Origin of the sequence: Novosphingobium organovorum (assembly GCF_022832435.1) — a bacterium.
Taxonomy (GTDB): Bacteria; Pseudomonadota; Alphaproteobacteria; order Sphingomonadales; family Sphingomonadaceae; genus Novosphingobium; species Novosphingobium organovorum.
Genome location: NZ_JALHLF010000033.1, coordinates 1 through 40,961, shown reverse-complemented (window position 1 = coordinate 40,961; position 40,961 = coordinate 1). Strand labels below are relative to the sequence as shown.

At 67.1% G+C, this 40,961-nt stretch carries 34 protein-coding genes, 4 tRNA genes and 2 pseudogenes; 13 read left to right on the top strand and 27 right to left on the bottom strand.

Features of this window, described 5'->3' with window-relative positions; all coding sequences use genetic code 11:
• The 6 genes and pseudogenes from MTR62_RS10215 to ahcY form a co-directional block, all read right to left on the bottom strand.
• A pseudogene (locus MTR62_RS10215) lies at nt 1-1,434 on the bottom strand (double-strand break repair protein AddB); the annotation flags it as partial.
• The gene (locus MTR62_RS10210) at nt 1,427-2,152 is read right to left on the bottom strand and encodes a nucleotidyltransferase family protein (protein WP_244020242.1); all 726 of its coding nucleotides are present in this window, start codon (nt 2,150-2,152) and stop codon (nt 1,427-1,429) included. The pseudogene MTR62_RS10215 and the gene MTR62_RS10210, both read right to left, overlap by 8 nt.
• Nucleotides 2,149-3,147, bottom strand: a complete 999-nt coding sequence (locus MTR62_RS10205) for an aminoglycoside phosphotransferase family protein (RefSeq protein WP_244020231.1) — start codon at nt 3,145-3,147, stop codon at nt 2,149-2,151. The genes MTR62_RS10210 and MTR62_RS10205 overlap by 4 nt, the downstream gene beginning before the upstream one ends.
• Nucleotides 3,144-3,602: a tRNA (adenosine(37)-N6)-threonylcarbamoyltransferase complex ATPase subunit type 1 TsaE gene (tsaE, locus tag MTR62_RS10200; RefSeq protein ID WP_244020257.1), complete on the bottom strand. Its 459-nt coding sequence runs from the start codon at nt 3,600-3,602 to the stop codon at nt 3,144-3,146. Before tsaE ends, MTR62_RS10205 begins: the two co-directional genes overlap by 4 nt.
• Nucleotides 3,603-3,628: 26 nt before the next feature.
• Nucleotides 3,629-5,989: a sensor histidine kinase gene (locus MTR62_RS10195; protein WP_244020219.1), complete on the bottom strand. Its 2,361-nt coding sequence runs from the start codon at nt 5,987-5,989 to the stop codon at nt 3,629-3,631.
• 196 nt (nt 5,990-6,185) lie between these two features.
• Entirely contained in the window at nt 6,186-7,592 is a 1,407-nt protein-coding gene (gene ahcY / locus MTR62_RS10190; protein ID WP_244020209.1) for an adenosylhomocysteinase, read from the bottom strand.
• Nucleotides 7,593-7,893: 301 nt separating this feature from the next.
• On the opposite strand from ahcY, the gene MTR62_RS10185 reads away from it, so the two are divergent.
• Nucleotides 7,894-8,373 carry a peroxiredoxin gene (locus MTR62_RS10185; protein ID WP_244020208.1) on the top strand — a complete coding sequence of 160 codons (480 nt, stop codon included), beginning with the start codon at nt 7,894-7,896 and terminating at the stop codon, nt 8,371-8,373.
• 360 nt (nt 8,374-8,733) lie between these two features.
• Here the strand turns inward: MTR62_RS10185 and folE are convergent, their stop codons facing one another.
• Together folE and MTR62_RS10175 are read right to left on the bottom strand one after the other, a co-directional pair.
• A complete protein-coding gene (gene folE, locus MTR62_RS10180; RefSeq protein ID WP_244020205.1) occupies nt 8,734-9,342 on the bottom strand; it encodes a GTP cyclohydrolase I FolE in 609 nt (202 codons plus the stop codon).
• A complete protein-coding gene (locus MTR62_RS10175) occupies nt 9,339-10,937 on the bottom strand; it encodes a phospholipase D-like domain-containing protein (protein ID WP_407672663.1) in 1,599 nt (532 codons plus the stop codon). Before MTR62_RS10175 ends, folE begins: the two co-directional genes overlap by 4 nt.
• Before the next feature lie 528 nt (nt 10,938-11,465).
• Between MTR62_RS10175 and MTR62_RS10170 the strand changes: the two genes are divergently transcribed.
• Nucleotides 11,466-12,068 (top strand): hypothetical protein, encoded by a 603-nt coding sequence (locus MTR62_RS10170; RefSeq protein ID WP_244020203.1) that lies wholly within the window; start codon nt 11,466-11,468, stop codon nt 12,066-12,068.
• A 241-nt stretch (nt 12,069-12,309) separates the two neighbouring features.
• The gene (locus MTR62_RS10165; protein WP_244020201.1) at nt 12,310-13,650 is read left to right on the top strand and encodes a chloride channel protein; all 1,341 of its coding nucleotides are present in this window, start codon (nt 12,310-12,312) and stop codon (nt 13,648-13,650) included.
• 166 nt (nt 13,651-13,816) lie between these two features.
• Here the strand turns inward: MTR62_RS10165 and MTR62_RS10160 are convergent.
• The 5 genes from MTR62_RS10160 to MTR62_RS10140 form a co-directional block, all read right to left on the bottom strand.
• A tRNA-Arg gene (locus MTR62_RS10160) sits at nt 13,817-13,893 on the bottom strand.
• Between the two features lie 51 nt (nt 13,894-13,944).
• Nucleotides 13,945-14,021: transfer RNA gene (locus MTR62_RS10155), tRNA-Arg, on the bottom strand.
• Between the two features lie 51 nt (nt 14,022-14,072).
• A tRNA-Arg gene (locus MTR62_RS10150) sits at nt 14,073-14,149 on the bottom strand.
• Nucleotides 14,150-14,200: 51 nt separating this feature from the next.
• Nucleotides 14,201-14,277, bottom strand: a tRNA-Arg gene (locus tag MTR62_RS10145).
• Nucleotides 14,278-14,292: 15 nt separating this feature from the next.
• Nucleotides 14,293-14,799 carry a (deoxy)nucleoside triphosphate pyrophosphohydrolase gene (locus tag MTR62_RS10140; RefSeq protein ID WP_327194397.1) on the bottom strand — a complete coding sequence of 169 codons (507 nt, stop codon included), beginning with the start codon at nt 14,797-14,799 and terminating at the stop codon, nt 14,293-14,295.
• A 98-nt stretch (nt 14,800-14,897) separates the two neighbouring features.
• On the opposite strand from MTR62_RS10140, the gene MTR62_RS10135 reads away from it, so the two are divergent.
• Entirely contained in the window at nt 14,898-15,068 is a 171-nt protein-coding gene (locus tag MTR62_RS10135; RefSeq protein WP_244020199.1) for a Flp family type IVb pilin, read from the top strand.
• Between the two features lie 126 nt (nt 15,069-15,194).
• Entirely contained in the window at nt 15,195-15,368 is a 174-nt protein-coding gene (locus MTR62_RS10130; RefSeq protein ID WP_244020197.1) for a Flp family type IVb pilin, read from the top strand.
• A gap of 272 nt (nt 15,369-15,640) precedes the next feature.
• Here MTR62_RS10130 and MTR62_RS10125 read toward each other — a convergent pair whose 3' ends face one another.
• From MTR62_RS10125 to MTR62_RS10115, 3 genes are read right to left on the bottom strand one after another with little or no spacing between them, the layout of a single operon-like run.
• Complete coding sequence (locus MTR62_RS10125) at nt 15,641-16,537, bottom strand: tyrosine recombinase (protein ID WP_244020187.1); 897 nt, start codon at nt 16,535-16,537, stop codon at nt 15,641-15,643.
• 49 nt (nt 16,538-16,586) lie between these two features.
• Nucleotides 16,587-18,479: a hypothetical protein gene (locus MTR62_RS10120; RefSeq protein WP_244020180.1), complete on the bottom strand. Its 1,893-nt coding sequence runs from the start codon at nt 18,477-18,479 to the stop codon at nt 16,587-16,589.
• Nucleotides 18,476-18,622 carry a hypothetical protein gene (locus tag MTR62_RS10115; RefSeq protein WP_244020178.1) on the bottom strand — a complete coding sequence of 49 codons (147 nt, stop codon included), beginning with the start codon at nt 18,620-18,622 and terminating at the stop codon, nt 18,476-18,478. The genes MTR62_RS10120 and MTR62_RS10115 overlap by 4 nt, the downstream gene beginning before the upstream one ends.
• Nucleotides 18,623-18,680: 58 nt before the next feature.
• Between MTR62_RS10115 and MTR62_RS10110 the strand changes: the two genes are divergently transcribed.
• The 3 genes from MTR62_RS10110 (at nt 18,681) to MTR62_RS10100 (ending at nt 22,152) form a co-directional block, all read left to right on the top strand.
• A complete protein-coding gene (locus MTR62_RS10110; protein ID WP_244020175.1) occupies nt 18,681-19,256 on the top strand; it encodes a shikimate kinase in 576 nt (191 codons plus the stop codon).
• Nucleotides 19,247-20,362 (top strand): 3-dehydroquinate synthase, encoded by a 1,116-nt coding sequence (aroB, locus tag MTR62_RS10105; protein ID WP_244020173.1) that lies wholly within the window; start codon nt 19,247-19,249, stop codon nt 20,360-20,362. Before MTR62_RS10110 ends, aroB begins: the two co-directional genes overlap by 10 nt.
• Before the next feature lie 377 nt (nt 20,363-20,739).
• Nucleotides 20,740-22,152 carry a peptide MFS transporter gene (locus MTR62_RS10100; RefSeq protein WP_244020163.1) on the top strand — a complete coding sequence of 471 codons (1,413 nt, stop codon included), beginning with the start codon at nt 20,740-20,742 and terminating at the stop codon, nt 22,150-22,152.
• Between the two features lie 55 nt (nt 22,153-22,207).
• On the opposite strand, the gene MTR62_RS10095 is transcribed toward MTR62_RS10100, so the two are convergent.
• The 11 genes from MTR62_RS10095 to pgi all read right to left on the bottom strand — a co-directional run bounded on the left by MTR62_RS10095 (nt 22,208) and on the right by pgi (nt 36,151).
• The gene (locus MTR62_RS10095) at nt 22,208-22,999 is read right to left on the bottom strand and encodes a thioesterase family protein (protein WP_244020161.1); all 792 of its coding nucleotides are present in this window, start codon (nt 22,997-22,999) and stop codon (nt 22,208-22,210) included.
• Nucleotides 23,000-23,098: 99 nt separating this feature from the next.
• Nucleotides 23,099-25,120 carry an acetyl-CoA carboxylase biotin carboxylase subunit gene (locus MTR62_RS10090; RefSeq protein ID WP_244020159.1) on the bottom strand — a complete coding sequence of 674 codons (2,022 nt, stop codon included), beginning with the start codon at nt 25,118-25,120 and terminating at the stop codon, nt 23,099-23,101.
• 107 nt (nt 25,121-25,227) lie between these two features.
• Complete coding sequence (locus MTR62_RS10085) at nt 25,228-25,653, bottom strand: lysozyme inhibitor LprI family protein (RefSeq protein ID WP_244020157.1); 426 nt, start codon at nt 25,651-25,653, stop codon at nt 25,228-25,230.
• Complete coding sequence (gene bioB / locus MTR62_RS10080) at nt 25,650-26,702, bottom strand: biotin synthase BioB (protein WP_244020155.1); 1,053 nt, start codon at nt 26,700-26,702, stop codon at nt 25,650-25,652. Before bioB ends, MTR62_RS10085 begins: the two co-directional genes overlap by 4 nt.
• 8 nt (nt 26,703-26,710) lie before the next feature.
• Nucleotides 26,711-27,520, bottom strand: a complete 810-nt coding sequence (locus MTR62_RS10075) for a heme-dependent oxidative N-demethylase subunit alpha family protein (protein WP_244020152.1) — start codon at nt 27,518-27,520, stop codon at nt 26,711-26,713.
• A 41-nt stretch (nt 27,521-27,561) separates the two neighbouring features.
• Nucleotides 27,562-29,709, bottom strand: coding sequence for a methylmalonyl-CoA mutase (scpA, locus tag MTR62_RS10070; RefSeq protein ID WP_244020150.1), 2,148 nt, complete (start codon nt 29,707-29,709; stop codon nt 27,562-27,564).
• 1 nt (nt 29,710) lies between these two features.
• A complete protein-coding gene (locus MTR62_RS10065; protein WP_244020147.1) occupies nt 29,711-30,490 on the bottom strand; it encodes an enoyl-CoA hydratase-related protein in 780 nt (259 codons plus the stop codon).
• Nucleotides 30,490-30,939 carry a methylmalonyl-CoA epimerase gene (gene mce, locus MTR62_RS10060; RefSeq protein ID WP_244020145.1) on the bottom strand — a complete coding sequence of 150 codons (450 nt, stop codon included), beginning with the start codon at nt 30,937-30,939 and terminating at the stop codon, nt 30,490-30,492. The genes MTR62_RS10065 and mce overlap by 1 nt, the downstream gene beginning before the upstream one ends.
• Nucleotides 30,940-31,161: 222 nt before the next feature.
• Complete coding sequence (locus MTR62_RS10055; protein ID WP_244020135.1) at nt 31,162-32,688, bottom strand: acyl-CoA carboxylase subunit beta; 1,527 nt, start codon at nt 32,686-32,688, stop codon at nt 31,162-31,164.
• A 301-nt stretch (nt 32,689-32,989) separates the two neighbouring features.
• Nucleotides 32,990-34,336, bottom strand: coding sequence for a glutathione-disulfide reductase (gor, locus tag MTR62_RS10050; RefSeq protein ID WP_244020132.1), 1,347 nt, complete (start codon nt 34,334-34,336; stop codon nt 32,990-32,992).
• 294 nt (nt 34,337-34,630) lie between these two features.
• Nucleotides 34,631-36,151, bottom strand: a complete 1,521-nt coding sequence (gene pgi / locus MTR62_RS10045; RefSeq protein WP_244020131.1) for a glucose-6-phosphate isomerase — start codon at nt 36,149-36,151, stop codon at nt 34,631-34,633.
• Between the two features lie 165 nt (nt 36,152-36,316).
• Here pgi and lepB point away from each other — a divergent pair, with 165 nt between their 5' ends.
• From lepB to MTR62_RS10020, 5 genes and pseudogenes are all read left to right on the top strand, one after another.
• Entirely contained in the window at nt 36,317-37,207 is an 891-nt protein-coding gene (lepB, locus tag MTR62_RS10040; protein ID WP_244020130.1) for a signal peptidase I, read from the top strand.
• 2 nt (nt 37,208-37,209) lie between these two features.
• The gene (gene rnc / locus MTR62_RS10035) at nt 37,210-37,878 is read left to right on the top strand and encodes a ribonuclease III (protein WP_244020129.1); all 669 of its coding nucleotides are present in this window, start codon (nt 37,210-37,212) and stop codon (nt 37,876-37,878) included.
• A complete protein-coding gene (gene era, locus MTR62_RS10030) occupies nt 37,875-38,798 on the top strand; it encodes a GTPase Era (protein WP_244020128.1) in 924 nt (307 codons plus the stop codon). The genes rnc and era overlap by 4 nt, the downstream gene beginning before the upstream one ends.
• Nucleotides 38,799-38,851: 53 nt before the next feature.
• Nucleotides 38,852-39,919 carry an SGNH/GDSL hydrolase family protein gene (locus tag MTR62_RS10025; RefSeq protein WP_244020126.1) on the top strand — a complete coding sequence of 356 codons (1,068 nt, stop codon included), beginning with the start codon at nt 38,852-38,854 and terminating at the stop codon, nt 39,917-39,919.
• 124 nt (nt 39,920-40,043) lie between these two features.
• Nucleotides 40,044-40,961 (top strand): annotated as a pseudogene (locus MTR62_RS10020) (glycosyltransferase family 39 protein); the annotation flags it as partial.

Genomic DNA, 40,961 nt, shown 5'->3' with positions numbered 1-40,961 from the left:
TGGCCCGCGCAGCGCGAGGTCGAGCTTGCGCGCCGCCTCGAGCCAGCGCGCGCGCCCCTCGCCGCTACCCGCCAGCGGGTGGGTGAGCAGCGCGACAAGCGGGATCGGCGCGCCCTGTTCGGCAAGCACCTGGGCCAGCAGCAGGAACAGGCGCCCTGCCGGGCTCTGCGGCAGTGGCTGACCGGCGGTATCGTCCGCCTCGATCCCCCAGCGTTCGAGATGGGCAACGACGCGCCCGGCAAGGCCCCGGTCGGGCGTGACCAGCGCGACGCGCCGCTCGGGCACCTCAAGCGCCTCGCGGATAAGCAGCGCGATCGCCTGGGCTTCGGCGCCCGGGTGCGCGCTTTCCATCAGCCGTACGTCGGACAGGCGGCGCTGTTCGGGCTTGAGCCGCACCCAGGCCGCCGAAGCGCGCGGGGGCAGGAACAGGTTCGAAATCGCGCGGCTGCGCTCGCTCGGTCCGGCGGCGAGCCCCGAGCGGTGCCAGGGGCGCACTTCCCCACGCGCGATGCCCATGCGGTTGAGCAGGAGCTTGAGGTGGTATTGCGGATGGGTGACCGCATCGTGCCGCCCGAAGGGCGGATCGCCCGCTTCCTCAGGCGCGCCGGCGGTGCCCAGTTCGTCCCACACCGCGGTGTCGAGCGTCAGGTCGAGATCGGGCAGGACCACCGCGCCATGCTCCAGTTCGCTCACCACGCGCAGCAATCGGGCCAGTGCGGGCGAGGCGCTGGTGACGCCCGCGGCAACGATGGGATAGGCGGGCGGGGCCTCGCTCCAGCGCCTTGCGGTGTGTTCGAACAGACGGTTGCGCCGTTCGGGCGCGTCGATCTCGCCGCGCCGCGCCATTTCGGCGATCCAGTATTGCTGCACCTTGAGGAACGTGCGCGTGTTGTTCGCCCAATGCCCGGCCAGATCGCCGACGATGGCGATGACATCCTCGGACATGAGGTCGATCGGGGCGATCCCCTCGACCAGCAGGCGGTCCATCGTGCGCCCGATTTCCCAGGCACGGCGCAGCAGCGCGGGGCCCTTCCCCGCCTCGGCGCCTTCGACTTCGCGCAAGTAATGGGCAAGCCGCAGCCAGCGGTGGGTCGGATCGCAGGCGGGCGGAATGTCGGCCGCGCCAAGCGGGTCGAGCAGCGGCCCCAGCGTCTCGTCAAGATCAAGATCGCCCACCACCGCCATGCGCGGCAGCAGCAGCCCCGTCGCGCCGTCGCCCTCGCTGGTCTCGCCCGCATGGCGCACGAAGGCCTCGGTCACCGTGCGCACGGTGCGCCGGCTGGGCAGCAGCAGGGTCAGCCGGGCCAGTCCCAGCACCGGATCGGCGTAACGCGGCACCAGCCCCGCCACCAGGGCGTCCGCAAAGCCCCGGTGCGCGGCGATCGCGTAAACGCTGGGCGAAGGGGCTGTCGGCGCGCGAGAGCCCTCAGGCACCCGCGAGGTACTCCTCGGTCGGCTTGATCGCGCCCGGTTCGCCTACCTCGAACCACTCGCCCATATGCGAGATGCCGAAGAGGCGCCCTTCCTCGATCGCGCGCGACCACAGCAGGTTGGTCGAGAACGCCCCTTCGGGGGCATCGCGCAGCAGGCGCTTGGAAACGAGCTGAATGCCGGTGAAGATGAACGGTGCGACACGGCCCGCACGGCGGCGCGTCACGCGCCCCTCGGCATCGAGGTGGAAGTCCCCCTCGCCCCGATAATTGCGCGCGCGCGCGTGCGGCACGACCAGCAGCAGCGCGTCCATGCGCGCCGGGTCCCAGCCGTCAGACAGCTCGGCAAAGACATTGCTCGGCCCGTCAAGCCAGATGTTGTCCGAGTTTAGGCAGAAGAACGGGTCGGGCAGCATGTCGGCCGCCTTGACCATGCCGCCGCCGGTTTCGAGCAGTTCCTCGCGCTCGTCCGAAATGCGCGTGGCCGGGCCTTTCTTGCGCACCTTGAGATGCCCTTCGAGCGCGTCGGCCATGTAATGAACGTTGACCACCGCATCGGTCAGCCCGGCCCCCTCGATCTTGTCGAGCGCGTAGTCGATCAGCGCCTTGTGCGCCACACGCACCAGCGGCTTGGGCTGGGTCGCGGTGAGCGGGCGCATGCGCTTACCCTTGCCGGCGGCCAGGATCATCGCGGTGGAACTGGCGAGCGGTGCGCGGTTCATGCGGTAAAACTCCCCCCGTTGGCCGCGCGCAGCGGCTCTGGAATATTGGCCGAAAACCACTGCGCCACCGGCGCCAGCGCGGGATGCGCAAGATCGCGTTCGAGATGGGCCCACACGCGCGGGATCATGTCGAGGTAGCGCGTCTTGCCGTCGCGCTGCCACAGCCGCACGAAAATCCCCACGATCTTGGTGTTGCGCTGCGCGCCGAGCCGGGCGTAATCGGCCCGGAAGGTTGCCTCGTCGAGGCCGGTCGCGCGCAGGTAGTGGGCGATCATCGCCTCTTCCACCTCGGGCGAGACGTCGCGGCGCGCGTCCTGCAACAGCGAAACCAGATCGTAGGCGCGGTGGCCGACGAGCGCGTCCTGGAAATCGAGCAGGCCCTGCTTCTCGAGCGCGCCGAGCAGCATGATGTTCTCGGCATGATAATCGCGCAGGACACTGACACCGGGGCGCTGGCGGCCGAGCAGCTCGCCCATCACCTTTTCCCAGGCGGCGGTGAACCCGGCGACGTCGACATAGAGCTTTTGCGCCGGGCAATACCACTCGGTGAACAGCTTTACCTCGCGCAGGTATTCGCTGAGGCCATAGTTCAGGAAAGGCCCTGCGGGCAGGCGATGAAGCTGGACCAGCGCGTCGACCGCACCGGTATAGACCGCCATCTCGTCACCCGGCCATTCGTCGAGGTAGTCGCGCATGCGCGCATCGCCGAAGTCTTCGAGCAGGACCCAGCCCCTGGGCGCGTCCTCGGCCAGGATGCGCGGCGGGCGCATGGCGTTGTCATCGAGCCAGCGCGCGGCGCGCAGGAACGGCACGGGGTCTTCGTTGGGCGGCGGTGCGTGCATCAGCATGGCCTGCCTGTCGGCGCCCTTGCGCACGCGAAAGTAGCGCCGGAACGAGGCGTCACCGGGCAAGGGCTCCACTTCGGCCCCGGTCCAGCCGGCGGTTGCGAGAAACGAATCGAGCCCTTCGGGCAGCGGGTTGGCAGCGTCAGTCATCGTGGCATCCGCCCTAGCCAATCCGCCCCGCCCCGGGCAATGGCGATACGCCCGGCATCCGCAATTTCGAGCGCAATCGAAAGGCAGCCGGGCTCATGCGCGAACCCCCCGGCGTGATCGGGCCACTCGGCAATAAGCACCGCGCCCTCGCGGTAATCGTCGAGCCCGATCTCCTCGACCTCGTCGGGATGTTCGAGCCGGTAGAAATCGGCGTGGACCAGCGGCAGGCGCACACCCGGCCCAGCGTGCGGCGGATCGTAGACCTCGATGATCGCAAAACTGGGCGAGGGAACCTCGCCCTCGTGCCCGAGCGCGGCGATGATCGCGCGTGCCAGCGTGGTCTTGCCCGCGCCGAGCCCGCCTTCGAGCGCGACGACATCGCCCGCGCGCAGGGCCTGCGCGATCGCGGCGCCAAAGCGCTCCATCGCGGCCAGATCGGGCAGCGGCACGGTCAGGGCGAGAGGGGCGGTGTCGGGTTCGCTCATGGCAGCTCCACCAGGGCGCTGGTGCCCTTGCCGGGTTCGGATTCGAGAAGGAGCGTGCCGCCGTGCGCGGCAATCAGCTGGCGGGCCAGCGGCAGGCCAAGCCCCTGGCGATGCTCGACGCTCTTGCCGTCCGCGCTCATCTTCATGCCTTCGAGCGCGCGCGCGAGGGTGCGGCTGTCCATCCCCTCGCCAGAATCGCGCACGAGGATGCGGATGACGTCGCCCTCACCCTCCTTGCGCTTCTTGCGCGTCGCCTGGAGCAGCACGCGGCTGCCGCGCGGGGCGGCCCCGATGGCGTTGTCGAGCAGCGCGCCGATCGCGCGCGACAGGCGCTTGCGGTCCGCTTCGAGCGGGCGCAGCAGGCCATCGGCTCGCAAGTCGAGCGTGAGGTCCATCGAATCGAGCCGCCGCGCGCGTTCCTCGGCGATCGTACGCAGCAGCGGCATCAGGTCGAAGCGCTCTTTCCTCAGCGGCAGCAGCCCCGCCTCGCTCTGCGACAGGTCGAGCAGGCTCTCGATATGTTCGCCCAGCTGCGCGACCGAGGAGAGGATCGCCTGCACGTAATCCTGCCCGCTGGGGTTGAGTTCGCCGCCCACGCCCGCCTCGAGCATTTCGGCAAAGCCGCCGATGGTGGTGAGCGGCGTGCGCAGCTCGTAGCTCATGCTCGCCAGAAAGCGGGTCTTGATCGCATCGGCCTCGAGCAGCGCGGCGTTGCTTTCACGCAGCGAATCCTCGGCCTTTTGCGAATCGGTGATGTCGAGCACGGCGAGCAGCCCGTTGCCATCGGGCAGCGGCACACCTGCAAATTCGAGGATGCGTCCGTCGGCCAGCGCGATGCGCCCGCCCTTCTGCGTGCGGTCAAGCGTGGAGGCGCGCACCACGATGCCCACCGTCTGCGCCTCGGCGCGGCGCTTGAGGCGCGGGGCGATCTTCTTGAGCAGATCCTCGACATGCGGATGAGTGTCGAGGAAATCGCTCTCCAACCCCCAGTCGTTGGCGAAACGCCGGTTCCAGATCTGCATTCGGCCATCGGGCGCGAAGACCGCGATCGATTCGAACAGACTGTCGACGATGGCCGTGCGCGTGCGCAGTAGCGTGTCGCGCATCGCCGAAAGCCGCAGCTGTTCGGTGCGATCCTCGACGATGACCAGCAAGCCCCCGTCGGGCAGCGGCTGGGCGACGATGCGCAGGTAAGTGCCATCGGCCAGCGTCCAGGCTTCCTCGTGCGTGTTGCCGGAGAGGAACCAGGCCGTCTTCTCGCGGCGCCAGGCGGGGAAGTCGCGCACTTCGGGAACCCGCCCCGCATCGCGCGCGGCATCGAGCAGCCGCTCGAACGCGGGCGGGTCCTGCAGCGCGTTCGCCGTGAGATTGAACTGGCGCTGGAACGGCCCGTTGGCGAAGGACAGGCGCCGCTGATGATCGAACTGCGCCACACCAGCCGAAAGCTGGTCGAGCAGCGCGCGCTGGGCGTCGCGAAAGGCGCGGAACGAGCGCGACAGCTCTTCCATGTCCTCGATGTCGACGGCGTAGCCCGCCACGCCTTCCTTGCCCAGCGGCAGATCGGAAACCCGCAAGGCCCGGCGCTGCCCATCGATGGTGGTCGAGACCACGCGCTCGACCGGCTCGCTGCGCTGCGAGGCCTGCCGGGCAACTTCGGCCGGAGTGAACCCCTCGACCGTCTCGATCAGTTCAACCCCACCCGCCACGACCTGTTCGGCGCTCGCGGCGCCGACCGCGGTGACATAGGCCTGATTGACGAGTTGCAGCGCGCCGTCGGGGCGGCGGAACCACATCGGCATGGGGGCGGATTCGATCAGCGAGACGAGCGCGGTAAAGTCACCGCGCGCGCGCGCCGCCTCTTCGCGCAGCCGGCTCAACTCGCCCTCGCTCTCGGAAAAGTCGAAGACCCACACCAGCGCCGCGCCGCCGGGCGAAACCTGCGGATCGGCCAGATGGCCGCGCAACGCGAGCGAGCGCGAGGAATTGCGCGGCGTCACCGCGAGGCGAAAGGGTGAGGCGGTCTTCTGCGTGCGGCGCACCGCTTCGGCGAGTTCGGCCAGCTTGTCCGCGGGCAGCCCCCGCTCGCCGGTGTCGAGTTCGGTGAGGTACTGCGGCACACCGTCGAGCCCGAGCCACTGCGCCAGCCGGGGCGAGGCTTCGATCCGCCCGTCCGAGCGCACCAGCAGCGGCAGCGCGGGGCTTTCCTCGATCATCCGCGCCAACCGCCGCGCCGAGCGCAGCTGCGTTTCGGCGCGCTTCTGGCGCCGACGCGCGACGAGGATCGCCCAGGCCGCCGCGAGGGTCCAGGCCGCCAGCAGGATTCCCACTACCAAAGGGAGCAAACGATCCGATTCCATTGCCTAGAGCTATGGTATCCGCGAGGCGCAATGACAATGCTTGCCCCCGCTGCGGGGGTGCAAAAAGGCGCGCCCGCCCCAAGCGCGTCGCGCCGGCGCGACGAAAAAGGAGGACACCGCCGCTGCGGTGCCCTCCTTTTCCGATTTCGCGGGTGGGGTCCGCAAGGCAGGGCCGCAGCCCTGCCCTGCGCGGCCCTCAGTAGCGGTAGTGGTCGGGCTTGAACGGGCCTTCGACCGGCACGCCGATGTAGTCGGCCTGGCGCTTGCTCAGTTCGGTGAGCTTGACGCCCAGCTTCTTGAGGTGGAGCGCGGCGACCTTTTCGTCGAGTACCTTGGGCAGGACGTAGACGTCGTTCTTGTAGTTCTCCGACTTGGTGAACAGTTCGATCTGCGCCAGCGTCTGGTTGGTGAAGCTGGCCGACATCACGAAGCTGGGGTGGCCGGTGGCGCAGCCCAGGTTGACGAGGCGGCCCTTGGCCAGGATCAGCAGCTGGTTGCCGTCGGGCTTGGTCACGAGGTCGGTGCCCGGCTTGACTTCGGTCCACTCGTAGTTGTCGAGCGCGGAGATCTGGATCTCGCTGTCGAAGTGCCCGATGTTGCACACGATGGCCTTGTCCTTCATCGCCTTCATGTGCTCGCCGGTGATGACGCCTTCGTTGCCGGTCGCGGTCACGAAGATGTCGCAGCGGGTCGCGGCTTCTTCCATGGTGACGACCTCGAAGCCTTCCATCGCGGCCTGAAGCGCGCAGATCGGATCGACTTCGGTGACCATGACGCGCGCGCCGCCGTTGCGCAGCGACTGCGCCGAGCCCTTGCCCACGTCACCGAAACCGGCCACGCACGCCACCTTGCCCGAGAGCATGACGTCGGTCGCGCGGCGGATCGCGTCGACCAGCGATTCGCGGCAACCGTAGAGGTTGTCGAACTTCGACTTGGTGACCGAATCGTTCACGTTGATCGCGGGGAACGGCAGCTTGCCTTCCTTGGCGATGTGATAGAGGCGGTGCACGCCGGTGGTGGTCTCTTCCGAAACGCCCTTGATCGCGGCAACCGACCGGGTGAGGTAGCCCGGCTTTTCCTTGAGGAACTTGGTCAGCGCGCGCACGAACTCGATCTCTTCGGCGTTCGAGGGTTCGAACAGCGGCTCGCCCGCTTCCACGCGCGCCCCCCACAGCGCGAACATGGTGGCATCGCCACCATCGTCGAGGATCATGTTGGCGGTTTCATCGCCCCAGTCGAAGATCTTGCCGACGTAGTCCCAGTAGTCGGACAGGCTCTCGCCCTTGATGGCGTAGACAGGGATGCCCTGCGCGGCGATCGCGGCGGCGGCGTGGTCCTGCGTAGAGAAGATGTTGCAGGTCGCCCAGCGCACGTCGGCGCCCAGCGCGACGAGCGTCTCGATCAGCACCGCGGTCTGGATCGTCATGTGCAGCGATCCGGTGATGCGCGCGCCCTTGAGCGGCTGCGCGGCGCCGAATTCCTCGCGCAGGGCCATGAGGCCCGGCATCTCGGTTTCGGCAATCGCGATCTCGGCGCGGCCATAATCGGCCAGCGAAATGTCGGCGATGGCGTAGTCGTGAACGGCGGTATCGGCTGAGGACACGGGTCAACTCCTGAAATTCGACCGGAAATTCGATTAAACGGGGCACGCCGCGCAGCGAAGGCTGCGCCAAACGGGCAGCCCGCGACACGACGGCCGGACTGCCCGCTCCCTAGCCCTTCCCCATGCCAGACGCAAATATAAAGAAATCTTTATATCCAGCCACGCAGCTTTGCGCAGCGGTTTTGCGCCGTGGCTGCGCCCGCCGGGGCACGCGACCGCCGCTCGCACATTGCCCTTGCCCAAGGCGCCCCTATATTCGCGGGCACTGCAACCAATTCGCACATTCACAAAGGATGCACGCATGACCATCGCCGTTGGTGACACTCTCCCGGACGTCAAGCTGATGAAGGCGGGCGAGGCCGGCCCCGAGCCGATCCAGACCGCCGACTACTTCGCGGGCAAGAAAGTCGCCCTGTTCTCGGTGCCCGGCGCCTTCACCCCGACCTGTTCTGCCAAGCACCTGCCCGGCTTCGTGGAAAAGGCCGACGAACTCAAGGCCAAGGGCATCGACGAGATCGTGTGCACCGCGGTGAACGACGCCTTCGTGATGGGTTCGTGGGGCAAGGCTTCGGGCTCGGCCGAGGTCACCATGCTCGCCGACGGCAACGCCGACTTCGTCAAGGCGATGGACCTCACCATGGACGGTTCGGGCTTCGGCATGGGCACGCGCGGCCAGCGTTTCTCGATGATCGTCGACAACGGCGTGGTCGAGCAGCTCAACGTCGAGGCGCCCGGCACCTTCGAGGTCAGCTCGGCCGAATACATGCTCGGCAAGCTCTGAAGACACCGGCGAACTCCCGCCATTGCGGGCGGCCGGACACGAAAAAGGCGGCGCTGCCCATGCAGCGCCGCCTTTTTTTCTTTTACCCTTCGTGAAGGCNGAAGACACCGGCGAACTCCCGCCATTGCGGGCGGCCGGACACGAAAAAGGCGGCGCTGCCCATGCAGCGCCGCCTTTTTTTCTTTTACCCTTCGTGAAGGCCCTTAGAGCCCGTTTGAAAATTCGCGAAATGCGAATTTTGCGGCACCAGCCCACTCCCCCACCCGACCACCCATTGCCAGTATCCTGCGGGTGGTCGGGTGGGGGAGTGGGCTGGTGCCGTAATCAAAATGCCTGAAAAGGCATTTTTCAAACGGTCTCTTAGTAGCCCATCAGGCTGAGCACTTCCTTGCGGCTGCGCTCGTCATCGAGGAAGGTGCCCATCATCCGGCTGGTGATCATCCCTACCCCCGGCGTGCGCACGCCGCGCCCGGTCATGCAGCCGTGCTGCGCCTCGATCACCACCGCCACGCCGTGGGGCTTGAGGTGATCCCAGATGCACTGCGCGACTTCGGCGGTCAGGCGTTCCTGAATCTGCAGACGCCGGGCAAAGCCGTGCAGCACGCGCGCCAGCTTGGAAATGCCCACCACGTGATCGCGCGGCAGATAGGCGATCGCCGCCTTGCCCTGGATCGGCGCCATGTGGTGTTCGCAGTGCGACTGGAAGGGAATGTCCTTGAGCAACACCACTTCGTTGTAGCCGCCCACTTCCTCGAACACGCGGTGCAGGTGGATCGCAGGATCCTCCTGGTAACCCTGGCAATACTCCAGCCACGCCCGCGCGACGCGCTTGGGCGTGTCGATCAACCCTTCGCGCGTCGGGTCATCGCCCGCCCAGGCGATCAGCGTGCGGATCGCCTCCTGCACGTTCTCGGGCACGTCGGGCTTGCCGAGCGGGTTCTCGGGGTCCGGTTCGTCCAGACAGCTCATACCCGCATTCTCCTTTTCCATCTTTCCATCAGCCGGACCCGCACGAGGGCCCCTTTGCGCCGAAACAAACCGCGCCGCTCGATCGGTTCGAACATCTCTCCTGGACGTTCGGGATCGAGTACGGCGCTCGCGCCGATTGCTCTTTCAGCATCGCTCAGATGTTTCAAGGGCAAGCGTTCAAGTCGTTTGCCGTGATGCCCCTTTTCGGTCAGCCGCGCTTCGATCATCGCGGCCATCGATCCGTGCCGCCCGAGCCGTTCGCGCACGTCGTCCTCGGACAGGCCGCAATGCTCGCCGAGCAGCCGGATGCGCAGGTTTTCGATCGTTTGTGTCAGCTCGGGCCGCCCGGCGTTGACGGGCCGCGCGGTATCGATGAACACGTCGCATTCGCTGTCGAGCCCCATCGAGCGGTTATTCATGTTGGCCGAACCGATGCGCACGATCGCATCGTCGACGATGGTCAGCTTGGCGTGGACGTAGATCGGCGTGTCGTCGGCGGCGAGCGGGTGGTAGATGTGAAAGCGCCCGGCGTGATCGGCCGCCTCGACCACTTCGAGCAGGTTGACCCGCGCGGTGTCCATCGCGATCTGTTCAAGCCAGCCGTCGGCGCTCAGCGGGTTGATGATGACGATCTCGGGCGGATCGTCCTCGAGCAGGCGCTCGCAGATCGCCTCGGCAATCACGCGTGAGGCGAAATATTGCGTCTCGGCGTAGATGAAGCGTTTGGCGCGGGCGATCTGCTCGACGAACAGCGCCTCGATCTCGCTCACCTGCGGGCAATCGCCATAGGCCGCGCGGGTCCGCGCGATACCCAGTTCGACATCGGCAAACTCGGCCTTGAGCCGTTCGGGCCATGGGCTGGTCTCCTGCGGTGCGCAGGGGGCGATCGCTCGCCCTCCCGCGACCTCCCAGCGCTCACGCCCCAGATCACCGAGAGCGGCCGCAGCCTCGCCCTCGAGCATCATCGTGATATCGTGCCAGGGCCCGTAGAGCCCGCCGGTCGGCTTGCGGCGCCGCGTATCGCGGGGCAGATGCGCCGGAGTATCCCAGCGGTCGCTGGTCATGTCGATCCCGCCGCACACCGCGAAGACATCGTCGATCACCACGATCTTCTGGTGATGGCTGCAGCCGATGGGATGGGCCGCATCGAACTTGAAGTCGATCCGATCGCGCCAGGCCCAGCGCACCAGATCGACCAGCATGGTGCCGCGAAACAGCGACTTGAACAGCGAGAAGTTCCACTTGAGCAGCAGCACCTCGAGCGGGGCATGATGATCGACCAGCCAGGCGATGAACGAGCCCAGCCGCGCCGGGAACCGCCGCTTGCGCCCGCGCTGCCACCAGCGCCGCCCGTCCGAAAGCAGGATGCGCGAATCAAAGTCCCAGCCGATCAGGAAGATGCGCTGGCGCGCGTCCTCCATCGCCTCGCGAATCAATTTGAAATAGGCATCGGCGTCGACCACCACATGCGCGCGCCGCGCCATGGCGTAGCGCCAGACGCCCGGCCCGGCGGCCTCGCCTACCGCCCCCTGCCCTGCGGCATCGCCCTTTACCGGTTCGCAAGCCTCGCGTTCCTGCGTATCCCGATTGCTCATGTCCCGATCCTGACCTTCGCCTGCACCCGAGGGCATTAGCGCTCAAGGGCGCTGGATGTTCCGTGAAAACACCGCGCCCCGTGCATCCCGCGGGCCCCGTCACAGCTTGCGGCGCGTGCGCGCATCGGCGCGTGCGGTGCAGCATGAACCACGTCCCGATGGCCCTGACAAGCCGCGCTGGCCAGCCTGGACGAAGCCCCGAGGCGTCCTGCTCCACGCTGCGTGAATGGCGCAAATCACGCCATTCAACGTGAAAAGGTGTCACTTTACCGGTTGATCTGGAGCCGTTCAGCGGTCATTCCGTTACAGGCGTGTAACACGCGCACCATCCATGGATTTCCCCTGCGTTGCAGCAAGGCACGGCGCAGGGAAGGCCAAACGTGGACCCGCCTGGGTTCATAACCCGCTGTCCGGACCTATGCCCCGGACCGAGTTGAACGCCCTTCCGCGTGCGCGCCTCGCGTGCACAGGGGCACCCCCGTTCGAAGTCCCGCCCAGCCGGACTTTGAGGAAAACAAGGAGTACACCATGAAGAAAACGCTCATCGCCGCCGCGATCGTCGCTGCGGGCCTGTCTCCCGTTGCCGTGATGGCACAGGCAGCCCCGGCAGCCGCGGCCGCCCCGACGGTGGGGGCCAAGGTCTACGACCCGGCCGGCGCGGAAGTGGGTACCGTGGAAGCGGTGGCAGGTGGCGTGGTGACCGTGAACACCGGGCTCGCGCGCGCCGGTCTGCCGACTTCGGCCTTCGCCATGCGCGACAAGGGCCCGACGATCGGCATGACCAAGGCCGAACTCGAAGCGGCGGTCAACGGCGCCAAGGCCCAGCAGGGCGAAGCCAAGGACGCCGCGCTGGTCGACGGCGCCGCGATCAAGAGCAACGACGGCAAGGTCCTGGGCACGATCGGCAAGGTCGAAGGTGACGACGTGACGATGATGCTGACCGACGGCAACGGTGCCTCGGCCATGTTCAAGAAGGCCAACATCGGCCTCATGCCCGACGGCACGCTGGCCATCGGCATGACCGCCGACGCCTTCTACAAGGCCGTGGGTGTCACCCCGCCCGCTCCGGGCGCGACTCCGGCCGACGGCGCCACGCCGCCGGCTCCCGAGGCGCCCGCCGCCACGAACTGATACCGGACGACGGCTCACGCGCCATTTGTCTACGTAAAGGGTCGGAAATGCTTGGCATTTCCGACCCTTTTTGCTGCCAGCCAGAAACAGCCCCTGGCCCCGAAAGGCAAAAATCGGGGAAAATCCTTGCGATTCATCGCGCATTGGGAGCATTAGAGCGCCGCGACGTCCGGGCAGGAACTTGCGATGGGCGCCCTCCATCACCCACCGCTCGTGCTTCGTAACCCGATTGGACTTTCCGTTGACGCTGCCCTCGCGACTGAGACAATTCCTTCACACCCCCCACAGTTTCGACTCCTCGCTGATCCTCGCCCGCCGGCGCGTCGCCTCGGCAATAGGCGCCATCCTGCTCGGCCTGATCGCGATGGTCTTCGCCTGGGCCGGCGACAAGGCGCAGCAAGCCTTCACCCATTTCCAGGCGCACTACTTCTACTTCACGCTGATCCTCACCCCCTTCGTCTTCGCCGCAGTCGTGTGGGCGACGCGCCGCTTCTGGCCCGCGGCGAGCGGCTCGGGCATCCCGCAGGTCATGGCCGCGAGCGAGGACCTCGACCTTGCCTATTCGCGCCTGCTCTCGCTGCCCACCGCGTTCATGAAGCTGGTGCTGACCATCGGCATGCTGCTGGTGGGCGGATCGGTCGGTCGCGAAGGCCCCACCGTGCAGATTTCGGCCGCGATCATGGTCGCCTGCCACAAGGTGCTGCGCGTGCCGATAACCGCGGGCGTGCTCATCGCCGGTGGCGCCGCGGGCGTCGCGGCGGCGTTCAACACGCCGCTCGCAGGGGTCGCCTTCGCGATCGAGGAACTGGCTTCAGCCTTTGAACAGCGCGTCGCGGTGCTGGTCATGGGCGCGGTGGTCATCTCGGGTCTCGTCAGCCTCGGGCTCGCGGGTGACTATGTCTATTTCGGCGTCATGCGCGACACGCTCAAGGTCTCCTCGGTGCTGATCATCACGCCGGTCGCGGGCATCCTGGGCGGCATTGCAGGCGGCCTGTTCGCACGCATCATGCTCTCCTTCGCGCGCAGCCAGCACCCGCTGTTCCAGACCATCCGCAGCCGCCCGGTCATCGCCGCGTTCTGCTGCGGCCTGGTGGTCGCGGTGGTCGGCGTGCTGACCGGCGGATCGACCTGGGGAACGGGCTACGAGACCACCAAGATGATGGTCGAGGGCGAGCACATGCCTTCGGCCTGGTTCGGTCTCGCCAAGTTCCTGGCCACAGCAGCGACCGCTGTCTCGGGCGCTCCGGGGGGCATCTTCGCGCCTTCGCTCTCGGTGGGCGCGGGCTTTGGAGAGCTGCTCAGCTTCGCCTTCCCCGACGATCCCACCCCGGCGGTGATCCTGCTGGGCATGACCGGCTATTTCGTCGGCGTCGTGCGCGCGCCGCTCACCGCGGTCATCATCCTGATGGAGACGACGGCGAATCGCGGCATGATCCTGCCGCTGTTCCTGACCGCGATCATCGCCGATGCCTCGGCCAAGCTGGTGTGCAAGACCAAGCTCTACCACGGCCTCTCGCAAGGCTTCCTGCGCCACCCGCACGAACCCCCGACCGAAAAATCGGTGGCGGTCGCCGGGGCCTGACCTTGCGCGCGCAGGCGGGGCTCTTTCACGGCCACGCCTGCACCTCCCCCCAAGAGCGATGCCCCAAGAGCAATCGCGCCAGGCACGCCTGAAAACGGGATGGCCAGACGCGAAAAGGGCCGCTCTTCCGATCGGAAGACGGCCCTTTTCGCGTCTGGTGTGTGAATGGCGCGCCCGGAACGATTCGAACGTCCGACCCTCAGATTCGTAGTCTGATGCTCTATCCAGCTGAGCTACGGGCGCGCATGCACATTTTTCTCCGTATTTCCAACCAAATGACCACTCGGAGAAAAGTGGTGCGCCCGGAACGATTCGAACGTCCGACCCTCAGATTCGTAGTCTGATGCTCTATCCAGCTGAGCTACGGGCGCGCATGCACATTTTTCTCCGTATTTCCAACCAAATGACCACTCGGAGAAAAGTGGTGCGCCCGGAACGATTCGAACGTCCGACCCTCAGATTCGTAGTCTGATGCTCTATCCAGCTGAGCTACGGGCGCGCATGCACATTTTTCTCCGTATTTCCAACCAAATGACCACTCGGAGAAAAGTGGTGCGCCCGGAACGATTCGAACGTCCGACCCTCAGATTCGTAGTCTGATGCTCTATCCAGCTGAGCTACGGGCGCGTTGGAGAGGCGCCTTTAGAAAGGGAATCGCACCCGGTCAACGCCTAATTCGTGACTTTTTTCAAAATCGGCAGAAAGCCGTACTTTCAGCGCGCTCGCCAACGGGTAGTCCAGCGGGGGCATGGCCAGATCGGCGATCGCCTGCGATTCGAACCACCCCGCCTCGCCCCCTTCGCGCGGCGCGGGCACGCCCTGCCAGCTGCGGCAGAGATAGAGCAGGATCACGATCCCGCGCATGGGCGAGCGCTCCTGTGAAGACCCCTCCTCAGTATCCGCGCCCAGAGCGCCGCTGGCGAACCCCACCGGCACGAGATCCTCAGGCTTAAGGACAACCCCCAGCTCCTCTTCCATCTCGCGCACGGCCGCCTGCTCGGCGCTTTCGCCGGGATCGACCTTGCCACCGGGAAATTCCCATAGGCCGCCATGCATAGTGTGCGCGGGCCGTTTCTGCAGGAGAATCCGCCCGTCCGGCGCCACCAGCGCCACCGCCACGACCAGCAAAGGTGTCAGGTTTTTTGCCACGTGCGCCCACCCATTTAATCACTCCTTAAGACCGATGCGGAATTTTCACCGCCATTGCGCAATTTGGCGAGGCGACAATGGCGGATCCCATCAAGACAATGCAATCGCTTTGCCGCGACACGCGCGCGAGCTCGGCGGTCGAGTACGGCGTCATCCTCGCAATGGTCGTGCTGGTGATCGTGATCGCCATCCAGGGCGTGGCCGACAAGACGATCGCCATGTGGGACAACGTCGATTCCAAAACCTCGAACGCGATTTCGGGCAACTGAGGCCCAGACGACTTAAGCCTTTTTCAACTCTTGCAACCTAGAAAACAGGTTGTCCGAAACGCCGAAGCGAGGCTGACGCGGGACGGACCGGGTACACACAGACTGCTTTTCATCAGGAGACATTCCATGAAGTTCCTCAACAAGCTGCGCCGCAACGAAGCTGGCGCCACCGCGATCGAATACGGCCTCATCGCCGCCCTCATCGCCGTTGCCGCCATCGCCGCCATGCAGGGCCTCGGCACGCAGCTGACCTCGACCTTCGAGAAGACCTCGACCACGCTCGAGAACGCGAACGGCTAATAGCCTTCGCGGCTGACAGCGTCAGTCGACCAGTTTCGAGGGGCGGCAGGGCAACCTGCCGCCCCTTTTGCGTAAAAGTCCAAAATTCGGACATATTTTCAGCAATTTCAAAGCACTGACCAGATTCTCAAGGCAGCGCGGACAGCGCGGCGAAGATAACCGCGCACAGCGAAGAACTGTCGAGAATTCTTACAGCCGAAGACGCAATTCGTGGCCTTGTCCGGCCCCTGGCGACACCCGCGCACCCGGACCTGTCGCCCCGCCCTTCCCCGTCAATCACCCCCGCGCGCCAGCGGATGGCGCGCGTTGACCAGTTCGACCAGCCGCGCGCTGTCGACATGGGTATAGATCTCGGTCGTCGCGATATCGGCATGGCCAAGCAGCGTCTGCAAGACGCGCAGGTCCGCCCCCCCTTCGAGCAGGTGAGTCGCAAAGGCGTGGCGCAGGACATGGGGCGACACCCGTTCGGGATCGAGTCCGGCTCGCAGCGCCAGTTCGCGCAGCAGCTGGAACAGACGCACGCGCGTCAGGTGCCCGCTCGCCCCGCTCGAGGGAAACAGGAACTTCGAAGCGCCCCCCGCGCCGCGCAGCGCCAGCCAGCGCGACAGGACATGGCGCGCGCGCGTGCTGACCGGAACCATCCGCTGCTGCCCGCCCTTGCCGGTGACATGGAGGAACGGCGCATCGCGCGGCACGGCGGCGACCGGCAGCGACACCAGTTCGGTCGCGCGAAGGCCCGAACCGTAAAGCAGTTCGAGCAGCGCCAGCAGGCGCACCGCCGGAGCGCTGTCCCCCCGCGCCTCTTCCTCTGCCCGTTCGAGAAAGCGCGCAACATCCCCGCGCGAGAGCAGGCGCGGCAAGGGCCGGCGCGTGCGCGGCCGGGGCAGCGCGGGCGAAGGATCGTCCGCGCGCAGCCCCTCTTCGACCAGAAAACCGTAGAACTGGCGCAGCGCCGAACACTTGCGCGCCAGCGAAGCGGGCGACAGGCTCGACCAGCGTTCGCCCAGTGAGGCCAACGCTGGCCCTTGCGCCTCGGCCAGCGGTCCCAGCGCCTCGCGCGCGCTTTCCAGATCGCGCCGGTAGGCGGCCAGGGTATTGGCCGCGCTGCCGCGTTCGGCGGCCATCATGGCCAGAAAGGCCTCGACCGGGTCCTCGCCCTGCGCGGTCATGCGCAGGGCGCGATCGCAAGCGCCGGGGCGCAGGCCCTGGCTGACCGAATCATCCCGTGCGCGCGATCGCCTCGGCCGCGATCATCCGCGCCTCCGCGCCCATCCCGACCTTGTCGAGGCTCGCGACGATGTGGAACAGATAGCGCGGCGTCATGCGCTGCCACCTGCTGCCCTGCATGCCGAATCCGGCAAGAATCACCACCGAAGCCGCATCGCCGCGATCGGCCGCGGCGTCGATCGCACGGGTCCAGCGCGTCTCTCCATCGAGCACAAGGCCCAGGTCATTCGAATAGCTCATCGCGGTCGAACGCGGCAGACGCCCCAGCCCGGCCAGCCCGGCGACGAGGAAGCCCGCCTGGCGCTTGCCCGCGCTGTCGTCCGCATTGACGAAGCTGTCGACATCGCCCTTGCTCGCCGCGTTCGCCCCGCTCGGTGCGGAAAGCGCGATCAGCGCCCAGGCCCTGGACCCGCGCTCGACCACGCGCGACCAGCGCGCGGCGTTGGCGTCGTACCCGGCCGAGAGCATCGAGCCGATCAGATCGGGCGCGTCGGACGCGAGATCGGCGCTGGGCAGGATACGCGCGGCGGCCGCCGCCGTCAGCACCGCGCCGCCATAGGCATTGCCGCTGCGCCCGAGGTCCGACCACAGGCTGCGCATGGCCGCGATGCGGTCCGCGCTGGCGGTCAGCGAATAGGCATCGCGCAGCTGTTCGGCGCGGCCCTGCCAGGTGTCTCCGGTATCGGGATCGGCGTAGAGCTGGGCGTAGAGATCGACCAGCGCCGCGTTGGAGAGCACGCCGCTCTGCGCCGCGCGCGAGGCTGCACCGGCCCGCTTCTCCAGCCCGACCATCGGCGCCAGCGCGGTCACCGCGTCATAGCGCTGCGCGTTCGGCTTCATCAGCGAGGCGGGCGGCGCGATACCGACCGCACGCGCCAGCGCGTAGCGCCAGGGGGTCATGTCCTTGACCTCGTCCCACTCGATCGTCACCGCACGGCGCGACTGTCCGGCCGCGCCTGCGTAACGCTGCGCGAGCAGCACGTCGATGCGCGGCATGTCGCCCTTGCGCATGTCGCGATCGAGCCGCGAGAGCGCCGACGTGCTGTTGCCACGATAGGCCTCGCAGATGGCGCGTGCAGCGTCCCACTCGCTGTCGTCGCGCAGCGAACCTTGCGTGGCCATCACCGGACAGATCCCGGTCATGTCCGCCGTGCCCAGATAGACCGCCAGCGTCTGGTCGACGATGGCGGGCGAATAGTTGGCGATGTCGATGCCCTGAAGCAGCGCCCGCGCGGCGTCGTATTCGCCCATGCGCAACAGCAGCGCGACGCGCAGCGCGAGGAAATCCTGCGGGCTCATCCCCGGCGGCGCGCTCAAGCGCGACAGCAGCGCGCGGCGCAGCGCAATGTGCCCCCAGCGCGAGACCAGCCGCCCCTTGTCGCCCGCCAGCGCCAGGCGCACCAGATCGGCGTTCGCGCGCGCCAGAGAATCGCTGGCAAGGCCACCTTCGCTCGAATCGAAGACCCCCACCGCGCTCATCGCCCGGCGCGCCTGAGGCGGCATGTCGAATTCGACCTTGCGCCCGATCAGGCTCTCGAAGTCTTCGGGCGACATTTTCGCCAGTTCCTCGATCGTGGGCAGGCGGGTGAGATGAAGCCCGCTGTCGGCCGTACCCGCAGCCGCATCGCTTCGCGCGTCGCTGGCCACGGCTTGCGGCAGGGCCTGAACGACCGGCGTGGCGCTCGCCGAAGTGGCCGGAGCCGCGCTCACCGCAGGCGTCGCGGGGCGGCGTACCGGGCTCGGCCTGGGCCGGGGCGCGGCGCTCTGCGTGGGCGCGGGGTCCTGGAACATCTTGGGAAGGAGCGATTCCGGCGCATCCTGCGCCACCGCCCAGGCCGACGTCAGCGTCAGCGCCGCACCGGCCAGAAGAACGGCCGCCCTCATTGCGACACCGCCGGAACGGCGACGGGAATGACCTGATCTTCAACCGGCTTGGGCCCCGCCCCGATCCAGGCGATGGCCAGTACGGCGGCGGCAGCCAGCGCGATCAGTCCCAGTGCCAGACGTCCCCGCATTCCAATCGTCACTCGTCTTCCTTCACCGATGCTTGCGCTGCGACCTAGCGCAACTATAGGCGGTGGGGCAATGGACGTTCAACAGACACGCTTTTCTCCACAGGAGATAACGGCCCTCGCCCGACGGCTCGATCGACCGATCGTGCTGGTCGGAATGATGGGCGTGGGCAAGTCGAGCGTGGGCAAGCGACTGGCTTCCATCCTCGAATGCAGCTTCGTCGACGCCGACGACGAGATCGAGCGTTCGGCCCAGATGACCATTCCCGAAATCTTCGAAGCTTACGGCGAAGGGTTCTTCCGCGACGGCGAACGGCGCGTGATCGCCCGCCTCATGGCCGAGAACAAGGGCTGCATCGTCATCGCCACGGGCGGCGGCGCCTTCGTCAACGACGAGACTCGCGCGCTGATCCTCGACAAGGCGGTGACGATCTGGCTCGACAGCGAGCTCGACACGCTGGTCGAGCGGACCGCGCGCAAGGACAACCGCCCGCTACTGCGCGACGGGAACCCGCGCGAAATCCTCTCACGCCTTCGCGAAACCCGCCGCCCCTTCTACGCCCAGGCCCCGATCCACATCCTGTCGGGCACCGGGCCGCTGATCCAGACAATCAACAAGGTCTTGCAGGAACTATCCCAATGGCAGTGATCCCGGTCAACATCGCAGGGCGTCCTTACGAGGTGCGCGTGGGCACCGGTCTCGTGCGCGATATCGCGGCGCAGTGCGCCGGTCTTCTGCGCAAGCAGGGCGTGCCGATCATCACCGACGAAAACGTCCACGCCGCCTGGGGCGATGCGGTCGAAGCCTCGCTGCGCGCCGCCGGGCACATCCCGCTGTGGCGTATCCTGCCCGCGGGCGAACAGACCAAGTCGTGGGACGAACTGGCCGCCAGCGTCAACTGGCTGCTCGAACACGAAGTCGAGCGCGGCGATCACATCATCGCGCTGGGCGGCGGCGTGATCGGCGACCTCACCGGATTTTGCGCCGCCGTGCTCAAGCGCGGGTGCAAGTTCATCCAGGTGCCAACGACACTGCTGGCCCAGGTCGATTCGAGCGTGGGCGGCAAGACCGCGATCAACACGCCTGCGGGCAAGAACCTGGTCGGCGCGTTCCACCAGCCCTCGCTCGTGCTCGCCGACCTCGCCGTGCTCGATACCCTGCCCCGCCGCGAAGTTCTCGCCGGCTATGCCGAAGTGGTGAAGTACGGGCTGATCGACGATGCCGACTTCTTCACCTGGTGCGAGAATAACGCCGCCGCCATGCTCGACGGCGAGCCGCGTTTTCGCGAGACTGCCGTTGCCCATTCGGTCGCCGCCAAGGCGCGGATCGTTGCCGAGGACGAGTTCGAGACCACCGGCAAGCGCGCGCTGCTCAACCTTGGCCACACCTTCGGCCACGCGCTCGAAGCCGAGACCGGCTTTTCGAGCCGCCTGCTCCACGGTGAGGGCGTTGCGCTGGGCATGGTCCTCGCCGCGCGCTACTCGGCCCGGCTGGGACTGATGGACAGCGCCGAGGCCGAGCGCGTTGCCACACACATCGCCGCCGTCGGCCTGCCCGCCTCGATCGCCGCGCTGGAGCTTGGCTGCAACGGCGAGACGCTGGTGCGCCACATGCTGCACGACAAGAAAATGGACGCGGGCACGCTGCCCTTCCTGCTGATGCGCGGGATCGGCCGGACCTACCTCGACAAGAGCGTCGCGCTCGACGACGTCGCTGCGTTCCTCGACCTCGAGCTGGCGCGCGTTTCGGCCTGATCGGCGCGGCGCCTGCGGCACGGCGGCCCAAAGTCCCCCCGCGACTACGCGCCAAAGGCGATGAAACGGGCCGGACGTGCGACGGATGATCGCCAGGCGCGACGCGTGACAGGCCAATGTCATGCTGGCGGCCTATTCTGGGGGCGTCCTTAGAGGACACGATCGTGCGGCCGGGACCACCCCACACTCCCGAAGCGAGTCCCCCCAGACTGCGGCCGGCACAGGGCGGCAGGTCCCCACGGCCTGCCGCCTCTTCGCCGCCACCGCCCCCCCCCCCAGCCAGACCGGAGGCCGCAGGCGTGCGGTTCACATGACATTACGCCAAACTTTGGTAATGGTTCTTGCAACCATAACAAAGTTACGCGAGCCTCTCCCGCATGACCGCATCCGAAGCTTCCCCCGAGATCACCCTTCCCCACGACCCGCTCCACGCCGACAAGGCCTTTTTCGGCCACCCCAAGGGGCTGGCGTTCCTTTCTGCGGTCGAGGGGTGCGAGCGCTTTTCGTACTATTCGATGCAGACCCTGCTCGTGCTCTACATGACGCAGTACCTGCTCCTGCCCGCGCAGTTTCACACCGTCATCGGCCTTGGCTGGTTGCAGAAGCACTGGTTCAACGGGCTTGAAGGCCAGCCGCTCGCCTCGGAAATCTTCGGAACCTACACCAGCCTCGTCTACCTCACCCCGATCTTCGGCGGGCTCATCGCCGACCGGCTGCTGGGCCGACGCGCCACGCTCGTCGCGGGCGGGATCATCATGGCGCTTGGCCATTTCCTGATGGCGATCCAGGGCGCGTTCCTCTTCGCGCTGCTCGCGCTCATCGTCGGCGTCGGCCTGTTCAAGGGCAACATCGCCAGCCAGGTCGGCGAACTCTACAAGCCTTCGGACATGCGCCGCGCGATGGCGTTCCAGCTGTTCTACATCGCGATCAACGTCTCGGTCATCATCGCCCCGCCGATCACCGGCACGCTGGGCCAGCGGGTGGGCTGGCACTGGGGCTTTGGCGCTGCCGGCGTGGTCATGGCGCTTGGCCTCATCGTCTACGTCATCGCCCTGCCCTGGCTGCCCAAGGACGCCCCGCGCGGCAAGGCGCGCCAGGCGGCGCAGAAATCGGGCCATGTCGGCGCGTTTTCGCGCAAGGACCTGCCTCGCCTCGCCGCGCTCGCCGTGCTGGTGCCGGTGCTGGCGGTCTCGTTGCTGCCCAACCAGCAGATCAGCAACGTCTATCTGGTCTGGGGCGATGCCCGCTTCGACCTCACGCTGTTCGGCTTTGCCATGCCCTCGACCTGGCTGGTGGGGATCGACGCGGGGGTGTCCTTCTTCATGCTCGTTGCCGTCGCGGTGTTCTGGAAGCTGTTCGAGCGCCGCTACGGCTGGCAACCCGACGATCTGGCCAAGATGGCGATCGGATCGGTGTTCACCGTCGCCGGTTCGCTGTGCCTCGTCGCCGCCGCCGCGAGTGACGGGCCGCACAAGATCAGCCTCGTGCTGCCGCTGCTGTTCCACACGCTCAACGGTATCGGTTTTGCGATCATCATGCCGGTCAGCCTGGCGCTGTTCACCAAGGTCGCCCCGCGCGCGCTCAACGCGACGGTGGTGGGCATCTACTACCTCGCCTTCGTCGCCACCAATTACGCGGTGGGCGTGATCGGCGGGCTCTATTCAAGCATCTCGACCGAGGCGTTCTGGATGATCCACGTCGGCGCGGCGGCCATCGGCCTCGTCGCCTTCACGGTGTTGAAGCCGATCCTGAGCGGCACGCTCGCCTCGATCGACGCCGAGGTCGACTGACCCCACGCTTGACGCAAGGGGCGCCTGCGCGCCCCTTGCGTGCGCCGAACACGCCTTAGCCGAAGACTGCGACCGATTGCACCCCGGCGATCACCGGCGCGCCGTTCGCGCCCCACTGCACGATGTCCTCGCTCGCCAGCCCCTGCGCGCAATGGCGGCTGGTCGAACGGATCAGCCACCAGTCGTCGGCGGGCACCGCATCGGCGCCGAGCCGGTTGACATGCCATTGCATCGAACTGACCGGCGTCCCCCTGGGCAGATGCGGCAAGACCGCGGGCGGCAACGCGTCGCCCACCAGGACCGCCTCGACCTCGCCCGACAGGCCTTCGCGGTGGTTGAGCCGGACCCACCAGCACAAGTCCGCCTCGCTCCCGCCGGGCAGCGCCTCACGCACCGAGAAGTGGCGCTCCATGAAGGACGGCAAGTGCCCGACATCGAGCGCAGGCGCTTCGGCCACCGGAACCACGCCCGGTGGCGGGGCGTAACCCGCAATCGCCAGCGCGCTTTCACGCGGGTGCATGAACACGCAATTGGCGATGAAACCGCAACCTCTGGCGTTGCCCAACTGCGCGGTGACCCAGGTCGCGTTGCGCCCCTGCCGCACGATCCGCGCCTGCCCTTCGATCGGACCGGCGAGCGGCGCGATCATCGCAAACTGCGCCGAGGCGAGCGGCATCGGCTCGGGCAAGGCGCGGCGCGCCAATTCCAGCGCAAGCGCCGAGGTGAACCCGCCATAGGCCGTGCGCCCCTGCAGCCAGCTTTCGGGAACGAGCCCCGTCCAGCCACCACTCTCCCCGCGCCCGGCAGGCGTGAGCCCTTCGAGCAGGCTCGCGAAATCTTCGTCCATACTTCCCCGTCTCAACATCGGCCCTGCGCCCCCCGGCTACAGCGCGCCCCCCGCGAGGGGAACCCGCGCTGCGCAACGGGAAGCCGCCTGCTCTCGTGCCTATTCCAGCTCGAGGATGACGGTGTCGACGGCCAGGCTCTCGCCCGCACGGGCCCTGATCGCCTTGACCGTGCCCGCCTTCTCGGCGCGCAGGATGTTCTCCATCTTCATCGCCTCGATCACCGCGAGCGGCTGGCCCACCTCGACCGCATCGCCTTCGGCGACGTCGAGCGAGACGAGCAGTCCGGGCATCGGGCAGATCAGGAAGCGCGACAGATCGGGCGGCACCTTCTCGATCATATGCGCGGTGTACCTGGCAAGCCGCGTGGGCAGGCAATCGACCCGGTGGGTTGCCCCGCGCGTGGTCATCGTCAGCCCGGTCCGGGTCGGCGCAATCTTGATCGCGATCGCCTCGCCGTCGATGTCGGCATCGATGAAGCGATCGCCCGGCGTGTATTCGAGTTCCATCGCGACTTCGACGTCGTTCACCCTGATCGCGTCTTCCTCGACCACGACCGCGAAGGGCTCCTTGTCGATGGTGACGGTCCATTCACCCGGCGGTTCGAGCGGCCCGGCCAGCTGCCCGTCGACCCGGCGCGCCCGGTCCGCACGCGCGGCAGAGACGAACGCGGCCACCGCCGCGAGCTGCGCCTTGAGCGCGGCCGAGGCGGGCGCTCCGTGGAAACCCTCGGGGTATTCCTCGGCGATGAAGCCCGTGGTCAGTTCGCCCGAGCGGAAGCGCGGGTGCTGCATGAGCGCGGAGAGGAAATCGATATTGTGGCCCAGCCCCTCGATCTCGAAGGCGTCGAGCGCGGCGATCTGCTTGTCGGCCGCCTCGTCGCGGGTCTCGCCCCAGGTCACCAGCTTGGCGATCATCGGATCATAGAACATCGAGACCTGACCGCCCTCGTAGACCCCGTCGTCGACGCGGATACCCTCGATCCCGCGTCGCCCGTTGGCGGCACCATCGTCGCTCCAGCCGTCGACCGGCGGGTTGTAGCGCACCAGCCGCCCGGTCGAGGGCAGGAAGCCGCGATAGGGGTCCTCGGCGTAGACGCGGTTCTCGATCGCCCAGCCCTCGAGCTTGACGTCCTCCTGCGTCAGGGCCAGCTTCTCGCCATAGGCGACGCGGATCATCTGTTCGACCAGATCGATGCCGGTGATCGCCTCGGTCACTGGATGCTCGACCTGAAGCCGGGTGTTCATCTCAAGGAAGTAGAACGATTGCCCCGTCGGGTCCGCGCCCGAGACGATCAGTTCGACCGTACCCGCCGAATGGTAGTCCACCGCACGCGCGAGCGCGACGCACTGCTCGCCCATGGCCTTGCGCATTTCGGGGCTGACGAAAGGCGACGGCGCTTCCTCGACCACTTTCTGGTGCCGGCGCTGGATCGAGCATTCGCGCTCGTTGAGGTAGAGGATGGTCCCGTGCTTGTCGCCCAGGATCTGGATTTCGATGTGGCGCGGGTTTTCGATGAACTTCTCGATGAACACGCGGTCATCGCCGAAGGAATTGAGCCCTTCGCGCCGGGTCATCTCGAAGCCTTCGCGCACGTCCTTCTCGGACCAGGCAAGGCGCATCCCCTTGCCCCCACCCCCGGCCGAGGCCTTCATCATCACCGGATAGCCGATCTCGGCGGAAATCCGCACCGCGTGTTCGGTATCCTCGATCACGCCGACATAGCCCGGCACGACGTTGACGCCCGCGGCCTTGGCCAGCTTCTTGGATTCGATCTTGTCGCCCATCGCCGCGATCGCGCCCGGCGGCGGGCCGACGAAGGCGATGTTCTCCTTTGCCAGCGCTTCGGCAAAGGCGGTGCGCTCGGACAGGAAGCCGTAACCCGGATGGACCGCCTCGGCGCCGGTCTGCTTGCACGCGGCGATGATCCTGTCGGCCACAAGGTAGCTTTCGGCTGCGGGTGAAGGACCGATGTGAACCGCCTCGTCCGCCATCTTGACGAACGGCGCCTGGGCGTCGGCATCGGAGTAGACGGCCACCGTCGCAATGCCCATGCGCCGCGCGGTCTTGATGACGCGGCAGGCGATTTCGCCCCGGTTTGCGATCAGGATCTTCTTGAACAACCTCGTTCCCTCCAACTTCCCAAGCCAAACGCCCACCACGCGCCGCAACGGCGCCGCGCGGTCAACCGATCAGCCAACAAAAAACGTGCAAAGCCGATAACGGCGCATCAATGCTCCTCCAGCAGGGGCTGGAGCGTGGCGATGCGGCTCCTGGTCAGCTCGGTGCGGCAATCGTTGACCACCAGCGGGACTATCGAGCCCCCTTCGTAGGCGGTCTCCCAGATGGCGCATTGCGCATCGCGGTAGGTCAGCCAGGCCCGCTGGGCGATCAGCGCCTTGGCGTAGACGGCGCTGTCCTTCCCCCAACGCGCCGCCAGCTGGCTCCAGGTCTGGTTGAGCGCGATGTCGGCCTTGAGGTATTCGCGGTAGCGGCACACGTTCATGTCGAATTGGGTCAGTCGCCGGTCGCAGTCGGGCGCGGGGTCGAGCGCCATCGACTGCGCCAGCCGGCACTCGTCCTGCCCGAGCGCGCCCTTGACCGAGGCGCAGTCGGGTGCCGCCGCGGCAGCGAGGACGAGTGCCGTCAGGATCACTCGGCCGCTTCCAGCTTGGCGCAGCCCTTGGGCATCCGGCTGGCTTCGACCTCGGCTGCGGTCTCGCTGATCGCCATGGGCTTGATGCCCAGACGCGCGAACATCGCCAGGTCGCTGTCGTCGCCCGCGTTGGGGGCGGTGAGCAGCGTGTCGCCGGTGAAGATCGAGTTGGCGCCCGCCATGAAGCACATCGCCTGGGTCATCTCGGACATCGATTCGCGCCCTGCCGACAGACGCACCATCGACTTGGGCATGGTGATGCGCGCCACCGCGACGGTGCGCACGAATTCAACATCGTCGATCTTGGCAAGCGGGGTATCGGCCAGCATGTCGCCCAGCACCGTGCCCTTGACCGGGACCAGCGCGTTGACCGGAACCGACTGCGGATGATCGGGCAGCGTGGCCAGCGTATGGACGAAGCCGACCCGGTCGGCGCGGGTCTCACCCATGCCCACGATCCCGCCCGAACACACGTTCATGCCCGCCATGCGCACGTTCGAAAGCGTGTCGAGGCGATCGTCCATCGTGCGCGTGGTGATGACTTCGTCATAACGCTCGGGCGAGGTGTCGATGTTGTGGTTGTAGTAGTCGAGCCCCGCCTCGGCGAGCATCTGCGCCTGCTCGGGGGTCAGCATGCCCAGCGTCATGCAGGTTTCCATGCCCATCGCGCGCACGCCCTTCACCATTTCGATGATGGCGGGCATGTCGCGGTCCTTGGGGTTGCGCCAGGCCGCGCCCATGCAGAAGCGGGTCGAACCCTGGTCGGCGGCCTGCGCCGCGCGCTGAAGCACTTCGGACACGCCCAGCAGCTTGGTCGCCTTCACGCCGCTGTTGGCGTGGACCGACTGCGAGCAGTAGCCGCAGTCTTCCTGGCACCCGCCGGTCTTGATCGAGAGCAGCGTGGAAAGCTGAACCTCGTTCGGCCGGTGGTTGGCGCGGTGAACTTCGGCAGCGCGAAAGACCAGCTCGGTGAACGGCAGGTCGAACAGCGCGGCGATTTCCTCGCGCGTCCAGTCGTTGCGGGGGTCGCTCTGGGGGGCGGTGGTCATTGTCAGTGTCATCCTTGTACGGCCCGGGCCTCTTCACGCTGCCGCGCGTAGGCACTCAAGGCCGCTCCATACTGCGGTGCGCCCCTTCGTTCCAGTTCCAAGCCACCGAAACCGGCAACACTGCGCGCAATGCGCGCGACGGCATCATCACCAAGGCGCCCCAGCGCCGTGCGATAGATGCCGATGGTGAACACGATCGCGCGCGATCGCGGCAGCCGCCGCAGCACCTCGCGTTCGCACCGCACGTAGAGGGTTTCCCCGGCGTTTTCGGGGGTTACATGGGCAAAGCGCGCTTCGACGCTGTCCTTGGGGAGATAGCGCAGGGCGTCCGAGGCCACCACGAAGGCGTTCGTCCGCCCGAACAGGTTGAACGACTGCAACCCGTCGAGAAAACGCTCGACCCCGGCCTCGAGCGCCTCGGCATAGCCCTGGATCGGGGTGTGGATCGCGCCCACGCCCTGCCCCATCTTCTCAGGCAGGTGCCAGTCGGTGGGAAAGGCGACCGCGCCCGCAGCCAGCCGGAACGGCGCGCCCGGCGCCTCCTGCACGAGAAGGCACAGGTCCTCCCACATTGCGCGCGTGCAGGCATCCAGCCCGCCCGACACGCCCAGGATATCCGCCAGTTCGGCAATCGCCGGCTCGGCTTCGGGGCGCACCATCACCGCCTCGGGGCAGGCATCGAGCACGGCGCGGCGCGCGGCGAGATCAGGCTCGGGATCGCGCCATTCGCTCAGCGGCACGCGCACCAGCCCCATGCGCAAGGGCCCTTCGACCCGCGCCAGCGGCAGGAGCGACTCCACTGAAAATCCCAGAGTCATGATCTGTCTCGCTTCCCTGTTCCGCCTCGGTCCGGCCGCGCCTAACGGGCCAGTTCCAGCGCCTCGTCGGCGGGCGGCATGTTGTGGCCAAGCAGACGCAGCACGTCGGCCGCGCATTCGACCACGTTCGAGCCGGGGCCATAGATGCCCTGGACGCCGCGCTGCTTGAGGAAATCGTAGTCCTGCGGCGGGATCACCCCGCCTGCGACCACCTTGACGTCGCTGCGCCCGGCCTCGCGCAAGTGCTCGATCAGCTGCGGGATCAGCGTCTTGTGTCCGGCCGCGAGAGAGGACGCCCCGACCACCTCGACATCGTGGTCGAGCGCCATGCGGCAGGCCTCCTCGGGGGTCTGGAACAAGGGGCCGGAGACCACCTCGAACCCCATGTCGCCAAAGGCCGAGGCGATCACGTTGGCACCGCGATCGTGCCCGTCCTGCCCCATCTTGGCAACGAACAGCCGCGGCGCATGGCCCAGCCGCCGGGCCACGGCCTCCACCCCATCGCGCACCTGGCGGTAACGCGCATCATCGGCATAGGCCGAACCGTAGACGCCCTTGACCGGGCTCGGCACGGTGCCGTGGCGGCCGAACACCTCTTCCATCGCCAGCGAGATTTCACCCAGCGTCGCGCGCGCGCGGGCCGCCTCTACCGCCAGCGCGAGCAGGTTGCCCTGACCCCGCGCGCCGTGCGTCAGCGCCTTGAGCGCGGCCTTGCAGGCGGCCTCATCGCGCTCGGCCCGGACCTTGGCGAGACGCGCGATCTGGCTTTCGCGCACCCTGGCGTTGTCCACTTCGAGTGTCTCGATCGCGTCTTCGGCCTCCCGGCGATACTTGTTGACGCCCACGATCACGTCTTCGCCCTTGTCGACGCGCGCCTGGCGGCCCGCGGCGGCTTCCTCGATCATCGCCTTTGGCCAGCCCGCGGCGACCGCCTTGGCCATGCCGCCCTCGGCCTCGACCCGCTCGATGATTTCCCAGGCCTTGTCGACCAGTTCCTGCGTCAGCGCCTCGATGTAATAGGAGCCGCCCAGCGGATCGACGACGTTGCACATGCCCGTCTCTTCCTGAATCACGATCTGGGTGTTGCGCGCGATCCGCGCGGAAAAGTCGGTCGGCAGCGCGATCGCCTCGTCGAGCGCGTTGGTGTGGAGCGACTGCGTGCCCCCCAGCATCGCGGCCATCGCCTCGATCGTGGTGCGCATGACGTTGTTGTAGGGGTCCTGCTCCTGCAGCGACACGCCCGAGGTCTGGCAGTGGGTGCGCAGCATCTTGGAGCGTTCGGACTTTGCGCCGAGCCTCGTCATCGCGCGGTGCCACAAGGTGCGCGCGGCGCGCAGCTTGGCGATTTCCATGAAGAAGTTCATGCCGATCGCAAAGAAGAAAGACAGCCGCCCGGCAAAGGCATCGATGTCGAGCCCGCTGGCAACGCCGTACTTCACGTATTCCATGCCGTCGGCGATGGTGAAGGCCAGCTCCTGCACCTGCGTCGCGCCCGCTTCCTGCATGTGGTAGCCGGAAATCGAGATCGAGTTGAATTTCGGCATGTTCCGCGCGGTGTAGGCGAAGATGTCCGAAATGATCCGCATCGAGGGTTCGGGCGGGTAGATATAGGTGTTGCGGACCATGAACTCCTTGAGGATGTCGTTCTGGATGGTCCCGGTCAGCTGTTCGGGCGCAACGCCCTGTTCCTCGGCGGCGACGATGTAGAAGGCCAGGCACGGGATCACCGCGCCGTTCATCGTCATCGAGACCGACATCGTGTCGAGCGGGATGCCGTCGAACAGGATCTTCATGTCCTCGACGCTGTCGATCGCGACGCCCGCCATGCCCACATCGCCGGTCACGCGCGGATGGTCGCTGTCGTAGCCACGGTGCGTGGCCAGATCGAAGGCGACAGAAAGGCCCTTCTGCCCCGCCGCGAGGTTGCGGCGGTAGAAGGCGTTCGATTCCTCGGCGGTCGAAAAGCCCGCGTACTGGCGGATCGTCCAGGGACGCCCGGCGTACATCGAGGCCTTCACCCCGCGCGTGAAGGGGGCAAAGCCGGGCAGACCCGGATCGGCGGTGACGTCCCTGGCGGTGTAGAGCGGCTTGACGGCAATGCCCTCGGGCGTGTGCCAGGTCAGGTCGCGGCCCTTCACTTCCTTGTCGGCCAGCGCCTTCCATTCCGAAAGGCCGGGTTTCTCGCTCATCTCAGCATCCCTTGAACGTGGCGGGGCGCTTCTCGCGGAAGGCCTGCACGGCCTCGCTAAAGTCCTGCGTGAAGCCCGCGCGGCTCTGGTTGGCGGCCTCCAGCGCCAGACTGGCGGGCAGATCGTGGTCGAGCGCGTGGATCACCTGGCGCCGGATCATGCCAAGCGCCTGGGTCGGCCCCTTGGCGAGACGATGGGCCAGCGCCCTGGCCTCCTCGAGCGCGTAGCCATCCTCCACCACGCGCGCGATGAGGCCCATCGCCTGCGCATCGCTGGCGCTGATCTTGTCGCCCAGCAGGGCCATTTCCATGGTCCGCGCGCGGCCCACGCACTTGGCCACCATCCACGTCGCCCCGGCATCGGGCACCAGGCCGATATTGGCGAAGGCCAGCTGGAAATAGGCCGAGTGCGCCGCGATCACGATGTCGCCCGCAAGCGCAAAGCCCATGCCCGCGCCCACCGCCGGGCCATTGACCGCGACCACCAGCGGCACCGGCAGATCGGCCAGCGTTCGCGCCAGCGGGTTGTAGGAACCGGCCAGTGTTTCGCCAAGGTCGGGCGAGAGCGCGTCGGTGCCGTCGGGCTGCAGGTCTGCCCCCGAACAGAACGCCCGCCCTGCCCCTGTCAGCACCAGCGCGCGCGCGCCTTCGGCGAGCGCCGCCTCGATCGCCTCGCGCAGCGCGATCAGCAGCGACGGCGTCAGCGCGTTGAGCCGGTCCTCGCGCGCGAGCGTGAAGATCGCGACGTCCCCCTCGCGCGCGATTTGCAAACCATCGGCCATCAGTGCCCTCCCGCCGGGCGCTGCATGATCTCGGTCAGCTGGCCGTTCATGTCCTTGGGGTGGACGAAGAAGATCATCGTACCGTGCGCGCCGATGCGCGGTTCGCCCAGCACGCGCTTGCCCTGCGCGATGAACCAGGCGTGGGCTTGCGCAATGTCCTCGACTTCGTAGCAGATGTGGTGCTGGCCCCCCATCGGGTTGCGCGCAAGCCACTTGCCCACCGCGCTGTCGGGATCGGTGGGTTCGAGCAGTTCGATCTGCGTGCCCCCGCGCGTATCGAGCGCGCCGCTGTCGCGGGGCGTATTGACGAAGCACACCCGCACCTTCTGGCTTTCGAGCACGAACGGTTCGGTGATGTCGCTCGCCCCCATGACGTCGCGGTAGAACGCGATCGACGCGTCGAGATCGGGCGTGGCCACGCCCACATGGTTCAAACGGCCCAGTTTCATCACAGCGCCTCTTCGAAGAAATAGATGAGATACCCGGTCACCACGCCGGCAAGGTAGATCAGCAGGCTGCTGCGCCGCGGGTTCATCGGGCAAAGCTGCCTGCAGGGACGGTCTGCGCGGTCGGTTCCATGCGGTCCGGGTTCCTCTGCCGGGTTCGTCGGTCGTGCCCCGCCCGGCGCGCGCCATGGCGCATCACCGGGCGAAAGCTGCGGGATTCGCGCCTTACAGCGGAATGTTGTCGTGCTTCTTCCAGGGGTTCTCGAGCACCTTGTGGCGCAGTTTGCGAAGCCCCAGCGCAATGCGGCGGCGGGTCGACTGGGGGTAGATCACCTCGTCGATGTAGCCCCGGCTGGCGGCCACGAAGGGGTTGGCGAAGCGCTCCTCGTATTCCTTGGTGCGCGCCGCGATGCCTTCGGCGTCGAGCCCGCGGAAGATGATCTCGACCGCGCCCTTGGCGCCCATCACCGCGATCTCGGCGGTCGGCCAGGCGTAGTTGAGATCGCCGCGCAGATGCTTGGAGGCCATGACGTCATAGGCGCCGCCATAGGCCTTGCGGGTGATCACCGTGATCTTGGGCACCGTCGCCTCGCCATAGGCGAAGAGCAGCTTGGCGCCGTGCTTGATGATCCCGCTATGCTCCTGATCGGTGCCCGGCAGGAAGCCCGGCACGTCGACGAAGGTGATGATCGGGATGTTGAAGGCATCGCAAAAGCGCACGAAGCGCGCGGCCTTCTTCGACGAATTGATGTCGAGCACGCCCGCCAGCACCATCGGCTGGTTGGCGACCACCCCCACCGTGCGCCCCTCGATCCGGCCAAAGCCGCACAGGATGTTGCCCGCGTGCAGCGGCTGGACTTCAAAGAAGTCCCCTTCGTCAAGCACTTTGCGGATCACCTCGTGCATGTCGTAGGGCTGGTTGGCCGAGGGCGGGATGATCGTGTCGAGGCTGGGTTCGAGCCGGTCCCAGGGATCGGAACTGGGCCGTTCGGGCACTTCGTCGCGGTTGGACGAAGGCAGGAAATCGATGAAGTCGCGCGCGGCCAGCAGCGCCTCGATGTCGTTCTCGAGCGCGAGGTCGGAGACCGAGGTCCTGGTCGAATGGGTGATCGCGCCGCCCAGTTCCTCTTGCGTGACGACTTCGTTGGTGACCGTCTTGACCACGTCGGGGCCGGTCACGAACATGTACGAGCTGTCCTTCACCATGAAGATGAAGTCGGTCATCGCCGGGCTGTAGACCGCCCCGCCCGCGCACGGCCCCATGATCAGCGAAATCTGCGGCACGACGCCCGAGGCCAGCACGTTCTTCTGGAACACGTCGGCATAGCCGCCAAGCGAGGCGACCCCTTCCTGGATGCGCGCGCCGCCCGAATCGTTGAGCCCGATGACCGGCGCGCCGACCTTCATCGCCGCGTCCATCACCTTGCAGATCTTCTGCGCGTGGCGCGCCGAGAGCGAACCGCCGAAGACCGTGAAATCCTGGCTGAAGACATAGACCAGCCGGCCGTTGATCGTACCCGATCCGGTCACCACCCCGTCGCCCGGAATGCGTTGGTCGGGCATCCCGAAATCGACGCAGTCATGTTCGACGTAGAGGTCCATCTCCTCGAAGCTGTCTTCGTCGAGCAGCACGTCGAGCCGTTCGCGCGCGGTCAGCTTGCCCTTGGCGTGCTGCGCATCGATGCGGCGCTGCCCGCCCCCCATCTTCGCGGCCGCGCGGCGTTTTTCCAGTTCGGCGATATTGGCTGACATCCGACGTCCCTTGCAGTGGCGGTTGCCGTCCTCGCGGTTCGATCCGCAAGTGACCCGCCCGTTGTGGCGTGCGCGAAAGCGTGCGCGAAAGCCTGTTGAGGGCAGCTAAAATCAGGTCGCGGCGCCGAGGTCAATCTTTTTTAATCGCTCGATTAAATTTTACGAAAAACTACTCCGACTAGTTCGGGGACAGCGCCAGTGCGGATCGCCGCCCAGGCTTCGAACAGGAACGGGGCGCAAGTTGCCTTGCGCCCCGTTCCTGTTCGGGTCATCCCGGAACCCTTGCCTCACCAACCCGGCCTCACTTGAGCAGCACGAGTTCCTCGGCCAGCGTCGGGTGGAGCGCGACGGTCGCGTCGAAATCGGCCTTGGTCAGCCCGGCCTTCACCGCGATCGCGGCGGCCTGCATGATCTCGGCTGAATCCGGCCCGATCATGTGCAGGCCCAGCACCACGCCGGTCTCGGCATGGCAGACCATCTTGTAGAGCGCGCGTTCGCTGCTTTGCGTCAGCGCGTTCTTCATCGGGCGAAATTCGCTGGTGTAAACCGTGCAGGTGCCGAACTTCGCGCGCGCCTCGGCCTCGGTCAGCCCCACCGCGCCGATCGGTGGATGGCTGAACACCGCGGTCGGAATCGCGTCGTAGTCGATCGTGCGCGGGTTGTTGCCGAACACCGTATCGGCAAAGGCATGGCCCTCGCGGATCGCGACGGGGGTAAGCTGGACGCGGTCGGTCACATCGCCCACCGCGTAGATGCCCTCAACGTTCGTGCGCGCATAGGCGTCCACCGCGATGGCGCCGCGCTCGTTGGTGACGACGCCCACCGCCTCGAGCCCCAGCCCCTCAACATTGGGCACGCGGCCGGTCGCGAAGAGCACGCAGTCAACCTCGATCGGATCGTGGTTGGTCATGGAAACGGTGAGCGAGCCATCGGCGTTCTTCACGATCTTTTCGAACGAGGCCTGGAAGCGGAATTCGATGCCCTTGGCCTGCGAAATCTGGACCAGACGCTCGCGCACCGATTCGTCGTAGCCGCGCAGGATCTGGTCCGAACGGTTGACGATCGTGACCTTCGATCCCAACGCGTGGAACACGCCTGCGAACTCGTTGGCGATGTACCCCGCGCCCGCGATCAGCACGCGCGCGGGCAGCTCCTCGAGATGAAACGCCTCGTTCGAGGTGATGCCGTGCTCGCTGCCCTCGAAGCTGGGCACGAAGGGGCGCCCGCCGGTGGCGATGAGGATGTGCCGGGCGGTCTTCTTCTCGCCGTTCGCCAGCGTGACCTCGTGCGGACCCGAAAGGGTCGCGCGCTGGGGGATGACCTCGACCTTGGCACTGTCCAGCCCCTGCGTGTAGAGCCCGTTGAGACGGTCGACATCGGCCAGCACGTTGTCGCGCAGCGTCGCCCAGTCGAACCGCGCCTCACCGATCTCCCAGCCAAAGCGCTTGGCGTGCTCCAGATCCTCGGCGAACTGGGCGCCGTAGACCAGCATCTTCTTGGGCACGCAGCCCCGGATCACGCAGGTCCCGCCCACGCGATACTCTTCGGCCACCGCCACGCGCGCGCCGTGCGAAGCCGCGATCCGGCTCGCCCGCACGCCGCCTGAACCCGCGCCAATGGTGAAAAGATCGTAGTCGTAGTCGGACATTCAGCAGCTCCGGGCCGGTCGGCCTCGCATGAAGGAAAGGATCGGGCGGGATATGGGGGCAGCGCCCGGTGATTGCCAAGAGAAAGGGCAGATTGTTTGCCTAACAAACAATCTGCCCTTCAGCAATTGCGGACAGGGATCGTGCGGCACGGCCAAACGAGGATGCCAAGGGCCTTTCCACTCCGGCTCACCCTACGGCGAACCTCACCTCTCTCGCACAGCGTCGGCTGAGAGGGGTGCGGCCGACAGTATGGGGGTCAAGGGGCGTTACCCCCTTGAGCCACCTACTTTCCTTCACCCAATCCCGGCCAGCGCCAGCAGCGCCTCGGTCGACGGATCGAAGGTCGTCCCGCCCGCCTCGATCTGCTTGGCGATGGCCTTGCCCAGCTCGACGCCGAACTGGTCGAACGGGTTGATCCCCATCAGCACCGCGTTGGCGAAAGTGCGGTGTTCGTGGAAGGCGATCAGCGCGCCGAACGCGGCCGGGGTCAGGTCGTCGAGCAGGATCGTCGCCGAAGGACGGTTGCCCGGATAGGCGCGCGCGGGGTCCTCGCTGGCCTTGCCCGCCATCAGCGCCGCGCCTTGCGCAAAGCAGTTGGAAAGCAGGATGCGGTGGTGCGCCTCGTCCAGATCATCGCCCGGCGCGATGCAGGCGATGAAATCGACCGGCACGAGGTTGGTGCCCTGGTGGAGCAGCTGGAACACCGCGTGCTGCGCATCGGTACCCACCCCGCCCCAGGTGATCGGGGCAGTCGCCCCGTCGACCTGAGAGCCGTCGACCTTCACGCTCTTGCCGTTCGATTCCATCTCGAGCTGCTGGAGATAGTCGGGCAGCAGCGCCAGGCGCTGGTCATAGGCGAAGACCGCGCGGGTCTGGCACCCGCGCAGGCGCGTGTAGTACTGGTCGGCAAAGGCCGCGCGCAGCGGCAGGTTGTCGATCCCGTCGGCGTCCCGGAAATGCTCGTCCATCGCCGCAGCCCCCGCCAGGAACTCGGCGAAGTCGGGCCAGCCCAGCGCCATGGCGACCGGGAAGCCGATCGAGGACCACAGCGAATAGCGCCCGCCCACGCTTTCCGAGAACGGCAGGATGCGCGTCTCGTCGACACCCCACTCCATCGCCTTCTCGGGCGCCGCGGTCAGCGCAACGACGCGCCCATAGGGGTCCTCGACCTCGTTTTCGCGAAACCAGGTCATCACGCTTTCGGCGTTGGTCATGGTTTCGATCGTGGTGAAGGTCTTGGACGCGATCGCCAGCATCGTGGTCTTGGGATCGCAGGCCTTGAACGCGCGTTCGAGCGCGACGCCATCGATGTTCGAGACGACGTGGACGTCGACCAGCGCGCCCTCGCCCGCCAGCGCGTCGACCGCGAGCGCCGGGCCCAGCGCCGAACCGCCGATGCCGACGTGGATGAGGTGCTTCACCTCGCCCATCGCCCCGCGCAGGATCGCCTCGACGATCGCGGCGGTCTTGTGGTGGTACTCGGCCGCGAGCTGCACGCTCTCTTCCTTGCCAACACCGCGCTGGGCGGTGTGCTCGGCCGCGCGGCCTTCGGTCGGGTTGACGATATCGCCGTCGAACAACGCCTTGCGGCGTGCGTCGAAGTCCATCGCCGCGGCAAGCTCCTCGAACGCAGCGACGTGCGCGGCATCGAGGTGGGTCTTCGACCAGTCGAAGCGCATTTCGCCCAGCGCATCCTCGGCGCCCAGCTCGAAGCGGGTCGCAAAGCGTGCGAGCCGGTCGGGATCGGCTTCGAACAACTCGACAAGGGTGGGCTTGGCGAGTCCCTGAAGCTTATCCCAGATTGCGTCTGTCATGCCATCTTCCTCTACGCAGCGGTATTCGTGGCGCCTTATGCGGTCCACATGCCGGAAAACCAAGTCGATTCTATTACCAATCGACAACGAATTTTTGTCGAATCCCATAAGCCGTCGGTCGGCAATTCTCTTGACCTTTAGCCCGGCTGGCAACATGGGTCGGGCATGAGCGACACCCATAGCGTACCCGAGAGCAAGCCGAGCGACCCGGCAAAGGCAAACTCCGCCTCACAGGCCGCGGACAAGCCCAAGAAGGATGAAAATTTCTTCGCCTTCCTGTTCTGGCTCCTGCTCGGCGTGGTCGTACTGCGCAGCTTCATCGTCGCGCCGTTCAACATTCCCAGCGAATCGATGCTGCCCCGCCTCCTGATCGGGGACTACTTGTTTGCCTCGAAGTGGTCTTATGGCTACTCGCGCTACTCGCTGCCTTTCAGCGTGCCGCTCATTCCGGGCCGGATCTTCCCCCACCAGCCCGATCGCGGCGACGTGGTGATCTTCAAGGCGCCTCCGGGCAACGATCTCGATTACATCAAACGCGTCATCGGCCTGCCCGGCGACGAAATCCAGATGCGCAACGGCCAGGTGATCCTCAACGGCAAGCCCGTGCCCAAGGTGCGCATCGCCGATTTCGTCATGCCCGTCACCCAGAACATGATCGACGCGGCCAAGACCGAAATGCGCCTGCCCTGCATCGACCCGCGCTTCGAAACCACGCTCAAGGGCGGCGCGGACGCCTGCCGCTACCCGCAGTACCGTGAAACGCTGCCCAACGGGGTAAGCTACAACGTGCTCGACATGGGCACGTTCGCGCAGGACAACACCCCGGTCTACATCGTCCCCAAGGACCACATGTTCCTGATGGGCGACAACCGCGACAATTCGCAGGACAGCCGCTTCCCCGCGGTCGAAGGTGGCGGCATCGGCATCGTCCCGCAGAAGAACCTCATCGGCAAGGCCTCGCTGATGATGTTCTCCACCGACGGCTCGGCCAAGTGGCTGCTGCCCTGGACCTGGTTCACCGCGGCGCGCTGGAACCGTATCGGCGGGACGTTCTGACCTTGCTGACCGACGCCACCCGCGCCTTTCTCAACGACCTGATCGACCGACCGCTGGGCGACGAGAGCCTCTGGCTCGCCGCACTCACCCACGGCAGCACCGGCGAAAAACGCAATTACGAACGGCTCGAGTTCCTCGGCGACCGGGTCCTGGGCCTGAGCGTCGCGGAATGGCTGTTCGAGCATTCAAGCGAGGCCGAAGGCCGCCTCTCGCAGCGCCTCAACGCGCTCGTCAGCCGCGCCACCTGCGCCGCGATCGCCCGCTCGCTGGGCCTTGGCCCGCACATCCTGCTCGGCAAGCAGGCGCGCGACGATGGCGGTGAGGACAGCGAGAACATTCTGGGCGACGTGATGGAGGCGCTGATCGGCGCCTGCTTCATGCTCCATGGGTTCGAGGCCGCACGCGCCATGGTCCGCCGCCTGTGGGCCAAGACGCTCGAGGGCAAGACCGGCAAGCGCAAGCACCCCAAGTCCGCGCTGCAGGAATGGGCTGCGGGCAACCGCCGCCGGATGCCCGAATACAAGCTGGTCGAACGCACCGGTCCCGACCACGCCTCGCAGTTCACCGTCGAGGTTGCCATTCACAACGTTGGCCGCGCCCAGGCCACGGCGAATTCCAAGCAGGACGCCGAGACCCTCGCCGCCGAGGAATTCATGAGGAAATACGCATGACGTCGCCGTTCGAAACGACCGGAGGCTCGCCGGAAAAGTGTGGCCTCGTCGCCGTCATCGGCGCGCCCAACGCGGGCAAGTCGACGCTGGTCAACACGCTCGTCGGGCAGAAGGTGGCGATCACCTCGGCCAAGGCGCAGACCACCCGCGCCCGGCTGATGGGCATCGCGCTCGACGGGCCGGTGCAGATCATCCTGGCCGATACGCCGGGCATCTTCGCGCCCAAGCGCCGGCTCGACCGCGCGATGGTCGCCGCCGCCTGGGAAGGCGCGCAGGAGGCCGACGCGATCCTGCTCGTGGTCGATCCGATCAAGCAGCGCCGCCACGAACTCGAACCGCTGCTCGAAACGCTCAAAGAGCGCTCCGAACGCAAGCTGCTGGTCCTCAACAAGGTCGATGCCTGCGCCAAGGAACCGCTGCTCAAGCTGGCCGAGGAACTGAGCGCGGCGGTCCCCTTCGACGAAGTTTACTTCGTCTCCGCGCTCACCGGCGACGGCGTGCCCCAGCTCAAGACGCACCTTGCCGGGCTCATGCCCGAAGGGCCCTGGCACTATCCCGAGGACCAGGTTTCCGACGCGAGCGAACGTCTGCTCGCCTGCGAGGTCACGCGCGAGCAGCTCTACCGCCAGCTCCACGAGGAACTGCCCTACGACAGCGCGGTGCGGCCCGAAAGCTACACCCTGCGCAAGGACGGCTCGGTCGAGATCCGCCAGCAGATCGTCGTCACGCGCGACAACCAGCGCGCGATCGTGCTGGGCAAGCGCGGCGCCAAGATCAAGGCCATCGGCGAGGCCGCGCGCAAGGAACTGACCGAAATCCTGGGCCAGAAGGTCCACCTCTTCCTGCACGTCAAGGTCGAGGAGAACTGGGCCGAAGCCCGCGACATCTACGAAGAGATCGGACTGGACTGGGTTCGCTGAACCCCGCGCGCCCCGGCCCCGGACGGCTCGGGACGCGCCCCTAGGGAGCGTACATGATTAGGACTTCGCGCGTGGCGCGCCTCGTGGCGGCGGCGTTTGTGCTGGGTGGATCGATGACGGTGGGCGGGCTGGCGGCGGCGCGCACGCAGGCGGGCACCCCGACGGCGGTACAACTGCCCGGCGAGACCACCCCGATCGAGGCTGCGCCACCCCCCGAACCGATCAGCCTCCAGGGCGAGCGCTACGTCGCGATGGGGTCCTCCTTCGCGGCTGGCCCGCTGCTGCGCCCGGCAAAGCCCGGCGGGGCAGCGCGCTGCGGGCGTTCGATGAACAACTACCCCACGCTGCTGGCCGAACGCTTCGGGATGATCCTGACCGACCGTTCCTGCTCGGGCGCCACCACCAACAACGTGCTGGGCCCCTGGAAGGAACTGATCCCGCAGATCGACGCGGTCACCCCGCAGACCCGGCTGGTGACGATCACCATCGGCGGCAACGACCTCAGCTACGTCGGCAACCTGTTTGCGGCGACCTGCCACTACCGCAACGCCACCGCTCCGGCGGGCGAACGTCCGCGCGCCTGCCACCCGGTCCGCGTGCCCCAGAACGTCGACTACGCGCGCGTCGAACTGCAGATGAACGAGATCATCCGGCGCATCCGCACCATCGCCCCGCGCGCGCGCATCGTGCTGGTCCAGTACCTCAACCCGCTGCCCCCGCCCGGCCAGCTGTGCGAGGCGACGCCGATCAGCCCGCAGAACGCGGCGATCGTGCGCACCATCGGCAAACGCCTCGCCGAGATCACCGACAAGGTCGCGCGCGAGCGCGGGGTGCTGGTGGTCGAAATGAACATCGCCTCCGAAACCCACTCGCCCTGCGACGCCGAACCGTGGATGATCGGCTCACCCGCCGGGTACGACGGGAGCCTGGGCCTGCAATGGCACCTCAACCTCGCCGGGATGCGCGCCACCGCGCGCGACATCGCGTGGTGGCTGGTCAATTCGGGCTACGAGGAAATCAACCCGCCCCACTACGAGGACGAGGCGGGCAAGACCGAAAAGGGCGAGAAAACCGAGAAAGCCGAGAAGGCGGAAAAAGCGGGCCAGGTCCCGGTTTCCTGATCCCACGGCGCGCCGCCCGGCCACACGCGCGCGGCGAAATCTCGCCGTCACAATCCGCTTCTAACGCCGGGCGCTTGCCCCAGGGCCGCCCAGCGGCCTCGTGAATGCGCGGGAGACGCCGTCCTTGCCCAAGCTCACCCCTGCCCGCCCGCGCTGGCAGCCGCGCGTTCCCACCTGGCGCCCGCGCCCGCACGAAACCCCAGGGCGCGCCGCGCTGTCGCGCACGCTAATCCCCGCACTGACCCTGCTCGCGCTGGCGGTGCTGACCCGCGCGCCGCTCTATGGCGACCCGCTGATCCACGTCGACGAGACGTTCTACAATCTGGTGGGCGAGCGGATGCTGCGCGGCGCGGTGCCGTTCGTCGACATCTGGGACCGCAAGCCCATCGGACTGTTCCTGATCTACGCCGGTGCGCACCTCGCGCTGGGCAAGAGCGTGCTGGCCTACCAGATCCTCGCCACGCTGTTCGCCGCCGCCACGGCGTTCCTGATCGCCCGCCTCGCGCAGCGCATCGCCAGCCCGCAGGGCGCGCTGCTGGCGGGGGTGGCCTATCTGCTGGGGCTCGCGCTGTTTCGCTGTTCGGGCGGGCAATCGCCGGTGTTCTACAACCTGCTGATGGTCGGCGCGGTAGAGCTCGCGCTCCCGCTCCTGACCCGCGCCGCGCCGGTCGGACTGGCCCGGCGCGGCGCGCTCGTCATGCTGGTGATCGGCCTCGCCTTGCAGATAAAGTACACCGTGGTGTTCGAGGGGCTGGGCTTCGGGCTCGCGCTCATGGCGGCGCGCTGGCGGCTGGACCGCAGAAGCCTCGCCACGCTCGGCTGTACGCTGCTGTGGATCGCGAGCGCGCTGCTGCCCACCGCGCTGGCGCTCGGCTGGTACGCCTGGGCGGGCGAGGCGCAGGCCTTCGTGTGGGCCAACTTCGTCTCGATCTTCGGGCGCGACACCGGCGCCGCGCTCTCGCTCGACCGGATCACGGACCTCGCCACCGACGTGGCGCTGACCGCGCCGTTCTGGGGGGCGCTGGCGTGGCTGGCGCGCGCG

Coding starts and splice junctions, on each gene's coding strand:
- MTR62_RS10210 (WP_244020242.1), bottom strand. CDS start 2,152: ATGAACCGCGCACCGCTCGCCAGTTCCACCGCGATGATCCTGGCCGCC.
- MTR62_RS10205 (WP_244020231.1), bottom strand. CDS start 3,147: ATGACTGACGCTGCCAACCCGCTGCCCGAAGGGCTCGATTCGTTTCTC.
- MTR62_RS10195 (WP_244020219.1), bottom strand. CDS start 5,989: ATGGAATCGGATCGTTTGCTCCCTTTGGTAGTGGGAATCCTGCTGGCG.
- MTR62_RS10185 (WP_244020208.1), top strand. CDS start 7,894: ATGACCATCGCCGTTGGTGACACTCTCCCGGACGTCAAGCTGATGAAG.
- folE (WP_244020205.1), bottom strand. CDS start 9,342: ATGAGCTGTCTGGACGAACCGGACCCCGAGAACCCGCTCGGCAAGCCC.
- MTR62_RS10175 (WP_407672663.1), bottom strand. CDS start 10,937: ATGAGCAATCGGGATACGCAGGAACGCGAGGCTTGCGAACCGGTAAAG.
- MTR62_RS10170 (WP_244020203.1), top strand. CDS start 11,466: ATGAAGAAAACGCTCATCGCCGCCGCGATCGTCGCTGCGGGCCTGTCT.
- MTR62_RS10135 (WP_244020199.1), top strand. CDS start 14,898: ATGCAATCGCTTTGCCGCGACACGCGCGCGAGCTCGGCGGTCGAGTAC.
- MTR62_RS10130 (WP_244020197.1), top strand. CDS start 15,195: ATGAAGTTCCTCAACAAGCTGCGCCGCAACGAAGCTGGCGCCACCGCG.
- MTR62_RS10125 (WP_244020187.1), bottom strand. CDS start 16,537: ATGACCGCGCAGGGCGAGGACCCGGTCGAGGCCTTTCTGGCCATGATG.
- MTR62_RS10120 (WP_244020180.1), bottom strand. CDS start 18,479: ATGAGGGCGGCCGTTCTTCTGGCCGGTGCGGCGCTGACGCTGACGTCG.
- MTR62_RS10110 (WP_244020175.1), top strand. CDS start 18,681: ATGGACGTTCAACAGACACGCTTTTCTCCACAGGAGATAACGGCCCTC.
- aroB (WP_244020173.1), top strand. CDS start 19,247: ATGGCAGTGATCCCGGTCAACATCGCAGGGCGTCCTTACGAGGTGCGC.
- MTR62_RS10100 (WP_244020163.1), top strand. CDS start 20,740: ATGACCGCATCCGAAGCTTCCCCCGAGATCACCCTTCCCCACGACCCG.
- MTR62_RS10095 (WP_244020161.1), bottom strand. CDS start 22,999: ATGGACGAAGATTTCGCGAGCCTGCTCGAAGGGCTCACGCCTGCCGGG.
- bioB (WP_244020155.1), bottom strand. CDS start 26,702: ATGACCACCGCCCCCCAGAGCGACCCCCGCAACGACTGGACGCGCGAG.
- MTR62_RS10075 (WP_244020152.1), bottom strand. CDS start 27,520: ATGACTCTGGGATTTTCAGTGGAGTCGCTCCTGCCGCTGGCGCGGGTC.
- scpA (WP_244020150.1), bottom strand. CDS start 29,709: ATGAGCGAGAAACCCGGCCTTTCGGAATGGAAGGCGCTGGCCGACAAG.
- MTR62_RS10065 (WP_244020147.1), bottom strand. CDS start 30,490: ATGGCCGATGGTTTGCAAATCGCGCGCGAGGGGGACGTCGCGATCTTC.
- mce (WP_244020145.1), bottom strand. CDS start 30,939: ATGAAACTGGGCCGTTTGAACCATGTGGGCGTGGCCACGCCCGATCTC.
- MTR62_RS10055 (WP_244020135.1), bottom strand. CDS start 32,688: ATGTCAGCCAATATCGCCGAACTGGAAAAACGCCGCGCGGCCGCGAAG.
- gor (WP_244020132.1), bottom strand. CDS start 34,336: ATGTCCGACTACGACTACGATCTTTTCACCATTGGCGCGGGTTCAGGC.
- pgi (WP_244020131.1), bottom strand. CDS start 36,151: ATGACAGACGCAATCTGGGATAAGCTTCAGGGACTCGCCAAGCCCACC.
- lepB (WP_244020130.1), top strand. CDS start 36,317: ATGAGCGACACCCATAGCGTACCCGAGAGCAAGCCGAGCGACCCGGCA.
- era (WP_244020128.1), top strand. CDS start 37,875: ATGACGTCGCCGTTCGAAACGACCGGAGGCTCGCCGGAAAAGTGTGGC.
- MTR62_RS10025 (WP_244020126.1), top strand. CDS start 38,852: ATGATTAGGACTTCGCGCGTGGCGCGCCTCGTGGCGGCGGCGTTTGTG.